The following is a 54,749-nucleotide window of genomic DNA, read 5'->3' on the forward strand; positions in this document are numbered from 1 at the left end:
TTAAGGTACGACAAGTGCCTGATTTCTCTACTTTAGCTTGGTCTAATTTACTGGGAGGAGGTCAGGAGGAGGTCACAGTGGGTGGAAATCTGTCTCGGATTCCAGGGACTTATTACTCACCACGCCTAAGCGGCTATGTAAGTAGGACGTGTCTATCGAAGTAGCTCGCACTTGCCGCTCCACCATTTCTAGCAGAAGCACATTCTCTTTTGTTGGGTCGAGGTGAAACTTTTTGCCCTCATAATACCATCGAGTAAAACGGTAGTTATTTGCATGGTGCAAGAGCGAGTCATTGGGCATAAAATCCCAGAAATAGCTATCGCAGATACTGTATAAATGTACGTCACTTACTGTCCGCTTCCGACGGATATAGCTGCTACATTCCACGCATCAAGATTAATTCTTTAGAACACACTATTTATCTTCAGCCGGGGGCTGGTAGAACTTGGGGGGAGGTTCCTGCCCACCAGGACCAGCCCAAATAGCTTTTTGATGAAAATAAAGCGCATAATCCCGATTGATTGCATGAGTACTATCAGTCGTGATATCGTAGTAAAGCAAGGTTTGGGGGCGAGCTGCTTTCGACAAGGCCGCTATTTGGAGGCGCTGAGCTGGTATAGTCCGCAGCAGGCGGTAACGGGCGCGGAGGGTCGCATCGTAGCGAGCGGCACTGCCGCTTACCCAGTCGTGATAAGCTAGCACGGCGTTGTTGCTGGCTCGACCTATATCACGGTGAGCTACACGCAAGTTGTGGTCAGTAGCCAGGTTGAGGAAGAGCCCAGCCCACAGCAGGATAGTAATAGGTCGCGACCATTCGGGGTGCACGCTAAGACGTTGCAGCCACGTGGCTTTGCGGGCTACCAGCAGGCCAGTCAGTACTGTCGCAAACCATCCTAATAAGAAAAGCAAGTACATACTAGCTCGAGCGCGAGGCGGCATCAGTCCGCCCGTAGCCCAGTAGCTAGGCAGGGCTGCAAGGGGTAATAAAGCTAGTAGAAAGCTCCCTGCCAACAGTAGATGGGCTGGCTGCTGATTAGCTAGCCGACGCAGCGCTGGTGGCAGCACTGCCACTACACGAACCAGAGCCGGAAGAGCCAATAGGGTACTGAATAGTAGTACACCACTACTTACCCAGTTCAGCAATAGATATCCTGAACTGGCTATAGAACCAGCCACCATCCAGGACAAGGATACGGGCACGTCAATTATGGCAGCCCGGGCCATATTGCCGGGCGCAAACAATGACACTGCCAGCGCGACGCTAAACCACAGCCCCATCCCTGTTAGCGCCACGCGCCGAGGACCACGCCGCCACCATTCCCACAGGCCCAGAGCGGCTACCGCCGCTAGAAGCGGTAAGGCAATTATTTCATTCGACCATAGTAAACACGTTCCCAGTAATAGGTTTAGGAACAACCAGCGACTACGATATCCAGCCTCGGCTTGCCAGTAGCTTACCAATGTAGCCAGCCAAAAAACCAGTACTACTGTGGGCAACGTGTATACAGCTAGCCCATTGAACCAATAGACCGATTCAGATACGCTGGGATTTTGAAGTAGCCACAGAGCCAACAAGACAGTAGCCGTCAGCCCACGAGTAGCGCTGGACCATACAGCACCCAGCAAGGCACCGAGCAAGGTATATAGGCTAACGAGTAATAGTCCTAATGTAAGGAGTGGTACTAACCAATAGATATCGAGTAAGCCCCGCGCCAACGGACTGACTTCGGTGAGAATTACAGAGGTAAATAAACGGCCCGTGAGATGCAGGTATAAGTCACGTTGGGTTATCCAAAAGCCTAAGTCACGCCGTTGCACAGCGTCGGAGTAGTCATCAGCTCCCGGATGACTATAGAAGCTCAACACTACGAAGGGAAGCACTGTCAGGAAGACCAGCAGCACGGCCAGTCGTTTTTGGTTGCGCATGATGTGGTGGAGGCAACAATGCAAAACTTGTTATATATGCTTTTAATTAATCATATGTTTTCCGCACCACGTACAGTGGCCGCTGGCGAGCGGCGTCCAATCCCCGCCATACATATTCGCCGATGACACCAAGTGCAATCATCTGGAAAGCAGAGACGAAGAGAAGTACTACCATGAGAGTAGTCCAGCCGGCAGGCTCGTCTGGCCGCGCAATTTTGAGGGCAATCACATAAAGACCATACATTAGGGCAATAGCACCAAGGCTAAGGCCCAATGCCGAAATAGCCCGAATAGGCACGAAGGAAAAAGCCAGGAGCGAATCGACTAGCAGCTTGATTTTTTTGGAAAGCGTCCAGCGCGACTTGCCAATCTGGCGCTTGCGGCGGGTATACGGAATACTAACATAGGCAAATCCCAGCCATATCATGAGGTAAAAGACATTAGAATTACGCTCATGGAGCTTCAGGACTTCGAGTGCTACCTGACGATCGAAGAAAACGAAGTCAAAGCCGCCATCAGGAATATTACGGAGGGCGAGGTTCTTCATCAGCCAGTGGAAAAACCGGGCCATGACCTCGGAAAAGCCTGTTTCCTCACGGTCCTGGCGGTTTCCGATGACCAATTTAAAGCCCTGCTGCCAATGGCTATACATTTGCGCCATCAATGCAGGAGGGTCCTGCAGGTCGGCAGTGATGACAGCCAAACAGTCGCCAGTGGCATGGGCCATTCCGGCCACGATGGCATTATAGGAACCCACATTGCCGGCTAAATCGACGATACGAATACGGCCAGGGTAGAGCACTTGCGCCCGTCGCAGAGCCCCCAAGGTATCGTCTCCTGAGCCGTCGTTTACAAATACGTATTCAAAAGTGACTTCGGATGGAAATCCAGCCTCATTCGCCACCAACTCCCGGGTTGTCACTGGGATGTTGTCTTCGTTGTAATAGCAGGGAACGATGACGGAGAGCTTGGGCATTGAAAATACTGCTGATTTTATATGGCTGGTTTCCGGTTCACAAGCTTATAAGGACTTACTTACTAAGTATCTGTAGCTCAAAGCTACGGATACCCGCAGCTACAATGGCCACATGCTCCTCCGTCATACCGGGCCACATGGGCAAGCTAAGGCAAGTGGCGGCGAGTTTCTCTGCGATGGGAAACTTACCCGCCGGCAGGTCGAGGTTGGCGTACGCCTTCTGGAGGTGAGGTGGCACGGGGTAGTGAATCATCGTACCAATGCCTTGACCCATCAGGTGTTGCTGAAGAGCATCACGGTGGGCTGTATGCACCACATAAAGATGATACACATGGGTGGCGCCCTCGGCTATTGCTGGCAGACGTAGTGCCTCAATGTCGGCCAGATGCTGATTATACCAGGTAGCTACTTGCTGGCGCTGACGTGTCCAATCAGGCAGCTGTTGTAGTTTTATGCGTAACAAAGCAGCCTGTAGCTCATCGAGACGAGAATTATAGCCTGTTACTTCATTGTAATACTTCTGCTGGGAGCCATAGTTGCGCAGTACCTGTACTCTCCGGGCTAGTTCGGCATCGTTGGTGGTTACGGCTCCAGCATCGCCGAGGGCGCCCAGATTTTTGCCCGGGTAAAAGCTAGTACCATTTACGTGGCCGAAACTACCGGTCAGCCTCCCGGCAAATGCCGCACCCTGCGCCTGAGCATTATCTTCTACCACGTACAAGCTATGCTGAGCAGCTAAGGCCATGATTTCCGTCATGCGACAGGCTTGACCGTAGAGATGCACTGGCATAATGACCCGGCTACGTGGTGTAATAGCCTTGGCAACAAGAGTAGGGTCGAGGTTGCTAGTAGAAGGTTCAGGCTCAACTGGCACAGGCATGGCGCCTACATGCGTCACCGCTAACCAGGTAGCAATATATGTATTAGAAGGAACAATCACCTCATCACCCGGGCCTATTCCTAATACCTGCAAAGCCAGCACCAGCGCATCGAGACCGTTAGCTACGCCCACGGTATTGCTCACCTGATTGAAAGCCGAGAATTCCTGCTCAAACTGCCTCACTTCCTCACCCAGTACATACCAATAGGAATCATAAACGCGGATAAAAGCCGCGGTCATGGTATCGCGTAAGGGTGCATGCTGAGGTTCGAAAGCAAGAAAAGGAACATTCATCCGGAAAAGATAAGAATAAAGCTAGCGGCTACCACATGCCAATACATGGCTAGTGGCCCCAAGCCGGAAACCTAACTTTTCGCAGGTCCGAAATACGGCGTGGTTGGTGGCTTGGGTAGTCATCAGAACTGCTTCGTGGTGCAGGGCTTGGGCCCGGTGGAGGGTTTCGGCCACCAACTTTGTGTGCCACCCGCGATTGGTGCGCCCCACGGCAGTGAGTAACACCCGCGAAAGCCGAGTGCCGAGAGCCGACGCGTCTTTTTCGAGGTCACTGATAGCTAGAAAAGAATCAATGGGCAAATCGTCAGCATTGGGTACCAATACGGTATCAGCCAATTTGTTGACTATTGTGTTCTCAGCATAGCGGGCTAAATAGGCATCTGCTTGAGCCTCTGTGAACCAGGCATCTGAATGGACTCGGTCGTAAGGATTACGGGCAGCCGCGGCGATGCGACCGATATGAGCGACTTCTTCGATTTGCGCCGCCCGCACGGGGTAGCGAGGGTAATCGAATGCTGGAAGTTGGTCGTGGTAGTACGTCAGCCGGGTTTCGACCAATTGCCAGCCTGCAGCGGTTAGGCCTTGCAGGAGTTGTACATCTTCCGCCGGCACGATGCTAGAGACGTAGAACGACCCGTTACGGGCCACTAAGTACTCGCGCAAGGCTAGAGCGGCTTGGCTCAACTTAGCGGTTGTGACTTGGGGGCCGAAAAGCCCAGTGAATAGGCGGAACGTAGGAGTACCGAAATAGTCAGAATCCCATGGTAAGTGGCTCAGCAGCCACCTTACCTCTGTTCCGTCCACCGTGGGGGAATAAATCTCCGTACCCGATTCTTGGCCCCATCGCCCGGCGACACCTGTACCAAATAATTGCTGCTGAAGTTCTTCAGGAAATTGGCGCAGGAAATAATAGGGAGAATAGTAGGCCAGCTTAGCCGCCCGGTTCGCCACCAATTGATCTAAGCTGGCGACACCCATCTTTGACGGAAAACTTCGTAATCCCGGATGTAATCATCTTCAGCGTAGGGCTCCGATGCCAAAACCAACTGTACTGCCGCGTGTGAGTACTGCATGGTATGCCACACACTGGGTGGCACATACAACCCTACAAAAGGGTCTTCTAAGCGAAAAATATTTATATCACCATTGGCGAGCTCCGTAGTGACGATAATACGGCCAGCCACGGCAATAAGTACTTGCTCGGTGCGGTGGTGGGCGTGACGGCCCCGTACGATACTTTCTGGGGTATAGTAAGTCCAAAAGAACCGCTGCACAGTAAACGGCAGCGGTTCTTTTGCACTTTCACCCACAGAAATATAGCCGATACCCGGTTCTCCTAACTTTGGAAATTGAATAAGATGGGGCGCCGGATATGCAGCCATAGATGTCTATTTCACGTGCTCCTTGAAATACTCAAGTGTACGACGCAGTCCTTCGGCGCGGTCTACTTTAGGCTCCCAGCCGAGGATTTCCTTGGCCTTGCTGATATCCGGCCGGCGCTTCATGGGGTCATTCTCGGGCAACGCCTGGTAGGTGGGCTTGAACTCAACGCCAGTGAGACGAGCAATTTCTTCGCCGAATTCCTTGATGGTTATTTCCGACGGGTTTCCGATGTTCACTGGCAAGTGGTAATCACTGAGCAACAAGCGGTAAATACCTTCTACCAAGTCATCTACGTAACAGAACGAGCGGGTTTGCGAGCCGTCGCCGAACACGGTTAGGTTCTCACCGCGCAGGGCCTGCGACAAGAAAGCTGGCAGCACGCGGCCGTCGTCGAGGCGCATGCGGGGACCGTAGGTATTGAAAATGCGGATAATGCGCGTTTCCAGCCCATGGTGGTTATGGTAGGCCATGGTGATGGCTTCTTGGAAGCGCTTGGCTTCGTCGTAGCAGCCACGGGGCCCAACGGGGTTCACGTTGCCGAAGTACTCTTCCACCTGAGGGTGAATTTCGGGGTCGCCATATACCTCTGAAGTACTGGCAATCAGCACCCGGGCACCTTTCACCCGCGCCAGACCAAGCAGGTTGTGAGTACCCAGGGAGCCCACTTTCAGCGTTTGAATCGGTATTTTGAGGTAGTCGATGGGTGAGGCAGGCGAGGCGAAATGCAAGATGTAATCGAGCTTGCCTGGCACGAACACAAACTTGCTCACATCGGCTTGATGAAACTCGAAATCGGGCCGCCCAAACAGGTGCTCGATGTTTTGGAGCGAACCCGTAATTAGGTTGTCCATGGCGACGACGTGGTAGCCTTCAGCCAGAAACCGGTCGCAAAGGTGGGAGCCCAGAAAACCAGCTCCGCCGGTTATTAGTACGCGTTTTTTCTCTTCGGACATAAGTAAATGTTGAACTTCAGGCTGCTTTGGCCGCAGCCTGAAGTTCTTTATAAAGCTTTCGCCTTTGTTTTAGGATACTACGGGCTCTCTGTGCTCTGTTTTCACGCCAATGCAATGGTAGGCAAACCCTAGCTCTTTCAGTTCATTGGCTTCGTAGATATTGCGACCATCAAAAATGACCTTCTGCTTCATCAGACGCGCAATGACGTCGAAATTTGGTGAGCGGAAATCGGGCCATTCCGTTACTACCAGTAGCGCATCGGCGTCTATCAAAGCGGCAAACTCGTCTTTGGCATACGTCACGGTATCTTCGAGAGAGTGACGCGCTTCGGGCATAGCTACAGGGTCGTACACGGTTACGGTGCAGCCAGCGGCAAGCAGCTTCTCGATGATTACCAGTGACGGAGCTTCACGCATGTCGTCAGTTTTAGGCTTGAAAGAGAGGCCCCATATCGCCATTTTCAGGCCCTTCAGCTCGCCGCCGAAGTGGCGGCTTACTTTGTCGAACAGCACCGATTTCTGCTCCTCATTCACGCTTTCTACGGCTCGTAGCACCTGCATGTCGTAGCCGTTTTCTTGGGCTGTTTTAATCAGAGCCTTTACGTCTTTAGGGAAGCAGGAGCCACCGTAGCCGATGCCAGGGTAGATAAACTTGGTGCCGATACGGGCATCGGAACCGATGCCTTGTCGCACCTTGTTCACGTCGGCTCCCATGATTTCGCACAGGTTAGCGACGTCATTCATGAAGCTGATTTTCGTGGCCAGCATGGAGTTGGCTGCATATTTCGTCATCTCAGCGGAAGGAATATCCATGAAGATGATGGGGTGACCGTTGAGCAGGAAGGGCTTGTAAAGCCGACGCATCACTTCTTCGGCTCGCTCGGAGGCTACGCCCACCACAATGCGGTCGGGCTTGAGGAAGTCGTCGATAGCAGCACCTTCTTTCAGGAACTCCGGGTTAGAAGCCACGTCAAACTCGATGTCGGCGCCGCGCTTGGCCAGGGCCTGTTCGATTTCGGCGCGCACTTTGGCGGCCGTACCTACAGGTACGGTACTTTTAGTAACGATAACACCATAGCTGTTCATATTTTCGCCGATGCCGCGCGCTACGGCCAGCACGTATTTCAAATCGGCCGAGCCATCCTCGCCGGGGGGAGTGCCTACGGCGATAAACGCCACGTCGCAATCCTTAATAGCATCGGCTAGGTTCGTGGAAAAGTGCAATCGCCCTTTCTCGACGTTGCGGCTCACCATCTCTTCCAAGCCAGGCTCGTAGATGGGTAAAATGCCTTTGTGTAGGTTGTCAATCTTTTTCTGGTCGATGTCAATGCAGGTCACGTCGATGCCTACTTCGGCAAAACAAGTTCCTGTTACTAGACCGACGTAGCCGGTACCCACTACTGCTATTTTCATGTGGAGAGTTTACTTAAGGTTGATTCGGACTGAGCAAAGGTAGTTCTGTTACTAGTATTCGCTATTATTTCATATACTGTTTCCACCACGTCTGGAACACAATGAGGCCCCAGATGCGGGCATGCACGTCGCCAGGACTGCGCGAAAATAGCTGAGATTTGAGTGTGCGAATAGCATCCACGTCAAAAATGCCCTGACTTTCGATAAATTCATCGCGCAGCAAATCGTCTTCAATCAAGGAGCGGAGCTCCCCGCGCATCCACTTCAGCAGCGGTACTTCGAAGCCGTGCTTGGGCCGGTCGTAGAGTTCGGCGGGCAGTTCAGCGCGGAAGGCATCCTGCACGATGCGCTTTTTCATGCTCGCATCGACCTTGCTGCTCACTGGCAACGAAAAAGCAAAATTGACGACTTTGTAGTCCAGAAATGGGGTGCGTACCTCCAACGAGTTCGCCATGCTCATCAGGTCGACTTTCGTGAGCATGTCGTAGGGCAGCACCAGCTTCATATCCGTAAGCAGCACCTCGTTGAGGTCGCCGTCGGCGTGTAAATGCTCCAGGATGTCTTTGCGACGCTTGGCAGCAGCTTTCTTGCCCACTTTGCGACGGCTGTCGGGGCTGAGTAGGCTGCGGGCTTCCTCGGCCGAGGCAAAGGATGCCCAGTCCCAATATCGGTCTTTAACGCCGGCTGTCATGCCGCGCGAAAAGCGTTGCAGCTGCCGCACACGGTTACCAATGAAGCTGTTGCGCGATTTGGGCAGCATGTCCCACAAAAAGCCCAAACCCGTTACGGCTTCGGCCTTGAAGCCACCCTGTCGTACCTTAAACTCGCCCATGTGCTTGTTGTAGCCACCGAACATTTCGTCGGCGCCATCGCCGCTCAGAGCTACGGTTACTTTTTGGCGGGTGCGCTGGCTAAGGATGTACACGGCCAGGGCCGAAGAGTCAGCAAATGGCTCATCCAGGTACGAGAGCATGTCGTGGATGTGCTTGTAGAGGTCATCGTTGGTCAGGGAGAAAACCGTGTGGTTGGTCTTGTGGCGGTTGGCTACAAGATTGGCGTACTTGGTTTCATCGAAGAAGGGCTCGTCCTTGAAGCCGATGCTGAACGTGTTGAGGTGGGGCGTGTGCCGGGCAGCGAGGGCCGTAATCACGCTGGAGTCGATGCCACCACTCAGAAAAGCCCCCAACGGTACATCGGCCACGAGGCGGCGCTGCACGGCGCCATCCATCAACTCAACCAGTTTGCGCTGCTGCTGCTCGTAGCTGAGCTTGTTTTTAGCAACTTTCTTGGCGTCGTAAGGAATCTTGTACCAAGCTTTCCCCACCACTTTACCATTCTTGATGTAGAGGTAGTGGCCGGGCAGCAGCTTTTTCACTCCCTTGAAAATGCTGGCGGGACCGGGGATGTAGTTCAGTTGCAAATACTGGCTCAGGGCCACGTAGTCGAGCTTGCGCGGCACGCCCAGTGCCATCATCGACTTCATTTCTGAAGCAAAAAACAGCTGGTTCTCATCACGGTAAATGAGCAGGGGTTTCACGCCGAATCGGTCGCGGGCAATGAAAAGAGAGTTCTCCTCTTTGTCGAAAATGGCGAGGCCAAAAAAGCCGTTCAGTTTTTTAATAAAGCTCCTGCCTTCGGCAATGTAGAGCTGAAGAATTACCTCAGTATCAGTCTGCGAATGAAACTCGCAGCCGCGGCGGATGAGCTTTTCGCGCAGCTCGCGGAAGTTGAATATTTCGCCGTTGAAAACGATGGTGTACCGGCCGGCCGCGTCGGTCATCGGCTGGTTGCCATCGGCCGAAAGGTCGAGAATGGCTAACCGTCGAAAGCCCAGTCCGCACTGGTCGTATACGAAGTGGCCCTCCGAGTCGGGGCCACGGCGAATGATGGCATCAGTGGCAGCTTGCAGGTTCGGCAGCGACTGACGGCCCGTTTCCGTGAAGGCAAATATTCCAGTTATTCCGCACATAGTAGCTCGTAAAAGTACGACCTCGTAACCTAAAGGTCCGCCTCAAGGTATTGTTAGGAGCGCAAATGGCTGCGAACTTCATTGAGATTGCCGCCTTTACGAATTTTGGCCAGCCTCGGCCAACATCTCCTCGCAGCGCTATTAGCACTTTGTTTATCAGCGCTTTTCCTCATTGCCTCACCTTGCTTCTTTCCCAATCCATGAACATCGACGAACAATTTCAAGCTGCTGCCCAGCAAGTAAACAACTTACCCGACAGCGTTGCGGCCGCACACATGACCGAACTTTACGGCTTATTTAAGCAAGCTACCGAGGGCGACGTGAATATGAAAACTGATGAAGTAGACCCCACGGCCGCCGACCAAGCCAACGGCCCCGCCGGCCTCTCGCAAGCTCAATGGGAATCATGGAATCAGTTCAAAGGCCTCCCTGAAGAAGAAGCCAAGCGGCGCTATGTGGCCCGCGCTGCCGAAATTACGAGCGGAGGCGCAGACGGTGCCCCCACTAATACGGTACCAACTGAGGCAGCTACCAACGCCCCAAGCGGAGGTCCCGACGATGAAACGGATAATACTACGCTAGCCCGTCAGCCCAACCAAGGCCCCGGCCAGACTACTGCCGGCGGCCTGCAAGGCGACATCACTTTCGGAGCACCTTATGGCGGAGAAGATATGCTCAAAGGGCAGCAATCGAAATAAGCAACATCTTAACTCTGTAAATCAGCACAGCGCTTTTTGCACCATTAAAGTCGGCTTCATCAAAGGCCGACTTTAATTTTTTATTATTTTCCTCTTGATAGCAGCCAACGATAAAGGCTTCTAAGCGGATAGTACGGCCGCTGATTGCGCAGTATCATTGCCATAACGGAGTTGTTGCTCCGCTCCTACTGCCTGCTTCAGCCTCTATGGACCGTCGTCTTTTTTTGAATCATGGCACCCGTGCCGCTCTTACCGCGGCGCTGCTGCCAGTGGTAGCCTGCCAATCGACCACCGATAAGCCGTCGGCGGAGGTTGCGGCTGGCGGCGCCTCCGCACCCGCGAGTACGTCTGATGAGGCATTTGCCTTGCACGAAGCCACCGTGGCAGACTTACAAGACCGTATGGCCAAGGGCACAGAAACCGCTCGCAGTCTGTGCGAGAAATATCTGGCTCGCATCAAGGCCCTGAATGAGCAAGGCCCCATGCTCCGAGCAGTTATTGAGACTAATCCCGATACCCTTACCATTGCCGATAGCCTTGACAAAGAGCGGAAGGGTGGTAAGGTGCGCGGCCCACTGCACGGCATTCCGGTGCTCATTAAAGACAACATCGACAGCGGCGACCAGATGATGACTACGGCGGGCGCACTGGCCTTGGTCGGGCATAAGGCTAAACAGGACGCTTTCATTGTGCAAAAGCTGCGGGCCGCCGGCGCCGTGCTGCTGGGCAAAACCAATTTGAGCGAGTGGGCCAACTTCCGCTCCTCGCAGTCAGTGAGCGGTTGGAGCAGCCGCGGCCGCCAAACCCGCAATCCTTATGCCCTCGACCGCTCGCCCAGCGGTTCCAGCTCGGGTTCGGGCGTGGCAGTTTCGGCTAATTTGTGCGCCGTCGCCATCGGTACCGAAACGGACGGTTCGGTGGTGTCGCCCTCCTCGTGCAATGGCTTGGTCGGCCTCAAACCCACCGTTGGTTTGCTCAGCCGCAGCGGCATCATTCCCATTTCCAGTACGCAGGATACGGCCGGGCCCATGGCTCGCACCGTTAGCGATGCGGCCGTTCTGCTCAGCGCTTTGGTGGGTCCCGACCCAGCGGACCCCGCCAAACTTCCCAGCCCCGCTCCTCTTCCGGCCGACTATACTACTTTCCTCAAGGCCGATTCCCTAACCGGCCAGCGTCTCGGCGTGGAAAAAGCGCACCTGAATGGTCCACCAGCTGTCGCGGCACTGCTGAAGGAGGCGGTTGCGGCACTCAAGGCGAAAGGTGCTACTGTTGTGGAAGTAGAGTTGGTGAAGCAAACAAACCTACTTGGGGATGCGGAATTCGATGTGTTGCTGTACGAATTCAAAGAAGGTGTGAATAAGTACTTGGCCGGCGCGGGGGCCGCCGTGCGTAGTCTAACCGAGGTCATTGCATTCAATAATACCCATGCAGCTGAGGCCATGCCATTCTTCAAACAGGAAACGCTGATTGCTGCCGAAAAAACCGAGGGCCTGAATAACACCAAGTACCAGGCCGCCGTGCAGAAAACCGTAACAGCATCGCGCAATGCCATAGATGGCCTACTGCGCGATAATCAACTCACGGCAATCATCGGCGTGACGACTGGGCCAGCTTGGTGCATCGACTGGGTGAATGGAGACTACTCAACCGGAGTCGATTTTTCGTCGCCTGCAGCCATGGCAGGCTACCCGCACCTCACTGTACCCATGGGCCAGGTGCATGGGTTGCCGGTGGGCTTGTCCTTCATTGGGCCCGCTTACCACGAAGGCCAATTGCTGGCGCTGGGGTACGCTTACGAGCAAGCCACGCACAAGCGAGCAGCGCCCCATATGCGGTCCACAGTAGCGGAGTGACGCCTTAATCTTGCAGGCAGAAGTAGTAGCGTGTGCTTTCAATCCAGGGCCAAGTGCTTCCAACGATAATAATGGCTCCTGTATGCCGGGGCTGCGATAATACCTTTAGAGTACGACAAATAATTCCGACCTCAGGGCGTTGAAACTCCTTAGCGGATAAACTGAACAGGCCGCATAAACTATATTTGCTGCTAATGCGGAGGGTGACAACGAAGATATTACCGGTTCTACTGGCTTTGCTCTCGCTGGCTAGCTGTAGCCGTAAGCTCAATTATCGCGATGGCCGGTACCGTTCCGCCCGCGAAATGGTGCGCCTCAAGCGAGGCGGCAGCCGCGTCAGTGGCCGCCCGATGGGAAAAACCAAAGTAGTGGGCACGACTGCCAGTGGATCCAAAACCAAAGTAGTTGTTAAAAGGCCTGTCCGCACGGGCAGCGCTACGGGTACTCTGGCTTCGGTGATAGAGGCTGCCCGCTCCTACCAAGGCACTCCCTACCTCTTCGGCGGTACTACCCGCGTGGGCCTCGACTGCTCAGGATTACTCCAACTATCATTTGGAGAAGCCGGCGTCAATATTCCCCGCTCATCCAACGAGCAGGCCGTGTGGGGTGACCCAGTGAGGACAACCGACCTGCAACCCGGCGATTTGGTCTTTTTTGGGGCCTCACCTGGCAGCCGCACCATCACTCACGTAGGCCTAGTAACAGTGGCAGACGACGAAGGAGTGGACTTCATTCACGCTTCTACGTCGCTCGGGGTAGTCGAAAACAGCTTAGAGTCTGATTATTATCTTAGTCGTTTTATTCGGGCCGTGCGACCCAAACTGTGAAATCAGCCCACTACTTTTATAGTGTAAACCGTATTGGGTCGGGTTTAACAAATATTAAAATTACCGTAATGCGCCCCACTATTAGCTAGCTGTACCTTTGTCCCGCTTTTATCAAGCTCATTGTTTTCACCAAATTTTTTGTATGAATAATTTAAGTTTACGCCACTTTTTGTTCTTGGTGTTGATGCTCTTCTCTGCACATTTGGGTTGGAGCCAAGGCGTCACTACGGCCGCTATGAGCGGCCTCATTACCGATAACAAAGGGGAGGGCCTGCCCGGCGCGACGGTTATTGCCATTCACACGCCGACCAATACGCCGTACGTGGCCCCCACCAATTCGAACGGCCGCTTCAACATCCCAAATATGCGCGTGGGCGGCCCCTACACCGTCCGCATCACCTTCGTTGGCTACAAGGATTTTGTGCGCGAAGGCGTGAACCTAACCTTGGGCCAGAACCTGCGCTTCGACCAAAAGCTCAGCGATGCCGCCACCGAGCTGACCGAAGTGACCGTGAGCGGCCGCCAGGACCCGGTGCTGAACGCCGGCCGCGCCGGGGCCGCTACCACCGTTCAGCGCGAGCAAATTGAGCGTCTGCCTACCATTTCTCGTAGCTTTCAGGACTTTACACGCCTTACGCCACAAGCCAATGGCAACTCACTTTCGGGCCGCAACGGCCGTTTCAACAACATTCAGATTGATGGTGCTTCCAACAATGATTTGTTCGGCCTTGGTGGCACGGGCGCCCCTGGCGGACAGGCGGGCACTAACCCCATTTCGCTCGACGCCATTCAGGAGTTTCAAGTGGTACTGTCGCCCTACGACGTGCGCCAGGGCCGTTTCAGTGGTGGCGGCATCAACGCTGTGACCCGCTCCGGCACCAACGAATTCTCAGGCTCGGCCTTTGCTTTCGGCCGCAACCAAAGCACGGCTGGCAAAAGCCCCACGCCCGACCCAGTAACTGGCCAGCGCACCAAACTGGCTGAGTTCTACGACTACCAGACCGGCTTCCGTCTGGGTGGCCCGGTTATCAAAGACAAACTATTCTTCTTTGTGAACGGCGAAATTACGCGCCGCAGCGCGCCACTGCTGTTCCGTCCTGCCAACGTGGTGAACGGCACCAACGAAGTCGGTTCTGACATCGTAAGCTTTGTGAACAACACCGAGTTGCAGCAGATTTCTGACAAGCTGAAAGAATATGGCTACGATGCTGGTGCGTTTGGGGAAATAAATGCCCTAACCAAAAGCAACAAAGCCTTCGCTCGGCTGGACTGGAACATCAGCCCCAACCACCAGCTCACGCTCCGCCACAACTTTGTAGATGCTTCCGATGACAACATCACCCGGAGCCAGACCAACTTCCGCTTCGGCAACAACGGCTACCAATTCCTGAGCAAGAACAACTCGACCGTGCTGGAACTGAAGAGCCGCTTTGGCAACCAGTTTGCTAACAATTTGCTCATTGGCTATTCCACCATTCGCGACAGCCGCACCACCCTGGGGGCGTTGTTCCCATCCATCACCATCACGGCGGGCAATGGCACCATCAACGCTGGTTCGGAATTTAGCTCGGTGGCGAACCGGCTGGACCAGGACATTCTCGAAATCAACGACAACTTCAACATCTTCGCGGGCAAGCACGTCATCACCGTTGGTACCAACAACGAGATTTTCCGCTTCGACAACCTGTTCGTGCAGAGCACCGAAGGCCGCTACGACTTTCCCAGCATTCCCGCTTTCCTAGCCAACACTACCACAGGCAACGGCTTCCGCTACCGTCAGAACTTCCCTCTTCCTGGTGGCAAACCCACGGCCAAGTTTGGTGCGGCGCAGTTCGGCGTTTTCGTGCAGGACGAATATAGCATCCGCGAAAACTTCCGCCTCACCGGCGGCATCCGCCTGGACTTGCCCGCCTACTTTGACACGCCTTCGACCAACCCCAAGGTTGAATCGACTTTTGCAGAGGCTACACCCGGTGCTGCCGGTGGCCCGGCCTACGACGTGAAAACCCAACGTTTGCCCAAGAGCCGGCTGCAAGTGTCGCCGCGCATCGGCTTCAACTGGGACGTACGCAAAGACCAGACCTTCCAGGCGCGGGGCGGCGTGGGCATCTTCACCGGACGCCCAGCCTACGTGTGGATTTCTAACCAGTACGCCAATACCGGTGTTGACTTCGCCACGTTTGACTCCAACAACAATACGGCCCCGGCGGGTGGCTACGGCCTGAACAACAACTATACCGTGCTGCGCGATGCCATCCGGGCCACTCCGCTCGCGGCCGCCAAAGGCAGCCTTGCAGTTACGGACAACGACTTCCGCAACCCTCAACTGTTGCGCACGAACCTAGCTTTCGACTATCAGTTGCCGTATGGCATTGTGGCTACGGTGGAAGGCATTTACTCCAAGACCTTGAACGACGTTCTGCCTGTAGACATCAACTTGGCGCCTTCCAATGGCACGCTGCAAGGCGACGGCCGGCCCGTATACCCTACCGGCCCCGCGCGCTTCCGCAACAGCGATGCCTTCAACAACGTGATTTTGCTGACCAACACGAGCAAAGGCTACCAGTACAGCATCACGGGTGAATTGAAGAAGCAGCTGACCAACGGTTTCTTCGCCTCAACGGCTTACACCTACGGCCAGTCGCGTGACTTGTACTCGGGCACCAGCTCGACGCCGGTGTCTACCTGGGAATTCAACCCCCATGTAGCAGGCCCGAACAACCTGGAACTTTCCTATTCCAATTTCGACCTGCGTCATCGCATCATTGGTTCGCTTTCGTACCGGAAAGAGTACGCCAATAATTTTGCTACCACCTTCTCGGTCTTCTACAATGGCCAGTCAGGTACGCCCTTTTCCTACACCTACTTCGGTGGAGACATCAACAACGACGGCGGCCAATTTACCAGCAACTCGAACGACCTGATTTACATCCCCCGCACCCGTGAGGAAATCGTGCTGGTAACGGCCGGCACTACCGACCGTCGCACTCCCGACCAAATCTGGAACGAGTTGAACACGTTCATCGAAAACGACAGCTACCTCAAAGAACACCGCGGCGAATATGCTGCCCGCAACGGCGCCCGTACTCCCTGGCAGCACCGCATCGATGTGCGCCTGCTGCAAGACATCTACACGAAGATTGGCAGCAAAACCCACACCATTCAGCTTTCAGTCGACGTCATCAACTTTGGCAACCTTCTGAGCAATAACTGGGGCCGCGACTACTTTGTGCAGAACACGAACTATGGCCTATTGCGTTACCAAGGTCTTGAGGGCGGCAACACGGGCCGTCCCACCTTCAGCTACGGCACCGGCACTTCGACCACGCCCACCGAGGGCTACCAGATTAGCCAGTTGGCCTCGCGCTGGCAGGCACAGTTTGGCGTTCGTTACTTGTTTTAATCAGTCAGCAGGTTTAGTTTAAAGCATCTTTTTATGAAATTTTCTTTTGTTTCGCTTTTCACCAAACTAACGCTGGTTGCTTCGGCAAGCTGTGCGCTGGTTAGCTGCGATGAGCCCGAATATTCTGAAGCAAAGCCCATCACAACGGCCTCAACCGCTCAAGGTCGCTACCAGATTGTGAACGCTGCTCCGGGAGCTGGTAATGCCCAGTTGCTGAGCATTGATAACGTGGCACTGCCAACTGCGCCCGCGCCAATTCCTTATCTGGGAACCGCCGCTTACACTAACATTTCGGCTGGCCAGCGTCTGTTGCTTTTCTCAACAGCCACCAACCTGAACAGCCAGCAAATACCTTCGCGCAGCGCTTTCAACACGGGCAGCAGCAGTACCATTTTCCTCACCGACATTCCGACCCGTGCTTCTACGAGCACCGACCAGGGCGGGGTGCGTACAGTGGTATTGCCGGACAACTTGGCAGCCCCAACCAATGCAGCCAACGCGAAGGTGCGCTTTATCAACCTTTCTCCTAGTCTCACTGCCTCGGGCGCGAACGGCTTTGGGTTATTTAACGTCAGCAACAGTACGTTTTTGTTTGCCCCCACCGGACGCGGCTACCGCGCTACGAGCTACACACCTGCCTCCGTTCCAGGCGCGCCTGCTCCTGTCACTACCAACTTTGCGAACTTTACCGAAGTAGTTCCCGGTACCTACACCTTAGAAGTTCGGGCTACTGTAACGGCAACCCCAAACGTAGCAGCTCAGCCTATTACGTTTGCAACCGGTAAAATCTACACCCTGTACACACGTGGTGTGGCCAGCTCTACCGCCACTCCATTGGGTATTTCGATGGTAACCCACAATTAGTAGACTCGAAGTCAACATCATTGAAACGGCTGGGGAAATTCTCCAGCCGTTTTTTTGTGTTTACAAATAGAGCCAAGTTATAACGATTATGACCAGTAATGTCAACTCCGCTTGGATATAACCAGATTAGTAGCCTGCTATTAAATGAGCTAATTAAATACGAATTAATTTAAAATGACTTTATTGACTACAGAGAAATCGACGAATAATTCTTGTTCCTATCCAACAGTAAAGTTGAGGTAACATAGGTCCGGTCGCCTTACCGTTACCTTTGTCTTGAGTTTGGCTTAAGCTCGTTATTTCCCATCAACCTTTTTTGTATGAATAATTTACCTATACGCCACTTTTTGCTGTTGGCGTTGATGCTCTTCACCGCCCATCTAGGCTGGAGCCAAGGTGCCACCACGGCGGCCATGAGTGGGGTTATAACCGACAAAGTAGGTACCGGGCTGCCGGGTGCTACTGTGATTGCCATTCATACGCCAACGAATACGCAGTATGCTGCGCCGACCAACTCCGATGGTCGTTTCAACATCCAGAACATGCGCGTGGGCGGTCCTTACAGTGTTAAGGTGACTTTCGTAGGCTATCAGGATATTAACCGGAGCGACATTTACCTGACCTTGGGCCAGAACCTGCGCTTCGACCAGAAGCTCAGCGACGCGGCCACTGAGTTGGGCGAGGTAACCGTGAGCGGCCGCCGCGACCCGGTTATCAATGCGGGCCGTACGGGTGCGGCCACCGCGGTACAGCGCGAGCAAATTGAGCGCCTGCCTTCGCTAAGCCGTTCCTTCGCCGACTTCACCCGTCTTACTCCGCAGGCTAGCGGCACTGGCAACAATAGCTTTGCTGGCCGTAACGGTAACTTCAACAACATTACCATTGATGGCGCCATTTTCAATAACTCCTTCGGTTTGAGCGGCACTGTGGGCGGACAAGCTAACGCGCAGCCTATCTCCCTAGATGCTCTGCAGGAAATTCAGGTCAACTTGGCGCCCTATGATGTGCGCCAAGGCTCGTTCACAGGTGCTGGTATTAACGCAGTCACCCGCTCCGGCACGAACGACATCTCAGCTTCCCTCTACGGTTTCCGTCGTTCCAGCAGCCTAGTAGGCAGTAAGGTGCGGGACCTCGACCAGGATTTTCCTAACTTTTCGCTCTATCAAGTCGGCGCCCGGGTAGGTGGTCCTATCCTTAAGGATAAGCTGTTCTACTTCGTGAGCGTGGAAGGCGAGCGCCGAAACGACCCGCCCGGCACCTACGTGGCCAACCGACCCGGCCTGCCCATCCCTAGCCCGAACAGCACCACTTCGGCGGCCAGCGCTGCTGACCTCGATGCACTTTCGAACTTTCTGAAAAGCAATTACGGCTACAACCCTGGCGCCTATGAAGGCTATAAGCTGGACCAGAACTCGGACAAGATCACGGCAAAGATTGACTGGAATATCAGTTCCAAGAATACATTTTCTATCAAGTATAACTACCTTAAGTCGTACCGCGATGTAGTGCCTTCTAGTTCTGGGGCGCCTACCGTAACAGGTGGTCGAGGTCAGTCGACCAACACGCTGCCTTTTCAGTCGGCTTATTACCGTATTAACAACAACCTGAACTCGATTATCGGCGAGTTGAATTCCACCATTAACGGTGGAATATCTAACCAGTTCCAGGCAGGCTACACGGCTCAGCGAGACTTCCGCACCTCGCTTGGGGGAACTCAGTTCCCCTTTGTTGACATTTTGTACAATAATAGTGGCCCTGGTGCTACTGGAAACGCATTCACCTCATTTGGCTATGAGCTATTCACGCCGATAAATGTATTGAATTCTGACATTTATCAGTTGTCGGATAATATCAGCAAGACCGTGGGCAACCACGTGCTTACGCTAGGTACTTACAACGAATATTACAAATTTGCTAACGGCTTTGCGCCGGACCTCTACGGCCGGTACCGCTTCAACTCCCTGACCGATTTCTACAATTCGGCAGGTTTCAACTATGACCCCGGCACGCAGGCTATCACACCGCGTCCGGGCGGCGCCCTGGCCACGGCCACCAACAATTACACTGTGCGTTACCCGCTTAATGTGGACAATGGTAATCCTAGCTTGAGCTTCCCTCTGGCCGAAACCAAGGCCGCTCAGCTTGGCTTTTATGGCCAAGATGAATGGAATGCCAAGCCCAACTTAAAGGTGACAACTGGTTTGCGTATCGATGTGCCAATTATTCTCAGCGACTTGCAGCGGAATAACGACGCGGCTAGCATTAGCTTCCGTGGCGGCTACCAGATTCTGACAGATCAAGTCCAAAAGACTTCCGTGATGTTCTCACCTCGCGTCGGCTTCAACTGGGACGTGAACGACGACCGCAAAACCCAGTTGCGGGGCGGTACCGGCATTTTCACCGGTCGAGTGCCCTTTGTTTGGATTTCGAACCAAGCCAGCAACAACGGCCTGTTAGGCGGCGTCTATAGTGTAAACGCTACGTTGGCTAATGGCAACCCCAACCCGCTAGCTCAGCCATTCAATCCTACACCTGGCTACTTGAACCCGAATGCCAATATCGATCAAACGAAACTGCCTGCAACTTATAACTTAGCTGTTACGGAACGCGGCTTTCAATTTCCGCAAGTATGGCGCACCAACTTGGGTATGGACCAGCGCTTGCCCGGCGACGTAGTTCTTACGCTTGATGCTATCTACACGAAAGACATCAACGCCGTATACTTCGACAACGTGAACTTGCCGGACCCTTCGGCCCGCGCCGGCGGAGCAGACAACCGGCCTATCTATCGTCTGCCTAATGCGTTGAACACCCGGGCGTTTCAGGTTAGCCCTAAGATTGTGAGCTCGGATGGGGCCATTGTGATGCGTAATACTAATAAGGGTTACTCCTACACTCTCACGGCTCAGCTGCAGAAATCGTTCAGCAATGGCCTAGCTGCCAGCCTGGGTTATACCTATGCTGACTCGCGCGACGTAGGCATCGGTGGTTCCACCCCGTTCTCCCTGTGGTCGGGCCGTCCTATCTCAAGCGACCCCAATGCCAACGAGCTGGGCTATTCGGACTTTCTGCGCCAGCATCGTGTAATAGCCTCTCTCTCCTACCGCAAAGAATACATCGGTCACCTAGCGACTACCCTCTCGGGTTTCCTTGATGCGGGCCCGAACGGACGGTATTCCTACGTATATAACGGCGATATGAATGGCGACGGTGTGGGCATCAACGACCTGATGTACATTCCGCGTGACAGGAGCGAGATTCTGCTTGTGCCAATTACATTGTTCAGCGGCACTCCCCAACAAACCATTTACTCAGCTGACCAGCAATGGGTAGATTTGGATAATTACATCAAACAGGACCCATACCTGAGCAAGCATCGGGGTGAGACTGCCGAGCGTAATGGCGCTGTAGCACCTTGGATTGCGCTGATTGACGTCCGTCTGCTGCAAGATGTATTTACGAACATTGGCAAAAACCGCAATACACTGCAATTTAGCCTCGACGTTTTCAACATTGGCAACCTAATTAATTCAAACTGGGGGGTTAGCCAGACCCAACAGCGGGCTTCGCTACTCACTTTGGACAACCCGAGTGGCACCAACAACACCACGAACTACGACCAAGCCACTGGCCGCCCACGCCTCAATTTTACTCCTATCGTTAACACGCGCACAGTGTTTCCGGATGGTACGACTACCACTAGTGTACAACCTCTTACTACCACGAACCGCTATGTTACGACGGAGGGCTCGCGCTACCGTATCCAGTTGGGCCTGCGTTATACCTTCAACTAAGGGTGGTCACCTTCACTTCGTAATCAATCCGAAAGTATGAAACATCTATTTTTTGCCATCCTCACCTGTCTGATTCTGGCTTCATGCTCGGAAATCAGTACCGATCCGGCCCCAGCTCGCGCAACGCGCACGGCCCAAACGGTAACAATAACCTACGCTAAGACAGCTAGTACCATCGCCAACGACACGCTGCTACAAGGCGAGCAACTGAATGTGTACGTGTTGACCCCCACCGCTAATGCTGATGGAACACTCAGCTATCCAGCCATCACATCGGCTACGGCACCTACATTCACTACCTCCAGCTTCACCACGGCGGCACAGTCATACACTGTAGCTACTAACTTGACAGTAGCTGAGAATACACCTAGCACAGGCATGCGCATCGTGCTAAGGACCACTAACCGCCCTGGCCGCCGCGCTGGCTCACAGCGTCTAACGGCCGCAGTTCTCATCAATGGCGAGAGTAAAGCAACGATTAATCATCAAGGTACAAACTTCTCGCGCACGGCACCAGCCAGCGGTGGATTCTTCACCACTACCTTGGACACCAACGTTTCGGTCTATACCTTCTAGCCTGCTGATGCTGTAAGTGTTCCTTCTTGAATGCTGCCCCTTAATCGCCCGCTGTTGAATAATGGCGGGCGATTTGTGTATAAATCTTTTTCATTTAAGAAACGGGTGTGCATTAAGATGTGATGACCAGGCTAGCTACCCATAATTTTGTAGCTGAGTTAATGGCAGTTGCACCATTTAGCATAAAAAGTGTGCGTTAGGCCTTGCTAAACCGCGAATGAGCTGTACTTTTGTCGAACCAAAGCGCAATAGGCGCGGCAGTAGAGCACAAAATTGGGGGATTAGCTCAGCTGGCTAGAGCGCTTGCATGGCATGCAAGAGGTCATCGGTTCGACTCCGATATTCTCCACCAAAGATGTGAATGCGCACAAAAAGGCCGACCAGTTTCCTGGTCGGCCTTTTTGTTGTGTTGCTACTGTGAGCTTGGCGCTACACGAACAGGCCTTCCACCGAGAGGTACCGCTCGCCGGTATCGTAGCAGAAGGTGAGGATGCGGCCGCCCTGGGGCACGTCGGGCAGCTTCTTGGCGATGGCGGCTAGGGAAGCTCCCGAGGAAACCCCTACGAACAGGCCTTCCTCGCGGGCCGCGCGGCGAGTGAAGTCGAACGCTTCCTGCTGCGATACTTGGATGGCGCCATCGAGGACATTGGTGTGGAGGTTGTCGGGGATGAAGCCAGCCCCGATGCCTTGAATGGGGTGCGGCCCGGGGGCGCCACCGCTGATGACCGGCGAGGCTTCGGGCTCAACGGCGAAGGTTTTCATGTTGGGGAACGTCGGCTTCAGCACTTCGGCTACGGCCGTGATGTGGCCGCCGGTGCCCACGCCCGTAATGTAGAAATCGAAACCTTCGGGTGCGTCGCGCAGGATTTCCTGGGCCGTGGTTTCAGCGTGGATTTGCGGGTTGGCGGGGTTGGAGAATTGCATGGGCAGCCAGGCGCCGGGCGTGTTAGCCACGATTTCCTGCGCTTTCTCAATGGCGCCTTTCATGCCCTTTTCGCGGGGGGTAAGTTCCAGGTTGGCACCGTAGGCGGCCATGAGGCGGCGGCGCTCGATGCTCATGCTCTCGGGCATGACGAGGGTAAGCTTGTAGCCTTTGACGGCGGCAACCAAGGCCAGACCAACACCGGTGTTGCCGGAGGTGGGCTCCACAATGAGGCTGTCTTTGGTGAGGGTTCCATCCTTTTCGGCTTGCTCAATCATGCTCAGGGCAATACGGTCTTTGATAGAACCACCGGGGTTGGCACGCTCCAATTTCACCCATATTTCCACGTCGGGGCGGGTGTCGGCGAATAGACGATTGAGGCGTACCAGCGGGGTATTACCAATGGTTTCGAGAATGGAATTGGCTTTCATTTGTGTGGTGAGTGAATGAGAAATTGGCTGAATGCTTGGGGTTGAAAGGAACGGCAAAAATGAGCAAAGAATGCTTCACTTACTCAATTAGCCATTCACTTATTAAATAGAAAAGACCAACTCCGCGGCGGGGTCCACGCTGCGGGAAATCTGGATGTGGGCACGGTGGTAGACGCGGGAGTGGGAAGGCACACTTTCGGTAAGCCACACATTGCCGCCGATGATGCTGTGCGCTCCTACCACCGTGCTGCCGCCAAGGATGGTAGCCCCCGCGTAAATCACGACGTGGTCTTCGATGGTGGGGTGACGCTTGGTGCCCTGCAACCCTTTGGTAACGCTGAGGGCGCCTAAGGTAACACCTTGATACACCTGCACGTTGGCCCCAATGATGGCCGTTTCGCCGATGACCAGGCCCGTGCCATGGTCGATGCAAAAAGCCGCCCCGATATGGGCCCCCGGATGAATGTCGATTCCCGTACGCTGATGGGCATATTCGCTGAGCAGGCGCGGCAAGCGCGGCAGGCCCCGTTGGTGCAGGGCGTGCGCTATGCGATACAGCGCCGTGGCGTAGAAACCAGGGTAGGAACTGATGATTTCGCCCAACCCCTGGGCGGCGGGGTCGCTGGCCAGAATGGCGCTGGCATCACGCAGCAGGGCATTGCGCAAAACGGGGAGCTGCGCCGTAAACTCATCGACCAGCGCGGGCGCGGGCGCGGGCAAGTCGGGCACCTGCGCCAGCAAAGCGGCCAGCTGCGACCGGAAGTGGTAGAGCTCCGAGGAGACGGCATCGACGCTGGACAGGGGCCGCTCGGCACGCTGCGGAAAAAGAAGCCTTAGTAATCCGTCGGCCAGGGCGCAGAAGGCAGCGCCGGGCAAGGCATCAGGGACGGATGCATGAGCCTGGGCTAGCTCAGCAGCAAAAGAATCGGGAAGCACAATAACAGAAAAAAGGAGTACTAAAGAACCGGGGGAGTTAACCAGTTGGGGTAGCGAAGGTTTTGGCCCGGCACGCAACGGTCATTCCCCTTCGACCGTTTAGCCGAAGTATTGGCCGTATCAGGCTAAGCTTGGTGAAAAGATACTCCTTTCCTTCTTAATCAAAATAATATGTCCGACACGACCATCATCAAAGTTGATTCACATTACTCCCCCCAAGGCGCCGACGGCGAAAAATATCTGGCCTCGGGCAAGCACGTAGCCATGCGCATGTGGGAAAACGAGCAGCCTGGGGAGCCCAAAGCACCCTCTTCGCGCTCTTACGAAACGGTAGGCTACGTACTCAGTGGCCGCGCCGAGCTGCACCTGGCCGGCCAGACGGTGCTGCTGGAGCCGGGCAACTCGTGGGTAGTGCCGCAAGGGGCTGAGCACACGTACAAAATCCTCGAAAGCTTCTCGGCCGTGGAAGCAACCTCGCCCCCATCGCAAGTGCACGGGCGCGAAGAAAAATAAACTACCCGCGTTGAAGACATTCATGCTGAGCCTTTACTCAGCATGAATGTCTTTTTTGTTTCTTGCTCCTCTCTCCTACTTTCTTATTTCTTATGAAAACCCGTGAACTCGGTCATTGCTGAGCGAAGGCGGACCAAAACTGGTGAATTGGTGAGGTCCTCGGCTGAGGCAATGCGAGAGAGTACCCGAGCTTAGCTCGTGACACGGACCAGCTGCTCTTGCAGGGTACTTAGTGGGCCAACCAGCCAGTCGTACACCATTTTTGTTAGAGATGCTTCCTGAAAAGGCTTGGTGAGGTAGTCATTCATGCCAGCGGCCAAGCACTTGTTGCGCTCGCCTTTGATGGCATTGGCGGTGAGAGCAATGATAGGAATTGGGCGTTCAGCCTGCTGACGGATAAGGGCCGTGGCTTCGTAGCCGTTCATGACGGGCATTTGCACGTCCATCAAAATCAGGTCGAACTCCTGTTTTTGGGCTAAGTCCACGGCAATTTCGCCGTTCTCGGCCTCGGTTACTTCCATTTCGGCATTACTGAGAAAGATGTTGGCAAGCATGCGGTTGAACATGTTGTCCTCCACCAGCAGAATACGTTTGCCGCGCAGGGCGTGCTGGAGGCCGCTCACGTTGGCGGTATCTTTCTGGGGCACGTCCTGTGGGCTACCTACCGGCAAGCGCAGGGCAAATCGGCTGGTAGTCCCCGCGTGCTTCTGGCTTTCAATCCGCAGCTCGCCGCCCAGCAGTTCCACCAGGCTTTTGCTGATGCCCAGGCCCAGGCCCGAGCCCCCAAACTTGCGGGTAACCGAAGAATCTTCCTGACTGAAATCGTCGAATACCTGCGCCAGATACTCCGCATTGATGCCAATGCCGGTGTCCTGCACGGTGAACTCAATCACGGCTTCGTCGGCCGTGGGGTGCTCCACGAGCGCGCAAGCAAGGCTCACTGTGCCCTTCTCCGTGAACTTGACCGAGTTGCCAATCAGGTTGAGCAGGATTTGGGTGATGCGGTACGGGTCGCCTAACAGCACGGCAGGCAGGCCGGGGTCGAGGTGCGTGACAAAGGTTAGGCCCTTTTCCTCGGCTTTGTACTGGAGAGTCTTTGCAACCTGGGTACAGACTCCGGCGGCGCTGAAGCCGATTTTCTCGATTATCATGCGCCCGGCCTCAATTTTCGATAAATCGAGAATGTCATTGATAATGACGAGCAGATTATCGGCCGAGTCTGAAATGGCGTGCAAATAGCTGGTTTGCGTAGGAGTGAGGGTAGTTTTGGCCAGCAACTGGCTCATACCCAGAATAGCATTCATCGGGGTGCGAATTTCGTGGCTCATGTTGGCCAGGAAATCCTGCTTGGCGTGGGTGCTGATTTCGGCTAAGGCCTTGGCTTCCCGCAGGCTGGCCTCCAGGTGCTTCTGGGGGGTCACGTCGAGGTAGATGCCGATGGAGCCGATAAGCTGATGCCTGTCGTCGTAGAGCGGAGCGCCGCTCACCAGCACCCATTTTTTCTCCCCGGTCTTGGTGGTGATGGTGATTTCGTAGGAGTCGGAAATGCCTTGCTCGCGGATTTGCGCTTTGCTTTCTACCAGTTCCAAATCCTGGCCCGACACCATCAGCGGCGCTACCTGGTGGCCCTCCAGCTCTTGGCGGCGGAAGCCAGTCATGTCGCAGAAGCTCTGGTTGGCGTAAATCAAATGGTCGTCAAGGTCAGCTTCCACCAAGCCGAGCGACATGTTTTCGATGATGCTGCGGTATTTTTCTTCGCGCCGCTTCAGGTCTTCCTGGACTTTAGTGCGGGCCGTGATGTCTTCGTATTTCCAGAGGTGACCAATGTAGCGGTCCTGGTCGTGAATAGGAGAAAAGTCTCGCTGAATAATTCGGCCGTCGCACAGGGCCAGCACATCACCAATGACGGGCTTTTTTTCATGCAGGATGGATTTAATCCGCTCCAGGTACTGATCGGGCTTTTCGAAATAGTTTTTGGACCCTTCGGTCAGCCAGGCCCCATCTCTCCCCACAAGCCGGGTGGGCGGAACGGGCATATCGAGCAGGCTGCAAAAAGCCTCGTTGGTAAGCACTATTTTCCGGTTCTCATCCTCGAGCACGAGGCCTTCCTGAAAGTTGGCAATAACCGTTGACAGCCGCCGGGAAGAGATTTCGAGGTCATTGCGAACCTCTTTGAGTGCTGAAATATCGGTGTTGGAACCCGTAAAAATTACCGGCTCGCCTTGGGCATCACGCTCAGTGATAATGCCGCGCGACAGCACCCAGGTATACGAGCCGTCTTTGCGCCGCAGTCGGTGCTCGCTGACGTACAGGGGTGTTTTACCACTTAAATAATTATCGAAAGCCTGCAAGGCTGACGCTTGGTCATCGGGGTGAACGTGGGTACGCCACGTAGTCGCAACATCCGGAAATTCCTCGTTCCGGTAGCCTAATATTGACTTATAGGCAGTGGAGTAGGAAATTTCATTCGTGGTAAAGTTGCGCTCCCAAGTGCCATCGCCGAAGCCCTCCACGGCCAGGCGCCAGCGCAGGTCGCTTTCGCGCAGCGCCGTTTGGGCCATCCTAAGCGGAGTAATATCGACCAGAATGCCGCTGTATACCATTCCGGTCTTGTCGCTGCTCGTTACCACGGCGCTGCCCCGCATCCAGCGCACTGGCTGGCCGGCCACCACGATGCGGCCTTCGTACGACCACGGCGAACGAGTCTGGGTGGCGTCCTTCATCGACTGCGCAAAGGCGTGCGCATCATCGGGATGGATGTAGTCCGACATACGGATGATTTCCTCAGCCACAATACCAAACAGCTCGTACAGCTTGGGGCTTACGTACTGAAACTTAAAGCTCCCATCTGCATTCAGGCGCCATTCGTAGAGGACGCCCGGCACGTTTTCGGCCAGTGCCCGGAACCGCTGCTCGTTCTCAATCAGATTGGACTGTATTTTTTTCCACTCCGTGATATCTTCCAGCAGGCCAGCTATCATCACTACTTCACGCTGCTCATTATAGATGGGCTGCGCTTTAACCCGAATCCAGTCAGCCGTTCCGGCGGGTATCCGCGGGTTGCGCATTTCGTACTCAAACGGGGTTTGAGCTTGCAAGCTGGCCCTGATGCGGGTCAGCGTATTGAGGTCGGCCAGGCATGGACGCAGAAACCAGACGGGCCATTGCTCCAGCACTTCGTGCAGCTCCAGGCCACAGAGCCTCGTGAAACCCTCGCTAACCCACGTAACGCGGCCGCTCGCATCGGTGAGCAGTACGCCGGTGTACAGTTCCTGCATCAGCAGCACGAACTGGTCCTGATTCGGAAACACCGTCGCCGCCGGGAGGTGGTCTACCGACAGCGCTCCGGCTAGCTGGGCCCGGAGAGCGGCGTTCTCAGCCTGCTGCTGCTGAAGCGCCAATTCAAGCTCTGCGCGGGTCATAGAAGAGATGTTCACGAACGTATAATAAGATATAAATAAGGGGCTCGAATAGGTAGGCGAAATCGGGGGATACGAAATTAACCATATTAAACCATCATTCAATCCCTTAGACTGAAATGTATAGTCTGGCCCCTACCTCGGTAAGCACCAGGGTATATTTACTGACAGGTCGCTAATGGGTTGCCTTTATTTTGCAGCCGAGCTTTTGTACTTCGGGCCCCTCCCCCCTATCAAGCCAGACGGGGAACCCTCAATCACGTAGAACGCAGCCTTTGCTGCGTTGCGTTGAGCGACTACTAGCTAACAGGCAAGCTATTGCATCGAAAAAAATCAACGCGGCGCGCTGAACGACTACGGCATTGCACCCAGCCCCAACACCTCTACTGGGGCTTAAACACAAGCGTGAAACCCCGCCCCACGTCCCGGCAGGTTTAGTACCTCAACTCAGCTTTCTCACTTCACCAGTTCCACACCCAGAATCCGGTCGCCGATTTCGAGCTTGTGCAAGACATCCATCCCACCCATCACTTGGGCGAAAATGGGATAACGGCCATCCAGATGCGGAGTGGGCGTATGGGTAATGAAAAACTGGCAGCTCTCGGTGTCCTTGCCCGCCGAGGCGAGCCCCACACTCCCCTCCTCGTAGCACAGGTCGCCAAACTCGGAGCGCAGGTTGTAAGGGGCGCTGCCATTGCCGTCGCCGCGCGGGTCGCCGCCCTGGGCCACGAAATTGGGCACCACGCGGTGGAAATACAGGCTATCGTAGAAATGCTGGCCGATGAGCGTCACAAAGCTGGCTACCGCGCCGGGTGCCTCGTTGGGCTTCAGTTCGAGCAGGATAATGCCTCGGGTGGTACGCAGCTGCACTTGCTGACCAAGCGGCACGCTTTGCACCACCACCCAATCGATGGGGTGCTGCTGGGCCGTGGCAATGGGCGACGGCGTGGGTTTCGCGGCCTTTTCCAGCTTATCCAGGGCTTGCTGAATGCCCTGCCAGGCCTCAATTTCGCGGGGCAGTTGCAGCTTGGCCTGGGCCTGGTGCAGGGCCGCAAGGTCGGCCGGCTGCGTTGCGGGGTAAAGCTTGGGGTCAGCGAGGGCTTCGGCCGCGGTACTGATCTGGGCTACGTCGCCGCTGGCTAACGCCTGGCGCATGGCGGCCGCAAAATCGGCGTGGCGGGCGGGCGGAAATGCCGGATGGCGACGAATTGGGAGCAGCGCCGCCAACGCGTAGCCCGCCACTACCGGCGACTGAGCGGCGGCAAAAGCTTCGGTGCGCACGAAGTCAAACGTAGTAGGGTCTTCGCTCAGGGCTTCCAGCAAAAAGCCTTTTTCATAGACGGTGGCAACTGCCCGATAGCGCTTCTTAATGGTTTCGACGAGGCTGGGCCGGGCGGCGGGGCTGGCGTGGTGCACGGCGGCCCGCAGCAGCGCCGCCCGCACCCGGGGCGAGGCCTGCTTGTTGCCATCGGCCAGGGCTGCCAGCGCAGCGCCGGACTCACCTTTGGCATGAGCCAGCAGCCATTCGGCAGCCGTGAGGGCCACCGGCGCCCGGTCGTGGCGCAGAGCATAAAAAACGGCAGTACGGCTGGTAGAATAGGTTTCTGCGCCAAAAGGCAAGGCTCTAACAGCGCTGATTCGAACTCGATAATCGGGGTCTTTAGTGGCCAGCCGGGCCAGTACGGTGGCTGGGCTGACCGATGACGTGGCCACCTCGGGGGCTGGGGAGGTCGCGGCCGCAATTTTACCAAGGGCAGTGGCCGTGGCAGCCCGTACGGCATAAGCCCGGTCTTTTACTGCCAATCGGAGCAGCGTCGCTTCGGCCATTTTTGCCAAGTCGGCATCGTAGCCCCGCGTGCGCGCCAGGCCTACCACTGCCGCCAGACGACTGCGGGCCGGCAGTTTGGTCGAATTCAGCACCAGCACCGTGCGCCGAATACTCTCGGGCGAGCGGAGGCCGCGCAGGGCGGCGCGGCTCAGGCCCCAGGCCAGGGCCGCAACACGGGCGGTATCGTCCAAGGTTTCGGTGCGCCACAGTTCCGGCAAGCTGCGGCGGGTGACGGTGCGGCCCAGGGCCTCGTGCACGTAGCGGCGCACGAGGCCGTCGGTTTCCTTCAGCACGCGAACCTGTAGGCTGTCCACGGCCGTGCTGTCGCCGATTTGGCCGAGGGCGTAGGCAGCGGCGCGCTGCACATCGGCGTCATAGTCGCGCAGCAGCGTAATCAGGCCGGGCACCGCCGCCGGCGCCTGCACTGATGCAAATGCCAGGGCGGCTTCACGGCGGTAAACGGGATTGATGTTGGTCAGGAAGGGCAACAGCGCGGCGGTGTTGCGCTCATCCTGCGCCGTGCCAATCTGCCGGATGGTGGCGTCGTGGTATTTATTAGCCAGGTCGGCGCTGGGACGCGGGGTGCGGGCGCAAGCGACCAGCAACAACAGCAATGGCCAGAGACGGAGGGAACGAAGCATGATATACGAACGAGAAAAGAACAAAACTCCCCTCCTTGCAAAGGACGGGATGTTCCAGCAAAGCTGGAACGGGGGTGGTAAGCTCGTTGAACGACTCGCGGCTGGGTTGTTGGGGGAGTGGGGAGGAGTAATGTTTAGAGGTCGTGAGTTGCGCTCATCGGGGCAATACCAATTAGCGGGTTCAACGCTTGCAAACGAAGTTCAACGCCGGCAACCACCCCAATTTCAGCTTCGCTGAAATGTCCCCTCCTTGGTAAGGAGGGGAGTTGTGCTGTACTGCTCAGCCTAGCGCGGCCATCTCGGCCTCAAGCCGGGCGAAAAGCACCTCATTGCCCTGCTGCTGATACCCGGCCAAGGCGGTTTCAAAGCTTGGCAAGCTGCGGGTGAAGGCTTGCAAATTATCCGCGGTGATAGCCGTGAAGTGCCGGCCGTAGCCCATTTTTTCTATCTCTGCGGCATTGAGCCATTGCTCGAACTGCGCTGGGATGGGAATGGCGCACACGGGCTTGCGCAAAAATACGGCTTCTGAAATCAGCGAGAAGCCGCCGTTGGTGACTACGGCCCGGCAGCTGGCCAAATCGGCAATGAAGCCGGCTTCGGAGAAGGCGCGCAGCTGCACATTGCCGTGGTCCTCTTCTTTGTTGAAGCCGTAGACGCGGAATTCCTCATTGGACAGCTGTTGGAGCAGCGGCACCAGGTTTTGCTGCGTGGTGGCCGATTGGTAGACCAGAATGTGGCGGCCCTTTGTGGGCGAGGCCGCCAGAATTTCGGGGCGAATAATGGGTGGCACCAGCGTGGTGTTGGGCTTGCGCAGGGGCAGGTTGAAGAAGGTGGTGACGAAGTAATGCTGGCTCCGCGGCAGCTTTGCCCGCACGATGTTTTTAGCCAGCATATAGTTATCGAACTCTGCTTCGGGCATCTCCACGTCCAATTTTGCCCGATTGATAATCTGCATATTATCAATACTAATGATGGGCAGACGCCGTATTTTAGCAAAGAGGTAGCTGAACGACTCAAAATCGGAAATAATTAATTCCGGCTCAAAATGACGGAGCAATTCGCGGTACTTGGCGAAGTTGACGCGCAGGTCGTCGGGGGCGGTGCGCAGGGTGAGGGCGGTGGTGCGCGCCTTGCTCACGGCCAGCCCCCGGTAGGCCAAGTGGAAGCCCCGGATTTCGTGTACCCGACTGGGAAAGGCCGCCGCCAGCATGGTGTAGGCGCGGCTACTGCTCACCACACACACCTCGTGCCCGCGAGCCAGCAAATGACCAATGACAACTTTGCTGCGGGTGGCGTGGCCCAGGCCCTCACCGGGCACTCCGTATAGAATCTTCATGCCGCAAAGATGACGGCTGGAAGAAGTTATTCAATCCTGGCCCGCCAGCCAGTCATCAATACGCTTCTGCTCAGCAAGAAACTCGGCATACGACCCATCAAATCCCACGGTGGGATGATGGGCATCAATTTCTGGCCCGCCCCGAAACGTTAGGTGCACCACCGTGAACCGAACCGGGTCGTTGACGTGCTGAAACAGCACATCATCGTTCCCCGTGGATATAGCCACGGCCCGCACCGGCACCCCGAACAGCAAATGCCCAGCAATTACTTCGCGCTGCAGCTCGGCCAGCAGCCCCCTGGCGCTACTGGGGCTGGGCCGGGCCCAATAGGCGGGCAGAAGCAGGCGCTCATGAGTATTCATTGGTGTTCGTTAGCAAATTACTGCCCCGTGCGCGATGCTCCGGCTCCGGGTACCTAACCACAGAATAGCGAGCAGCAAGAATAACAAGATTGGCGCAGCACACGGCGGCAACCAGGTACCGGACCAGCGGTAACGACAGCTCTGTAGTCCGCGTCGGCGGCGGACACCCGAACGATAGTACGCTGGCAAACTAAACGGTTACGAGCCGTAATTTAAGCATTTTAAGCGCCGAAACCGACGTAGGGCGCGTAGCAGAAGCTGGCCAGGTCACAACAGTTCCAGTAGTTTCGGCCCGATTTTCGTTTTCGAAAGCGTAACGCTAATTTTTGTCTCTTATGAAATCTATATTTCCGCCGCTCTCCTTTCGGCGTTCGGCCAGCGCCAGCATTCTGGCGGCGGCTGCCCTTCTGCTAGCCACTTCGTGCTCGGCCCCGCGCGCCATTGTGGCCACGGGCAAAGTCACGCCGCAGGGTGAGTTCCGGGTGGGCTACAACCAGGGCTTCAACCTCGCCACGGCGCCGCTGAGCAAGGCCGGCAGTGCCGTAAAATCTGCCGCCAGCCAGGCCGCGAGTCAGGAGAAAGTCGATTACAGCGACGCCACCACCAAGCTGCAAGCCGCCGCCCTCGCCTACATCCTGGACCCGGTGCAGCCCACCGCCGACCTGAACATTCGCTACGGCATCGTTCCGCGCCTCGATGCGGGCTACAAATACGCCTTTGGCTCGCACGTTTTTGATGCCCAGTACCAGTTGCTCGGCCCCACGGGCACGCCCGAAAATCCCGGCGCGGGGGCAGTGAGCGGGGCCACCTACGCCAGCATCGGCCTGCAGTTTGCTACTCAGCGAGCCAAACTACCCAGCATACCCTTCCTGTCGGACATCAACTCGGTGCTCAACTTCCGGGCCACCCGCAACGACATACTCATTCCGCTAACCTTCAGCCAATCCTTTGGGCCAGAGGAGGAAATCGGGGCCATCAGCTATGGCTTGGCCTACGCGCACAGCTGGGTGAGCTATGGCTTTGCGCCCGAAAAAATATTCAATGGAGCAGCGAAGGTGCCGGAACTGCCATTGCAGTCGCGTAATTTTTCGTCCTTCGGCGGCTTCGTCAACCTGAAGCTGGGCTACCGCTATTTCTACGTCATCCCGGCGGTGTCGGTCTTCTACCAGAACTACGGCGACTACGCCCTGCTCAATGGCGCCAGCACCTCCCTTAGCGGCGTCACCTTCGTGCCCTCGCTGGGCTTTCAGCTACGCATTCCCAATCTCATGAAGTAGTGGGTTGGTGGGTTAAAACGGTTTCGAGAGCTGATAAGGCTGAAGCTGTTTAGGAAGTCACCTTTGGCGGTCATGCAGAGCGCAGCGAAGCATCTCGCATGCTTCAACTAATTAGTGGTGGTACGCGAGATGCTTCGCTGCGCTCTGCATGACGTTCTAGGGTGAGTGGACCGTAATCAGCAACGGGCCTTTTCCATGCTAACAGGCCGTCCTGCGGAGCTTGTCGAAGCATCGCTACCGACCAATTTGGGGCGGCTCAAGCGGTAGCGATGCTTCGACAAGCTCCGCAGGACCGTTTATTTCGTTACGGTCCACTCACCCTATGTAATTTCTCTGAATTTCTAAGCAGTTTCGACGTAGGGGTGGGGCCGCAACCCAACCTCGGCAACGTTCTGATGGCGCTTGATATTTGAGTAGAGTAGCCGGGCCCGGCCCACAAATCCGGCCTTTAGTGACGTTCTTTGTCCCCCATTTTTGAATAAATTAGACCTTGCCCCGTCGGCTAGTCCTATCCATTCCCGCCACTCCACTCATCGACTCCATGGAAGCCCCCAACCCCGAATTCATGCGCGAGGCCATTCGCCTATCTATTGAGAAAATGCGGGCCGGGCACGGCGGGCCCTTCGGCGCGGTGGTGGTGAAAGATGGTAAAATCATTGCCCGCGGTTTCAACCAGGTCACCAGCACCCTCGACCCCACTTGCCATGCCGAGGTTGACGCCATCCGCAAGGCCTGCGCCGCGCTGGGCACCTTCCAGCTCGATGGCTGCGACCTCTATACCAGCTGCGAGCCCTGCCCCATGTGCCTGGGGGCCATTTATTGGGCCCGGCCAGCGCGGGTATTCTACGGCAACACCAAAGCCGATGCCGCAGCCATCGGCTTCGACGACCAGTTTATCTATGAAGAGTTGGACCGCCCCCTCGATGCCCGCCGCCTGCCCATGACCCAACTGTTGCGCGACGAGGCGCTGGCCAGCTTCCAGGCCTGGGAAGAGCGGGAAGACCGCACGCTTTACTAGAGCCGTTTCGTGCTGTAGCGCGGACTTTTAGTCCGCGAGTCCACCAGACCAGCTGACGTGCGAACTAAAAGTCCGCGCTACGGGACACCGACTCCGAAACCGCGCTAAGTTGATTCTACTATAGATACCGAGACCGTTCCCTAGCCGCACTATGGCAAGCAGTTAAGGCACTGAGTCAAAGCGTAGCGACAGATTCGTAAAATTAAAGCGAGAAAGAATATCAAAGCCGGGTGTTCGGTGACCGATTCGTGAGATGAATCGGTCACCGAACACCCGGCTTTCCCCGTTCCTGCTGCCTACTCTCCATACCAGACTATTCCAAGCACTGCCCACCCAGCTACGGGCTGAAAACGCATCCACTCTAGCCGCCGCAGGCTCCACGTAGGTGACGCCCATTGGTAGAGACGAAAGGAGACGGCAGGAGGCCCCAACCCCCTAATGAAGCCTCCTACCTCTCAGCGATGACAATGCAGCTGCATTCGAATTCTTCCTCACGTTTTGCTTTCGCTTTTTGAGCAACCGCAAAAGTCGAAAGCAAAATCAATCCGGATTTGCTTTCGCTTCTTGAGTAGCTTGAAATAGCGAAAGCAAATAGCGGGGAAATTTGCGCTATGTTTTTGCGATGCTTGGAAACGGTAAAGCAGAAGGCTGCCGCCGTGAAGCCGCATCCGGCCACCCATGGCAAGTACTACCGGTGCTGGCGCAAGCTGACGCTGTTCGACCGCGACGGGTGACTGGGACGCAGTGCCAAAACGGGACCGGGCGGCGAGCTGCTGCACAAAATGGCTTACCTGCAACGGGCCGGCCGAGCGGTATCGCGAATATCAGCATTGGCGGCAGCCCGATTGGCTTCTATGACCCGCTGCGGCAGGTGGCACAGGAAGCCAACAAAGACAGCGGCCAATTCTTCTGCTTGGCCTTGGCTGCTTAACGCTCAACTGCTCATTAAAACCCAGCGCTCTACCGGTCTGATTCGCTGGATTCGGGCCGGGGAAGGGTGCCGTTGGCAAATTCTTCGGTGAAGATGCGGTAGCGGTCGAGGATGGAGCGCACGGAACGGCGCAGCACGATTTCGCCCATGGGGCCTTCGGGCACGCTCACTCCCGAGGCGTAGCCGTTCCAGACGGCGCGGTTGGTTTTTACGTCGATGAGGGTGACGAGCAGCGTGCCTTCAGCCAGGAGTAGGCGCACGGGCTGGTAGCCTTGGCGGTCTTCTTTGGGGGTGTCGTCGTTTTCCTCAATGTTGCGCTTTATCCACTGGCTGAGGTCTTCCTGGGCAAAGCCGTGGAAGTTCATGTCGCCCTGGTACACGCGGAAGTTCACCAGCATGTCGGGGCGGCGGCGGGCCAGGCGGTAGCCCTGAGCCAGCAAGCGCTGCTGAATAGCCTCGCGCACCGACTTTCCCAGGCGGCTGCTGTCGGCAGTCAGGCCAGTGCCGGTGACAAAATCATAGGTGCGGTACTGCCGGAAATTGCCACGGTAGCTGTAATCCGAATCGACGCGGGCCTCCCTGGTCGTCATGCAACTGGCCAGGGCGGCCGTAACTAGAAAAAGGGCTAAACGGCTAAGAGTACTTGCAAGGGGCATAAATGTGGGAATTGGCGTTTGAAAGAATTCTCTAGTTACGAAAAAAAACGCGTTTAAGACCTAGTAGTCAACCAGAACATTGCCGACGGGATTTGCTGCGACGGTAGGCAACACGGGGCAAGCAGCGAAGGCATTCGACCAGGTTGACGCACAAAAGCACCCCTGCCCTGAAGGCGGCGGCGGTCGAAAATGGCGCGCAGCCCGCACCCAGCGCACTTTGGGCACCGGGCGCGGGCGGGCGGCGCACACTACGCCCGCTCGATAGCGGGGGCTGACGGCCGGTATCGTTGGGCTTACCGGGCCGGCCCCGGAAGGCGGCGGTGCGGCGGTGATGGCGCGCATTACCGCAGCAGCTACCGTCCGATTCAAGGCGGATTGCTGGCGGGCTTGAATCGGCGCTGAGGCCCGCGCGCAGGGGGCGGGCCAGCAGAATCTGGAACGTTGAAGTCATGGGAGCCGGGCCGGGAATATGCTTACTAAATTACGTAAACCGGCCTGGCAGTCAAAGCTTAGCGGTAGCCGGCGGCTTGCAGCGCAAACAGCTCGGCGTAGCGCCCGCCCTTGGCCAGCAGAACCTCGTGCGAGCCAATTTCCACGAACTGACCGTTTTCAATTACGAGGATGCGGTCGGCCATGCGCACGGTGCTGAAACGGTGGCTGATGAGGACGGCAGTTTTCCCTTTTGTTAATTCTGCAAAACGCTGGAAAACCTCGTGCTCGGCGCGGGCATCGAGGGCGGCGGTGGGCTCGTCGAGGATGAGCAGCTGGGCGTCGCGCATGTAGGCGCGGCCGAGGGCAATCTTCTGCCACTCGCCCCCGCTCAGGTCCACGCCCCCGTTGAAGCGGCGACCAATCATCTGGTCGTAGCCGCCGGGCAGCTTCGCGATTACCGAATCGGCGAGGCTCTGCTGAGCGGCGGTTTCGATGCGGGGCTGGTTCTGGCGCTCCTCGATGCGGCCCACGGCGAGGTTTTGCCCGGCCGGCAGCTGGAAGCGCACAAAATCCTGGAAAATGACGCCGATTTCCTGGCGCAGCTCGGCGGGGTCGTACTCGCGCAAATCGTAGCCATCGAGCAGGATGCGGCCCTCCGTGGGGTCATACAAGCGGGCCAGAAGCTTGACCAGCGTGGTTTTACCTGCGCCGTTTTCGCCCACTAGGGCCAGCTTCTCGCCGGCCTCCAGCTTGAACGAGAGGTTACGAATGGCCCATTTTGTGCCATTTTTGTACTGGAACCCGACGTTTTCAAACTCAAACCCCTGTTGGATGGGGCGGGGGAAAGGCCGGGCCGTTTCGCCGGTAACCACCTGCCGCACAATGCGAGGCCGCAGGGCAAAGAAATCGAAAAAGTCTTGTAAGTACAAGGCCCCATCGGCCACCGAGCTAAAACGGCTGAGAATGCCTTCGAGCAGGCCGCGCAGCCGGGCGAAGGAGCCGGCCAGGAAGGTGAGCTGGCCCAGCGAGATGCTGCCGGACACGGTGCGGGCGATGATGTAGACGTAGGCGCCGTAGTAGCCGGCCGCGCCGACGGCGGCGAAGAGCGTGCCCCAGCCGGCGCGACGCAGCACGAGGGTTTTATTTTGGCGGTAGAAGTCGTCGGACAACTCACGGAAGCGGTTTATCAGGAACCCGGAGAGGCCAAAAATCTTGACTTCCTTGGCGGTTTCGTCGGAGGCGCCGGTTTGGCGAAGGTAGTCGAGCTCGCGGCGTTCGGGCGTCCAGGAGTGCGAGAGGGAGTAGCTGCGCTCGTTGAAGTGCGACTCGCCGAGGAAGGCGGGCACCACCGCCAGCAGCAGCAGCGCCAACAGCCAGGGCTGGAAGGCCACCAGCCCGCCGGCCAGCAGCACGAGCGTCACCAGGTCTTGGCCCTGGCTGAGCACCTGGCTCATGAGCACGGTGCGGGAGAGGGTTTGACGGCGGGCGCGCTCCAGCTTGTCGTAGAAGGTGCTGTCTTCGAACTGGTCGAGGTCGAGCTCGGCGGCGTGCTCCATGAGGCGGATGGACGACTGATTGGCGAACAAGTCGCCGAGCAGCGAATCGAGCAGGGCCACGCCGCGGCCCAGGGCATCGGCGAGCAGCACGAGGCCGAACTCCAGGGCCACGAGGGTGAGCACGGGCGTGAGCACGCGCTCGGGGGCGGGCAGCCGGGTGAGGGCCACCACGGCGTCGATAATCAGCTTGCCGACGTAGAGCGTGGCCAGTGGCAAAAAGGCCCGCCCGAGGCGCAGCACGATGTTGGCCAGGGCCAGCCGGGGGCTGGTAGCCCAGATGAGTTTCAGGAAGGCGGGCAGGTGGCGCAGGGCCGATACCCGCTCGCGCACGCTCACGGCGGGCTGCTCGGGGCCGCGCCGGCCGTTGGGGTTCTTAGCGGAAATGGATTTCAGGAATTCAAACATGGCCCGAGTACGGACAAGCTTGGGGCCGGGATGGCGGGGCGGCCGTTTTGGCAGGGGGAGTTCCCTAATGTTCGCTAAACGCCATTCATATAGCACCTACTCTCATCCATTTGTAGTGTCTCTAAGGGTAACACATGAACTATATTAGCACCCCGCTTTTTACATTTTGTCAAACTTAGCCTCGCATCGTTTTGCATAACCCGAACTAGGAACTGCACCATGTTTATCCTTCTTGCCCTTGCCATAATATTCGCTGTTCCGGTCTTGGTCATTTATCTAATGATGACCTTTTGGAGATTAAGCGAAATAAAGCACTTAACGGGGCGCGCATATTATGCACGCTTTGCTTGGCTACTCATTCTGGCGGGTGGCCTCACCTTTATTTTCTACCACTGGGCGTCTGTAGTAGCAACGCCTATACCTTCGGCCCATGCGAATGGCAAAAGCGCGTTTCCGTGGGTCAACGAACACCCATTAAGTTTCGTGCTGCTGTGTGGCACTGGAGTCTGTGTCATTCTGATGGTGCACCTCAAACGCTACGTAGCCGGTTTCATTTTTGCGGCCGGAGTGTTACTGGTAGTAGGTCCAATAGGAATTAAGGAGCAGCAGGCCGAAGCAGTGAAAAACGAGTTGAAAGCTGCCCGTGATGCATCGGATGCGTATGATGCCACTGGCTGGCAGAAACCGGTCACCGATTCTTTTCGCCTTCAAGTGGCTCGACGGCATGACCTGCCCACACCGTATGTTGGACCCATATGCCCTTTGGCAGAACCTGGGCTAAGGAACTTGGTACGCCTTCCCAGGCAGCCGGTGCACATCGTTAGCAAAGCTGGGGTAGAGGTCGAGTTTATTGTTGAAGCAACTGGTCAAATTGTGCTTCCGCATGTAACCTATGGCTTGGGCCCCGGCTACGACGACGAAGCGGTGCGCGTCGTACGAAGCCTTCCTCTGTTTTCGCCTGCCCTTGGTAGGGAAGGAAAGCCAATTGCTTCTATTTGGAGAATAACTGTCCCATTTTTCAATTGACGAGTAAGGCACGCTAATCACCGCCCCCAAAGAAGCCCCAGCCCCCCGCGGCTGGGGCTTCTTTTGTTTCTGGCCGTGGCCGGTGACTTATCGGGCGTCTCGGCGCACCAGTGCTGGCCGGGCTTCAACGCATGGCGGCGGTGCCTTCCACTTGGCACGGTATATTTGTTTACGCCTTCCACCCCATCAAACCGCCTTCTGCTATGGCCGCCATCACCTCCCTCTCGCAGCTCGACCCCAACGGCGTGTATTCCTACGCCGACTACCTGACGTGGCAGTTTGACGAGTTTGTGGAGCTGATAAAGGGCAAGGTGCGGCGGCCGATGTCGGCGCCGGTGCCCATTCACCAGCAGTACTCCGTCAACCTGACGACGGAAATTCGGCAGTTTCTCAAACGCAAACCTTGCCGGGTGTACGCGGCTCCGTTCGATGTACGCCTCACCCGCAGCACGGGCAGCGGCGATGCCCAGATTCAAACCGTGGTGCAGCCGGACATTTGCGTGGTCTGCGACCTGACGAAGATTGATAAGCGCGGCTGCCTGGGGGCCCCGGACTGGATTATCGAAATCGTATCGCCTGGCAACCTCCGGCACGACACGAAAACGAAGTTCGACCTTTACGAGGAAAACGGGGTGCGCGAATACTGGGTGGTGTTTCCCGGTGAGCAGACCGTGCTGGCCTACGTGCTGGACGAGCACGGCCGCTACGAGGTGGCCGGCGAATACGCCGCGCCCGGCCCCATGCCCGTCACGGTGCTGCCCGAGCTGGCCGTGGAATGGAGCGAAGTGTTCGACGCGGCGGTGTAATCCCGGCTCGCGGGATTAGCAGTGCCTCGGCACGGCGGGCTGCTCGGGGGCGCGCCGGCCGTTGGGGTTCTTGGCGGAGATGGATTGCAGGAATGCAAACATTGCCAGGCAGGTGGCAATGTTGGGCCGGGCGGGGCGAGCGGCCGTTTTGGCAGGGGGTAGCGCGGAGGTTGTAGTCCGCGTCCCCGGCGGATGCCCGAACGATGCGGACGGCACGGGGACGCGGACTACACCCCCCGCGCCACCATCCCCGGCATCCTTACACACGCCTCATCCCTGCTTACACACGCCTCATTCCTCCTTACACACGCCACGGGGCTACTTACACACGCTACGAGGCCACTCGCATGTGCCACGGGGCCGCTTACACACGCCCAAGGGCTACCTACACACGTCACGCGCCTGCTTGCACATGCCTCGTGCCTGCCTGCACACGCCTCGTGCCCCCTTGCTCACGCCACGAGCCCACCCACACCCCCCACGCGCCTGCTTGCGCACGCCACCCGCCCACTCGCACCGGCGGCCCGCTTGCCCGCAACCTTTTTTTGGTCCAAAAACCTCCTCCATTGCAAGCCGAAGCGAGTGGCGTGGAACATCCACCGCTTAAACTTAGGAATAAATCAATACTATGGGGACTAACCAGTAGCTTGCCGCTTCATCATTCCCAACCCAACTACCTTTTTATGGATACCCGAGCAACTTCCATCCTCGACAGCGGCAAGCGTGTGGGCTTGGCCGCCGCCGACTTTACCAAAGAGCTGGCCGATTTCCCGCCCCTGCAAGCCGCCGAAACCGAGCGGGCGGCGCTGGTAACGGCCATCGAGGCCAAACAGGAAACCCAGGACAGCCGCACCGCCGCCGCCACCACGGCCAAGGACGATGCCCGCGAGCTGATGGCCCGCGCCACCGAAACGCTCTCGGCCCGTGCCGTGGGCTACGCCTTGGCCACCAAGCAGCTCGGATTGAAACAGGCCTTCACCCTCAGCTACGCCGACGTGCGCTACGGCGAGGCCACTGAGGACGTGAACCACGTACGCGAGCTGGTGGCGCAGGTGCAGGCCCTACCCGCCGACGTGCGCAAGGACTACCGCCTGACGGAGGCCGTGATTCAGGCCCCGGCCGACGCGGCCGACTTGTTTGAGGCCGCCGATGATGCCCAGACCACGACCAAGGCCGCCCCACGCCTGGCTACGCTGGCCCTGCCCGAGCTGCTACGCCGCCTCAGCGCTGCCTTGCGCCTTATGGAGACGCTGCTCAAAGGCCAGCGCACCGATGCCGACCCCAATTTCCGGTGGCCGGCTTTCTATGCCGCTTTTGCCGAAGCCAACAAGCGCCAGGGCCTGCCCGCCCGCGCCCGCAAGGCCAGCAGCGGCACCCGCATCGTGCGGACGCTGCCCGTGACGGCGACCTCGGACCAGCCCCTGCGCCTGGCCAACACCAACTACGGCCCGGCCTACACCCTGACGGTGGAAAACCGCGCCGCCACACCCCTGCTGCTGTGGATGGCCCAGAAAGACGGCGCCAAAACCACGCCCCTCCCCTGCCCGGCCGGCGAGGTGACGGTGCTTACCCGCGAGAAGCTGGGGCCGGAAACGGCCCGCTACCTGATGGGGCAGTTTGAAGGCGCGGCGGGCGGCAGTGCTACGGTGGTGGTGCGGCGGGTGGTGTAGCGAGCTTGACTGCTGATGCGAATACAGAAAAAGCCCTCATGGTAGTATGAGGGCTTTTTCTGTATTCGCATCACCAAGAACTACTGTAAAACGCCCGCTGGTGGGGCACGTTGGGGTTCTTGGCGGAGATGGATTTCAGGGAGCTAAACATTGCCGGGGTAGTGGCGAAGTTGGGGCCGGGTGGAGGAGGCCGTTTTGACAGGGAGAGTGCTGTATTTAGCTATATTGCGAACCCAACTACTTGCTAAGAGACAAATTAAAACTAGACTTCATCCATTTTAGGCATAGCTTCCGCAGAGTGTTTTGCGGCAACAGACGCACTCTAATACACTACACACTTAGTTAACACTAAGTCACTGTAAATATGTTATAAATCGATTTGCGCACAGGAGAGCAAATAACCTGCATGAGTGATTCTATCCATCATCAACCTCTAGCCGACCAAAGTGGGAGAAATGCGCGTCGTGGCTTTGAGTACCAAGACCACATCGGGGCTCGATATTGCTTACAAATGCTCACTAATCCAGCGCTGCTGGAAGTTTGGTTAGAAAGCCACGATGACATCACATTAGTATGGGATATAGGAGACGGTATTGTTGTCTATGAGTTTATTCAAGTTAAATTCATAGAACGCAACTGGCTTCTTAGTTCTGTTATTAACCGCGAAAATGGGAAGGATGGCAAGCCCAGGCCAGGTACAGCGCTATTGGAAAAATCACTAGCTCACAATCAATATCAGGAGACGGCTAGGTTTCGGCTTGTTACCTCCCGCGAAGCCTGTTCTGAGCTGGTGGGGCTACGATTTCCATTAGCATCTCCTGAACGATTGGCTGCGAAATCCGGCCTAGACCAGACTGCCACCAAGATTAAAGCGTACTACAAAAAACAACCCTCTCCTCCGGCAGAGGCTGACCTTGATTATTGGCTAGATAACTGTGTCTGGGAAACTTGTGAAAGCACGTTACTAGGGCTCGAAGCTCTCAATCTAATTACACTTGAGAAAGCATTAAGGCTACAAGGGTTCGGTATTTACCCGGAATACCGCATCAACCTGTATGGTCTGTTATTACGCAAAGTTGCTGATGCTTCCATTAAGGACCCTTACACCAATAGAGATGCTTTCAAAATAAAGCGGCAAGAATGTATTGCTTGGCTCTGCGATACAGCTATCGAAGTCAGTCATGGACCTGACCCTAAAGACAAATTAGGGTCAAAACTACATGAAATCGGCGTTCCAACTCCTGGTATTGCACTCGCTAGAGAGGCCAAACTGCTTTACAACTCTGAGCGTCGCGATAATGACTTTTGCGAGCCGAAAGACTTGCGAGCAATGGAAGCAGAGATATTAGGCAGGGTTTCAGCTTTGCAGCGCAAACAGTACAATCCGCGTACCGAGCAACCCCCTTTAGATTTTTATGATGCTTGCTTAACCACCGCCGTTGACGTATTACACCAACAGCGTTTTGTAGATGATGATGGCATCACTATTATACCCAGTAGCTTAGCCGAAGGCTACGTGTACGAGATTGTAGACCGCTGTTTACTCCGTTTCAAAAACCCTATTCAGTAACGGAGCCATGCAATCACTAAAAACAATTAGTCAATTGTCTATCGGACGCACGCTGACGGCCGACGATATGATTGAATTTCATGCATCTCGCCTACTTCTGCTTATTATGCTCTGCGGTGTTCGTAACCGAACAGAAGGTGTCTATACGATAGAAGGACTAACAAAACTTGCGAAGCTAGACTTTTTTGTTCGTTATCCTGCTTTCTTTCAGCGAGTAGCGACGCATCTTAATGCAAAGATAAAAGCAGATGATTCAGTGCCAGAATCAAAGATGATTCGCTTCCATTATGGCCCCTGGGACAAACGCTACTACCAGATACTTCCTTACCTAGAGGCGCGTGGTTTGCTAGAAGTGATGAAGGTGGGTAATACATACAATTTTTCTCTAACGCAGAAAGGTGCAGAAATAGGAAAGACTTTGAAAGACAATCCATCCTTCGAAGCTCTAGCAAGTCGGATGCATGATGTTAAGCGAGTGCTAGGGGGCAAGACCGGCACTGCTTTAAAAGATTTAGTCTACCAACTATTCGAAGAAGAAGTAGCAGACAAAAAACTCAACACCCCAATTGGTTAGCCATGAGCCAGACGCTATTTATTCGGCAGATATCGCGCTTCGACACTGAAGGCAATGAAGAGACGCTAGAGTTTGAAGAAGGAGTAAATATTATAGTCGGTCCTACTAACAGTGGTAAAACTGTTTGGATGGCTATGATTGACTACGTTCTAGGCGATGATAGTACAGCAGATAAGGCATTCTTTGGAAAGCAAGATGCCCATGGCATCAATCTGTCTAAAATTTATTCCGAAATCAGAGCCATCATAGAAATCGGCGATACAGAATACGTATTAGAGCGCAGATGGAAAGAGCAGGGTGTATCGAGCAAGACATTGGTTGATGGCAAACCAATGGATACTAAGGAATTCTCACAGTTCGTTTTAGAAAAATTAAAAATCCCTATTAGTCGTTTTGTACAAGGAAATCCCTATTCTGAAAATTCGATACTTGATATTAGTTTTCGGATGATGCTCCGGCACATATACCGGCAGGAACGTTTTTGGGGTGACCTTGCAGACAGGCAATTTCCCTTAGAACAGTACGCTGTTTTAACTAAATTTCTAGGTCTAGCTGATAAAATTTTTGCAATTGACAACGAGAAGCTTTTGGAGAAAAAGCGTGAACTATTCAAATTAGAAATTGAAAAAGAACAATATGAGACTACACTTGATAAAATAGTTAGAGGGTTCAACTACGACGGTGGCGAAAACCTAGTATATGCCACCACTAATCTAACAAAGGACAAAATTAAAGCTTTACAGTCTCGTTCAGAAGCGCTATTACAGCAGCGCAACGATATTATATCTGGTGCAGCAGCAGGAGTTTTGCAATCAGAGAATGATGATATAAGCCAGTACCAGGAAGTAAAGCTGTCACAAGCCCGTGCTGTAACTTTCACAGAACTAGATAAGCTACAGTTAGACCGTGAACAACATACTCAGCGCATAAGGAAATACGAATCCATCCTTGCCTCCTCTAGTGCAGAGTTGGAACGGCTAATTCGCGTTCAGACTACAGGGGGGCTTTTCGCTGACTTGAAAGTGACACATTGCCCTGCCTGTGACCAGCCTGTTCATGATACATATGAGCACCCTGATGATTGCTTCTTATGTCATCAACATTTGCCTGTGGAACCATTAACCAAGGAAAATGACCGACTTAATTTTGAAATTAACCAAGTTCAGACTGAGCAAAAAGAACTTGTCGAAATTTTAGCTAAAATGCAAAAGGGCAAACTAGAACTTGATGTCAAGTTCTACTCGCTCAGTAATGAACTAGGCCGCATCGACCGTGACCTAGCTCCTATACGGCAAAAATTAGCCGGTTTAGTTGATGCCCGTTTGAGTGTGATTGACCAAGAACGCGGGAGATTACTTGAACAGATTGAAAATTATCGTCGGATTGAGAAGAGTCTAGAGACAAAAGCTGAGCTAACGGCTAGAATCACAATGCTTCAGAACCAAGTAGGTGATTTAGAAAAAGATGTTGCTCGTGTAGGGTCTCCTAATTTCGAAAAGGCTTCTGATGACCTAGTGGAAGGCATGATGGATTATATCAATGCCATTGTCAAAGACAGACCTGCTCGCTGGAATCATCAAGGCCGCATTAATTTACTCATTAACGAGAAGGGCTTTGAATTTTATATCGGCCCTACTAAATGGTCATCGCCTGGTGGCACCACAAAACTTTATTTTCTATTCGCTTATCATTATGGCTTACTTAATCTTACAGGTAAAAATGGTTATCACTACCCTGGTTTGTTAATAATGGATTTTCAAGCTGGCCTTACCGATGGGGAATTGCTGAAGCGCACAGAGAATTACATAGTTCAACCATTTATAGACCTTTGCGGTGCTTCTCCAATAAGACTACAAGTAATTATTGCAGGCCAATCTTTCGAAGACTTAAAGGATTGTAACTTCATCCGCTTGGAAGAATATTGAGCTTGAATCGCACTTTAGTTAAAAGTAATCCTGCTATTCCAATGTTACGCGAATCGCAAAACCCAGAAGCCCCAGCACTGCCAGCGGCTGGGGCTTCTTCGTGTCACGGCCCACCGGAAGCCGTCAGTGGCTCCAACCTTATATGGCTGATTAGACCGATACGGGCGCTGCTGCAAGCCCCGCGCCCCGCAGGCAACCGTTTGACGCGGTTAAAACGGCGCCTGAAAATAGGGCCACGTGAAATAGAGCACCGCGCCTTGCAGCAGCGTCAACACCAGGGTAACGCCCCAGAAAGCGGCTTTGCGGTTTTTATGGTGCAGCAGCCAAATCGCCGCCCACGCGCCGGGTGCTGCGCCCGGTAGTGTGGCAAGGTGCAGCGTTTTTTCGGCGATGCGCCGCTGGCCCCGTTGGGCTTTGCGTTTATCCCAGGCGAAGAGCAGGAAACACAGCAGATTGAAAAATAACAGGCAGCTCAGGAGGATGGTCATGGGGGCGGGCGGCGGGCCTTGCGGCTTAGGCGGGGCAGGGTTTCGGCCGGGGTAATGGTGGCCCGGGTCTGAACCGGTCGGACGGGTTCGGGAACGGGCGCGAAAAACGGGATGCCAGCGGTTTGGCAGCCGAAGATGGCCCCAGCGGGGCCGCAAGTTATGGCGCTGCGTTCAGCAAAAAGGCGGGGCATCTTCCAGAAGCCCTAGCCCCGCCAGCGGCTGGGGCTTCTGCATGGCACGGCCCGCTGTAACGCCGCCATCTACGCCATTGCCGCGCACCCAGCTCCGCGGCCAGCGTAACGGCGTTGTCCCCGAAGCCCGCGGCAAAGCCCCGCTTCCCACCGGCTGTGGGGCTTTTTGGGGGTGTGCCGGGCCGGTGAGAGCGGCCGTTGGAAGCGGCGTTAAACTTAACGGCACCTTAGTTACTTCCGCTATGGTTCACTTCATCTCCCAACTACAGGCCGGGGCCCGCTGGGCGGCCACCCCGCCCAAATTTCCCGCAATGACCGTTCTCTACTGGCTGCGCAACGACCTGCGCCTGCACGACAACGAGGCCCTCGCGGCCCTGCCCGCCGACACCACCGCCCTGCTGCCCGTGTACTGCTTCGACCCCGTGGCGCTCGGGCCCGATGCCTACCTGGGCCGGCCGCGCACGGGGCCCCACCGCCTGGCCTTCTTGCTCGACAGCCTCGCCGACCTGCAGCAGCGGTACGCGGCGCTGGGCTCGGGCATCCACTTCGCCGTGGGCCGGCCCGAGGAGGTGCTGCCCGCCCTGGCCCGGCAGCTGGGCGCCGGGGCCGTGCACGCCAGCACCGAGCACACCACCGAGGAAGAAGAAGCCGAAGAAGCCCTGGTAGCCGCCCTCGGCCCGGCGGTGCCCCTGCGCCGCTTCGAAACCCTGACGCTGCTGCACCCCGCCGACCTGCCCATTGCCGTGGGCCGGCTGCCGCTGTCGTTCAGCAAGTTTCGGTTCGACGTGGCGGCCCACGTGCGCGTGCGTCCTCCCCTGCCCGCCCCGCGCCAGCTGCCGCCCCTGCCCGGCGGGTTTGCGCCCGCGCCGCAGCCCACGGCCGAGGCCCTGGCCACCGCGCTGGGGCAGCCGGCGGCGGCCCGGCCCGTGCCCGACCGCCGCTCGGCCCTGCCCGCGCTGGGCGGGGGCGAAACCGCCGGCCTGGCCCGCCTGCACGACTACGCCGTGGAGCGCCACCTAATCGGCCGCTACGACGACACCCGCAACCAAATGCTGGGGGAGGCCTTCAGCACCAAGTTTTCGCCCTGGCTGGCCAACGGCAGTCTCTCGGCCCGGCAGGTGTGGGCGGCCATCGATGGCTACGATGCCGCCCACGGCGCCCGCAGCAAAGGGGCCATGCAGCTGCGGCTGGAACTGCTGTGGCGCGACTATTTCCGCCTGCTGGCCCAGAAAACGGGCCCCGATTTCTTCCGCTGGCGCGGCCTGCGCGACCAGTTGCCCAAGCCCATCCGGCCCGACCAGGCGGTGTTTGCGGACTGGGCCGCCGGCCGCACCGGCAACGCCTTCGTCGACGCCAACATGCGCGAGCTGGCCGCCACGGGCTTCATGAGCAACCGGGGCCGGCAAAACGCGGCGAGCTACCTCATCCACGACCTGCACCAGGACTGGCGCTGGGGCGCGGCCTGGTTCGAGCACCTGCTCATCGACCACGACGCGGCCTCGAATTGGGGCAACTGGAAGTACATCGCCGGCACTGGCACCGACGTGCGCGACACCGCCTTCGACGTGGCTCAGCAGGCCCGGCGCTACGACCCGCAGCAGCGCTACGTGCGCACCTGGCGCTCGTAGCCCCGGCGGGCCCCTTCGCAGGGCTTTCCGCGGAAAAATCGACTGCTGCTGGCCGCGGCGGGCCTACAACTTATCTGACGTGGAGGCTATGCCTCCAATGCCGCACCAGCGGCAGTGCGGGGCTGTGACCATCGGCTCCTCCCGGCGCTGTGTGCTATCGCGAGGCACAGCCTCGCCCAGAAGACTGTCACGAGTTACGCTGCGCTAAACTCGCGCAGATGATGCCGGCGGCTCTTGGTTCCGGGAATCCCCCGCCCCACCCGCGGCTGGGGATTCTGCATGTCACCGCCCACCGGAAATCTCGACTGCGCCGCCCTTGTACGAATAAAATTGATATGCTGTCCAATTCGGGCCGTTTTACCGGTGCGCCTCCCTCCCGGCCTCGAAAAATGCTTGGCTTAGGGTGTGTAGAAAGTAATCAGCAACGGGTCTTTTCAATGCTAAAAGGCCGTCATGCTGAGCTTGTCGAAGCATCTCTACCGCAATAGTAACTGACTACGTTGCGCGGCAGAGATGCTTCGACAAGCTCAGCATGACCGTTTATTTTGTTACTGTCCACCCTAGCCAAAACCGCGCAAGCTGGGCAGAACTTAATAGCTCTACGCCACTTGCGCGGTCCCGCATGGGCCCGACCAACCACTAGTCGATACAGGGCACAACCCTACCAGGTATGCCCCTGCGGCATCTAAGCCACCAGTTACAATCCGTTGGTGGAGCTGTGGGCAAAGCGCTCTATCATTTGGAAGAGAGGGCCATCGGCTGGGCTCTGGCTGGGGTCGCGCAGCTTGAGCTGGCGGGGGTTGGCGTAGCCCTGGATTTCTGCCAGCTGGGTGGCGGAGGCGGTGTGAAAGCCCATCGACCACTGCGCGAAGCGGCGGACGGCAATTGGGCCATAGGCCAGTCGGGTCACGGTTTGGTGGCGTGGGTCGCGCAGGAGCTTCCCGTACAGGTCGCACAAGGCGGGCACGTCGGCTTCCAGCACCTGCACAAACTGTTTGTTGCCATAAAGCAGTACGCCGGTGATATTCTGCTCCTCGTTCCACTGCCGGGATTGTCGCAGCAGCGCAACCAAGTCGTCGTCGGAAAAAGGCTGCGTGGCCTGGCTCATATAAATCAATTGGTGCATCGGGTGGCGGGTAGGGAAAGAAGAAGATAACTGAGCCGTAAAATAAGAAGGCGTGCATAAAAATATGGCCTGGGCAGTACCAGAGGCCATAATTTATCACTTTCCGCGCCCCGGCTTGCCGGGCCAAAGCCCCTCTCCTGCTACGTTTTTTTAGCCTGCTATCGAGTAGCGGGAGCGTCGGGAGGAATGTTGAGCTTTCGTGGGGCGGCGGGCGCCTCACCCCCGGCCCCTCTCCGGTGGAGAGGGGAGTCTGACGATTTCGTTGAGCGCATTTCTGGCTCGCCTCTCCGCGGGAGAGGGCTGTGGTGAGGTGACCAGGGCCGTAGGCACGGCTACTTTAGGTTGGATGGTCCTATGTTTGAGCCGGTGCTTAACCTTAGGCTCCCTCTAATCTAAACCTGTCATGCTAACCGAGGCGGAAGCAATTCTCATTCAACAGGCGCTGAGCCAGCGCGTCATCCGGCACGATGAGCTGCCCCGGCCGGTGCGCGTCATCGCCGGGACCGACGTTGAGTATGACAAGCACAGCGACCAGATTGCCGGCGCCATCGTGCTGCTGGACGCCGACACAAAGGCAGTGCTCGAAGTGGCCACTCATGTTATGCGGGCCCCTTTTCCGTACATCCCCGGCTTGTTCTCGTTCCGCGAAATGCCGGCCCTGCTCGCAGCTTATCAGCAGTTGCGGCGGCAACCGGATGTCATTATTTGCGATGGGCACGGCTTGGCTCATCCGCGCCGGTTTGGCCTGGCCTGCCACCTTGGGGTCGAGCTGGACATCCCGACCATCGGCTGCGGCAAAACCCGATTCATTGGCCGCTACGAAGGCCCAGACCCGGAGCGTGGAGCGTCGGCTCCCCTCCTCGATGAGGCGACCGACGAGGTGCTGGGCCTCGTGCTGCGGACGCAAACGGGCATCAACCCGCTCTTCGTATCGGTTGGGCACCGCGTTTCGCTGGCCACGGCCGCTCAACTGGTGCTCGCAATGAGTGAGGCCGTGCGGCTGCCTGAAACCACCCGGCAAGCCGATAAATACGCCCGCGAGGCATTGCTAGCGGCTATCGGCTGATATGGATATTGCCCCAACTGAGCTAGGGTGTATTCTTTGACCCACTAATTATGAAGCAAAATTCTGTAGGTCAGCGACTAAGAAAGAGTGATTAAGAACATGGCCATGAGCGCAAAATTCTTCATTACATTGAACAAAGCCCTACAAACACGCATAATTATATTAGCAAGAGCAATTCTATACCTAATGCAAACTACTTAGCAGAGGCAATAAACCATTTTAAGAACGTGAACCCAGTATGGCTGTTCACTGGGCGGGGAGAGGGTTTTAAGGCTGATGCCCTTACCCCGCAAACCTAGACAAACATTTCCGGCAAAAAGAACGCAGATAAAAACACTTACTCCCGATACGCTCACGCTATTGCAACAAGGTCCTTTTACTCAATACGGCCACGTGAACGTTGGTTACACATTCATTCGCTGGAGCGAACACCATTAAACAACCCAAGGCACCTGCGCTAGCAGTAGTCATGCTTAGAAACTGAAGCCTCCTGTGCGGGGGCATAACCTGCCTAATTAGTCCCCTCTGCCATTCTACCCATGAGCAGCTTCCGCTACTTTGTTCACCGTGCGCTCGATGCTGAAGACGGAGGTTCCTCCACCGTCGAACGGTTTACCGATACCCTGCTTATCAGCTTAGTACTACTTAACACGGTGGCCGTTATCATGGAGTCGGTACCACACTTGTACCAGCAGTATCGTAGTTGGTTTACCGGGATTGAGATAATATCGGTCTATGTTTTCACCCTGGAGTACGTGGCCCGTGTTTGGTCAGCAGTAGAAGACCGACGCTTCCGACACCCCATCAGTGGGCGCCTACGATTCGCTTTCACGCCGTTTGCCCTCATTGACCTACTGGCCATTCTGCCCTTTTATCTTACTCTGGGGGGCTTTGACTTGCGATTTTTGCGCGTGGTACGCCTCTTCCGGGTGCTGAAGGTAACGCGCTACGTGAAGGCACTGCGGCTCATTCAGAAGGTAGTGCGCCGGAAACGACCCGAACTGCTCGTGACCGTTGGTGTGATTGCTGTCATGCTCATTCTGGTATCGAGCATGATGTATTACGTCGAAAGCGAGGCCCAGCCCGACAAGTTCGGTTCCATTCCCGAAACCATGTGGTGGGGTGTAGCTACGCTGACTACTGTAGGTTACGGCGATGTGTATCCTATTACACCACTAGGCAAAATACTTAGCAGTTTGATTGCCGTGCTTGGGCTGGGGTTGTTTGCCATTCCCACCGGCTTATTGGCATCTGGCTTTACTGAGCATGTCACTGAGCAGCACGCACTAGAGTTAACTGATATTGATAAGGAACGTGACTCCCTCAAGCTGGAAATAAACTTGCTCCGCAACCAACTGGCGATGAAAGACCAACTCATCGCCGCTAAAGACGAAACCATCAGCCTCCTGCGCGGGGGGTATAATCGACCTAATTAATGCCCCGACCTACTACACTAATTCTGCCTACGCCAAACGTCGAGCAAAACACCACTATTGTTATATAAAATTAGCCTCCCCATAAAGTAAAGAAATACCCAACCAGCCACAGAAATACGACTAATTCGAGGGTAGTCTGCCGACCTTTACGGTGTCCATGCCTACTGCTCCCGCTTCCCACCCGTATTCTCTCGGCTTCTGGCTGATGTGCTTGTCGTCGTTTCTGTTTTTCCTCAGCTTCAACCTGCTGCTGCCGGAGCTGCCCGACCACCTCACGCAGCTGGGCGGCGGCGAGTACAAGGGCTACATCATTGCCTTGTTTACGCTCACGGCGGCCCTGTCGCGGCCGTTTTCGGGCAAGCTGGCCGATACCGTGGGCCGCATCCCCGTGATGGTGTTTGGTTCGTTGGTGTGCTTTGTGTGCGGGTTTTTCTACCCCTGGGCCCTCACCGTGACGGGCTTTCTGACGCTGCGGCTGCTCCACGGCTTCAGCACCGGGTTCAAGCCGACGGGGACGGCCGCGTTCATCGCCGACATCGTGCCCGTGGGCCGGCGCGGCGAGGCTATGGGCCTGCTCGGCGTGACGGGGTCGCTGGGCATGGCGTTTGGGCCGGCGTTCGGGTCGTGGATAGCGCAGCACTTCTCGTTGAACACCATGTTTTACTGTTCCAGCGGGGCGGCCCTGCTCTCGCTGCTGGTGCAGGGCACTCTCACCGAAACGCTGCCCCAGGCGCAGCGGCGGCGCTTTAGCCTGGGGCTGCTGAAACTGAAATGGACCGAGGTGCTGGAGCCCCGCGTGCTGGCGCCGGCCGTGGTTACGCTGCTGTGTCTGTTTCCCTACGGCGCGGTGCTCACCGTGGTGCCCGACCAGAGCCGGCTGCTGGGCCTGACGGGCTCGACCAAGGGCCTGTTCTACGTCTGCTACACGGTGGCCTCGCTGGGCATCCGGCTGGTGGCGGGCAAGGCCTCCGATACCCACGGACGGGTGCCGGTGCTGCGGCTGTCGGCGGGCATTCTGGCGGCGGGACTGGCGCTACTGGTGTGGTCGCCGTCGGTGGCGTGGTTTCTGACGGCGGCCGTGGTAATAGGCATCGGCACGGGGCTGAATTCGCCTACGCTCTACGCCTGGACTATCGACCTGAGCCACCCCGAGCACCGGGGCCGCAGCGTAGCCACCATGTACATTGCCCTCGAAATCGGCATTGGCCTGGGGGCGCTGCTGGCCGGCTGGATATTCGCCAACCAGCCCAGCCGCCTGCCCTACGTGCACGGGCTCAGCCTGCTGTGCGTGCTGCTGGCCGTGGCTTACCTATTTATGGTGAAGTCGAGCGGCCCAATAGTGGCTGCCGACGAGGAACGCGCCCCGGTGCCATCGGCCGAAGAAGTAGTGTGAGCGGAATTAAATAATGGCTATTATTTAAAAGTATTGGCCTATTTTTGGGGATTCAAAACTATCTACTCCTTTTCTTTTTTGCTGATGCAAGCAACTCTACTGCTGCGCCACTGGCGGCGGGTACTACTAATACTGGGCAGTTGTCTGGCAGTCGGGCCTGTTCGGGCCCAACCGGAGCCAGTTAAATTTGGTCAGGTTGACAAAAAGGACCTCACGGCCGCGCCCTTCGCGGCCGACAGCGCCGCGGCGGTGGTGCTGTGCGACTATGGTACCTCGCGCCTCAAGGGCAAGGGCAGCGGCTTTGAAGTGGTTTTTGAGCGGGTAACGCGCATTAAAATCCTCAAGAAAGCGGGCTACGACATGGCGACGATTGAAATTCCGCTCTACCACCGCGACGGCGACCAAGAAAAGATATCAAACCTGCGCGGCTTCACCTACAACCTGGTGAACGGTGCGGTGGAGAAAACCAAGCTGGAGCCCGGCAACGCCTTTATCGAGAAGCGCACGCCCACCGTGAACGTGCAAAAGTTTACGCTGCCCAACGTGCGCGAGGGCGCCGTGATTGAGTACGCCTACACGCTGCGGTCGGACTTTCTATTTAATTTCCAGGACTGGACGTTTCAGTGGACCGTGCCGGTGCGCTGGAGCGAGTACCGGGTGAGCATTCCCACCTTTTATCGCTACAAAATCATCTATCAGGGCAATCTTGCCTTTGCGGTCAATAAGCCCAGCATCGGCTCGGTGAACCTGATAGTTGATGACAAACTGCCGAATGGCGCCGGGCTCTCCTCCGGGCAGGTGACGGGCAGCCTCAACATTATGGCGCCCACCGAAGAGCACCAGTGGGCCCTGAAGGACGTACCGGCGTTTCAGGAAGAACCATATATGACCACGGCTCGGGACTACCTCGCCCGGCTGGACTTTGAGCTGACCGGCGAGCAGTGGCCCGACCAGCCTTACCACGACCTGACCGGCAGCTGGGAGCAAAACAGCGAGCACCTGCTTGGCAGCGAGAATTTTGGGGGCCGGCTTGGGCACGTCGGCTTTCTGAAAGACCAGCTCCAGGGCGTGCCGGCCCGCTACCCCGAGCTAGCGGCCCGCACCGCGGCCGTGCGCGAGGTGGTGATGGCCGCCATCCGCTACGACGGCCACGACGGCTACTACGCCCGAGAGCCGCTGCGCAAGGCCTTCGATGCCCACCGTGGCTCGGCAGCCGATGTCAATCTGATGCTCATCGCGGCCCTGCGCGATGCCGGAATCCCGGTCCATCCTGTCTTGCTCAGCACCCGCGACCACGGCCAAATCAGCCGGGAATTTCCGCTCCTCGAACGGTTCAACTACGTGGTGGCCCTGGTGCCGCTGCCCGGTGGCAAAGAC

General features: G+C 56.3%; 42 protein-coding genes and 1 tRNA gene. 22 read left to right on the forward strand and 21 right to left on the reverse strand.

The window, feature by feature from the left end; translation table 11 throughout:
- Positions 1-414 precede the first annotated feature (414 nt).
- The 8 genes from WX88_RS22470 to asnB form a co-directional block, all read right to left on the reverse strand.
- A complete protein-coding gene (locus WX88_RS22470; RefSeq protein WP_046246679.1) occupies positions 415-1,926 on the reverse strand; it encodes a DUF6056 family protein in 1,512 nt (503 codons plus the stop codon).
- A 46-nt stretch (positions 1,927-1,972) separates the two neighbouring features.
- Entirely contained in the window at positions 1,973-2,902 is a 930-nt protein-coding gene (locus tag WX88_RS22475) for a glycosyltransferase family 2 protein (RefSeq protein ID WP_046246680.1), read from the reverse strand.
- A gap of 55 nt (positions 2,903-2,957) precedes the next feature.
- A complete protein-coding gene (locus WX88_RS22480) occupies positions 2,958-4,022 on the reverse strand; it encodes a DegT/DnrJ/EryC1/StrS family aminotransferase (RefSeq protein WP_231590771.1) in 1,065 nt (354 codons plus the stop codon).
- 75 nt (positions 4,023-4,097) lie between these two features.
- On the reverse strand, positions 4,098-5,054 hold the full coding sequence (locus tag WX88_RS22485) for a hypothetical protein (RefSeq protein WP_046246682.1): 957 nt from the start codon (positions 5,052-5,054) through the stop codon (positions 4,098-4,100).
- On the reverse strand, positions 5,036-5,458 hold the full coding sequence (locus tag WX88_RS22490) for a sugar 3,4-ketoisomerase (protein WP_052732996.1): 423 nt from the start codon (positions 5,456-5,458) through the stop codon (positions 5,036-5,038). Before WX88_RS22490 ends, WX88_RS22485 begins: the two co-directional genes overlap by 19 nt.
- Before the next feature lie 6 nt (positions 5,459-5,464).
- Positions 5,465-6,412 carry a UDP-glucuronic acid decarboxylase family protein gene (locus WX88_RS22495; protein ID WP_046246683.1) on the reverse strand — a complete coding sequence of 316 codons (948 nt, stop codon included), beginning with the start codon at positions 6,410-6,412 and terminating at the stop codon, positions 5,465-5,467.
- Between the two features lie 69 nt (positions 6,413-6,481).
- On the reverse strand, positions 6,482-7,825 hold the full coding sequence (locus WX88_RS22500) for a UDP-glucose dehydrogenase family protein (protein ID WP_046246684.1): 1,344 nt from the start codon (positions 7,823-7,825) through the stop codon (positions 6,482-6,484).
- A gap of 64 nt (positions 7,826-7,889) precedes the next feature.
- Positions 7,890-9,794, reverse strand: coding sequence for an asparagine synthase (glutamine-hydrolyzing) (gene asnB / locus WX88_RS22505; RefSeq protein ID WP_046246685.1), 1,905 nt, complete (start codon positions 9,792-9,794; stop codon positions 7,890-7,892).
- Between the two features lie 200 nt (positions 9,795-9,994).
- On the opposite strand from asnB, the gene WX88_RS22510 reads away from it, so the two are divergent.
- The 8 genes from WX88_RS22510 (at position 9,995) to WX88_RS22545 (ending at position 22,161) form a co-directional block, all read left to right on the forward strand.
- Positions 9,995-10,492 carry an acyl-CoA-binding protein gene (locus WX88_RS22510; protein WP_046246686.1) on the forward strand — a complete coding sequence of 166 codons (498 nt, stop codon included), beginning with the start codon at positions 9,995-9,997 and terminating at the stop codon, positions 10,490-10,492.
- Between the two features lie 206 nt (positions 10,493-10,698).
- Positions 10,699-12,345, forward strand: a complete 1,647-nt coding sequence (locus WX88_RS22515; protein ID WP_046246687.1) for an amidase — start codon at positions 10,699-10,701, stop codon at positions 12,343-12,345.
- 236 nt (positions 12,346-12,581) lie between these two features.
- A complete protein-coding gene (locus tag WX88_RS22520; protein WP_231590772.1) occupies positions 12,582-13,172 on the forward strand; it encodes a C40 family peptidase in 591 nt (196 codons plus the stop codon).
- A gap of 184 nt (positions 13,173-13,356) precedes the next feature.
- Positions 13,357-16,575 (forward strand): TonB-dependent receptor, encoded by a 3,219-nt coding sequence (locus WX88_RS22525; RefSeq protein WP_197076902.1) that lies wholly within the window; start codon positions 13,357-13,359, stop codon positions 16,573-16,575.
- Between the two features lie 33 nt (positions 16,576-16,608).
- Positions 16,609-17,439: a DUF4397 domain-containing protein gene (locus WX88_RS22530; protein ID WP_046246689.1), complete on the forward strand. Its 831-nt coding sequence runs from the start codon at positions 16,609-16,611 to the stop codon at positions 17,437-17,439.
- A 320-nt stretch (positions 17,440-17,759) separates the two neighbouring features.
- Complete coding sequence (locus WX88_RS22535) at positions 17,760-21,233, forward strand: TonB-dependent receptor (protein WP_052732997.1); 3,474 nt, start codon at positions 17,760-17,762, stop codon at positions 21,231-21,233.
- Positions 21,234-21,269: 36 nt separating this feature from the next.
- A complete protein-coding gene (locus WX88_RS22540; protein WP_046246690.1) occupies positions 21,270-21,809 on the forward strand; it encodes a hypothetical protein in 540 nt (179 codons plus the stop codon).
- 275 nt (positions 21,810-22,084) lie between these two features.
- A tRNA-Ala gene (locus WX88_RS22545) sits at positions 22,085-22,161 on the forward strand.
- Positions 22,162-22,238: 77 nt separating this feature from the next.
- Here WX88_RS22545 and cysK read toward each other — a convergent pair.
- The gene (gene cysK, locus WX88_RS22550; RefSeq protein ID WP_046246691.1) at positions 22,239-23,162 is read right to left on the reverse strand and encodes a cysteine synthase A; all 924 of its coding nucleotides are present in this window, start codon (positions 23,160-23,162) and stop codon (positions 22,239-22,241) included.
- Positions 23,163-23,264: 102 nt separating this feature from the next.
- Positions 23,265-24,098 carry a serine O-acetyltransferase gene (locus WX88_RS22555; protein ID WP_046246692.1) on the reverse strand — a complete coding sequence of 278 codons (834 nt, stop codon included), beginning with the start codon at positions 24,096-24,098 and terminating at the stop codon, positions 23,265-23,267.
- Positions 24,099-24,269: 171 nt separating this feature from the next.
- Between WX88_RS22555 and WX88_RS22560 the strand changes: the two genes are divergently transcribed.
- Entirely contained in the window at positions 24,270-24,611 is a 342-nt protein-coding gene (locus WX88_RS22560; RefSeq protein ID WP_046246693.1) for a cupin domain-containing protein, read from the forward strand.
- A 191-nt stretch (positions 24,612-24,802) separates the two neighbouring features.
- On the opposite strand, the gene WX88_RS22565 is transcribed toward WX88_RS22560, so the two are convergent.
- The 4 genes from WX88_RS22565 to WX88_RS22580 all read right to left on the reverse strand — a co-directional run bounded on the left by WX88_RS22565 (position 24,803) and on the right by WX88_RS22580 (position 32,198).
- The gene (locus WX88_RS22565) at positions 24,803-28,048 is read right to left on the reverse strand and encodes a PAS domain S-box protein (RefSeq protein WP_156176355.1); all 3,246 of its coding nucleotides are present in this window, start codon (positions 28,046-28,048) and stop codon (positions 24,803-24,805) included.
- A gap of 438 nt (positions 28,049-28,486) precedes the next feature.
- A complete protein-coding gene (locus WX88_RS29285) occupies positions 28,487-30,499 on the reverse strand; it encodes a peptidylprolyl isomerase (RefSeq protein ID WP_082116242.1) in 2,013 nt (670 codons plus the stop codon).
- A gap of 280 nt (positions 30,500-30,779) precedes the next feature.
- Positions 30,780-31,835, reverse strand: a complete 1,056-nt coding sequence (locus WX88_RS22575) for an MJ1255/VC2487 family glycosyltransferase (RefSeq protein WP_046246694.1) — start codon at positions 31,833-31,835, stop codon at positions 30,780-30,782.
- A 30-nt stretch (positions 31,836-31,865) separates the two neighbouring features.
- A complete protein-coding gene (locus WX88_RS22580) occupies positions 31,866-32,198 on the reverse strand; it encodes a hypothetical protein (RefSeq protein ID WP_052733000.1) in 333 nt (110 codons plus the stop codon).
- Positions 32,199-32,533: 335 nt separating this feature from the next.
- On the opposite strand from WX88_RS22580, the gene WX88_RS22585 reads away from it, so the two are divergent.
- Both WX88_RS22585 and WX88_RS22590 read left to right on the forward strand, forming a co-directional pair.
- Positions 32,534-33,475, forward strand: coding sequence for a hypothetical protein (locus WX88_RS22585; protein WP_046246695.1), 942 nt, complete (start codon positions 32,534-32,536; stop codon positions 33,473-33,475).
- Between the two features lie 541 nt (positions 33,476-34,016).
- Positions 34,017-34,493: a nucleoside deaminase gene (locus tag WX88_RS22590; protein WP_046246696.1), complete on the forward strand. Its 477-nt coding sequence runs from the start codon at positions 34,017-34,019 to the stop codon at positions 34,491-34,493.
- 960 nt (positions 34,494-35,453) lie between these two features.
- Here the strand turns inward: WX88_RS22590 and WX88_RS22600 are convergent.
- The 3 genes from WX88_RS22600 to WX88_RS22605 form a co-directional block, all read right to left on the reverse strand.
- Complete coding sequence (locus WX88_RS22600; protein WP_082116243.1) at positions 35,454-36,080, reverse strand: DUF4136 domain-containing protein; 627 nt, start codon at positions 36,078-36,080, stop codon at positions 35,454-35,456.
- Between the two features lie 67 nt (positions 36,081-36,147).
- Complete coding sequence (locus WX88_RS30400; protein WP_156176356.1) at positions 36,148-36,531, reverse strand: hypothetical protein; 384 nt, start codon at positions 36,529-36,531, stop codon at positions 36,148-36,150.
- A gap of 58 nt (positions 36,532-36,589) precedes the next feature.
- A complete protein-coding gene (locus WX88_RS22605; RefSeq protein WP_082116244.1) occupies positions 36,590-38,473 on the reverse strand; it encodes an ABC transporter ATP-binding protein in 1,884 nt (627 codons plus the stop codon).
- Positions 38,474-38,692: 219 nt separating this feature from the next.
- Between WX88_RS22605 and WX88_RS22610 the strand changes: the two genes are divergently transcribed.
- Complete coding sequence (locus WX88_RS22610) at positions 38,693-39,499, forward strand: energy transducer TonB (protein ID WP_046246699.1); 807 nt, start codon at positions 38,693-38,695, stop codon at positions 39,497-39,499.
- 203 nt (positions 39,500-39,702) lie between these two features.
- Positions 39,703-40,305: a Uma2 family endonuclease gene (locus WX88_RS22615; RefSeq protein WP_046246716.1), complete on the forward strand. Its 603-nt coding sequence runs from the start codon at positions 39,703-39,705 to the stop codon at positions 40,303-40,305.
- A gap of 15 nt (positions 40,306-40,320) precedes the next feature.
- Here the strand turns inward: WX88_RS22615 and WX88_RS30405 are convergent, their stop codons facing one another.
- Positions 40,321-40,521 (reverse strand): hypothetical protein, encoded by a 201-nt coding sequence (locus WX88_RS30405; RefSeq protein ID WP_156176357.1) that lies wholly within the window; start codon positions 40,519-40,521, stop codon positions 40,321-40,323.
- 467 nt (positions 40,522-40,988) lie between these two features.
- Here WX88_RS30405 and WX88_RS22620 point away from each other — a divergent pair, with 467 nt between their 5' ends.
- The 4 genes from WX88_RS22620 to WX88_RS22635 all read left to right on the forward strand — a co-directional run bounded on the left by WX88_RS22620 (position 40,989) and on the right by WX88_RS22635 (position 46,044).
- Positions 40,989-41,975, forward strand: a complete 987-nt coding sequence (locus WX88_RS22620; RefSeq protein ID WP_046246700.1) for a hypothetical protein — start codon at positions 40,989-40,991, stop codon at positions 41,973-41,975.
- Positions 41,976-42,381: 406 nt separating this feature from the next.
- The gene (locus WX88_RS22625) at positions 42,382-43,545 is read left to right on the forward strand and encodes a dsDNA nuclease domain-containing protein (RefSeq protein WP_046246701.1); all 1,164 of its coding nucleotides are present in this window, start codon (positions 42,382-42,384) and stop codon (positions 43,543-43,545) included.
- Positions 43,546-43,552: 7 nt separating this feature from the next.
- The gene (locus WX88_RS22630; RefSeq protein ID WP_046246702.1) at positions 43,553-44,119 is read left to right on the forward strand and encodes a hypothetical protein; all 567 of its coding nucleotides are present in this window, start codon (positions 43,553-43,555) and stop codon (positions 44,117-44,119) included.
- A 2-nt stretch (positions 44,120-44,121) separates the two neighbouring features.
- Positions 44,122-46,044 carry an ATP-binding protein gene (locus tag WX88_RS22635; RefSeq protein WP_046246703.1) on the forward strand — a complete coding sequence of 641 codons (1,923 nt, stop codon included), beginning with the start codon at positions 44,122-44,124 and terminating at the stop codon, positions 46,042-46,044.
- Between the two features lie 209 nt (positions 46,045-46,253).
- On the opposite strand, the gene WX88_RS22640 is transcribed toward WX88_RS22635, so the two are convergent.
- Together WX88_RS22640 and WX88_RS22645 are read right to left on the reverse strand one after the other, a co-directional pair.
- Entirely contained in the window at positions 46,254-46,532 is a 279-nt protein-coding gene (locus tag WX88_RS22640; protein WP_046246704.1) for a DUF1294 domain-containing protein, read from the reverse strand.
- The gene (locus tag WX88_RS22645; protein ID WP_046246705.1) at positions 46,529-46,723 is read right to left on the reverse strand and encodes a hypothetical protein; all 195 of its coding nucleotides are present in this window, start codon (positions 46,721-46,723) and stop codon (positions 46,529-46,531) included. The genes WX88_RS22640 and WX88_RS22645 overlap by 4 nt, the downstream gene beginning before the upstream one ends.
- Positions 46,724-46,965: 242 nt before the next feature.
- Here WX88_RS22645 and WX88_RS22650 point away from each other — a divergent pair, with 242 nt between their 5' ends.
- Positions 46,966-48,351, forward strand: a complete 1,386-nt coding sequence (locus WX88_RS22650; protein WP_052733002.1) for a DASH family cryptochrome — start codon at positions 46,966-46,968, stop codon at positions 48,349-48,351.
- 697 nt (positions 48,352-49,048) lie between these two features.
- Here WX88_RS22650 and WX88_RS22655 read toward each other — a convergent pair.
- Positions 49,049-49,477, reverse strand: a complete 429-nt coding sequence (locus tag WX88_RS22655; protein WP_052733003.1) for a BLUF domain-containing protein — start codon at positions 49,475-49,477, stop codon at positions 49,049-49,051.
- A 403-nt stretch (positions 49,478-49,880) separates the two neighbouring features.
- Between WX88_RS22655 and nfi the strand changes: the two genes are divergently transcribed.
- The 4 genes from nfi to WX88_RS22675 all read left to right on the forward strand — a co-directional run.
- Positions 49,881-50,543: a deoxyribonuclease V gene (nfi, locus tag WX88_RS22660; RefSeq protein ID WP_046246706.1), complete on the forward strand. Its 663-nt coding sequence runs from the start codon at positions 49,881-49,883 to the stop codon at positions 50,541-50,543.
- A gap of 539 nt (positions 50,544-51,082) precedes the next feature.
- Positions 51,083-51,979, forward strand: coding sequence for an ion transporter (locus WX88_RS22665; RefSeq protein ID WP_052733004.1), 897 nt, complete (start codon positions 51,083-51,085; stop codon positions 51,977-51,979).
- A gap of 157 nt (positions 51,980-52,136) precedes the next feature.
- On the forward strand, positions 52,137-53,372 hold the full coding sequence (locus WX88_RS22670) for an MFS transporter (RefSeq protein ID WP_046246707.1): 1,236 nt from the start codon (positions 52,137-52,139) through the stop codon (positions 53,370-53,372).
- A gap of 84 nt (positions 53,373-53,456) precedes the next feature.
- On the forward strand, positions 53,457-54,749 hold a 1,293-nt coding region (locus WX88_RS22675; protein WP_156176358.1), incomplete at its 3' end, for a DUF3857 domain-containing protein.

It is taken from the genome of Hymenobacter terrenus, assembly GCF_000972495.1.
Lineage (GTDB): Bacteria > Bacteroidota > Bacteroidia > Cytophagales > Hymenobacteraceae > Hymenobacter > Hymenobacter terrenus.

Excerpts from the sequence above, each read along its gene's own strand:
- WX88_RS30400 (WP_156176356.1), bottom strand. The coding sequence starts at position 36,531 with ATGACTTCAACGTTCCAGATTCTGCTGGCCCGCCCCCTGCGCGCGGGC.
- WX88_RS22535 (WP_052732997.1), top strand. The coding sequence starts at position 17,760 with ATGAATAATTTACCTATACGCCACTTTTTGCTGTTGGCGTTGATGCTC.
- WX88_RS22480 (WP_231590771.1), bottom strand. The coding sequence starts at position 4,022 with ATGACCGCGGCTTTTATCCGCGTTTATGATTCCTATTGGTATGTACTG.
- WX88_RS22585 (WP_046246695.1), top strand. The coding sequence starts at position 32,534 with ATGAAATCTATATTTCCGCCGCTCTCCTTTCGGCGTTCGGCCAGCGCC.
- WX88_RS22630 (WP_046246702.1), top strand. The coding sequence starts at position 43,553 with ATGCAATCACTAAAAACAATTAGTCAATTGTCTATCGGACGCACGCTG.
- WX88_RS22525 (WP_197076902.1), top strand. The coding sequence starts at position 13,357 with ATGCTCTTCTCTGCACATTTGGGTTGGAGCCAAGGCGTCACTACGGCC.
- WX88_RS22490 (WP_052732996.1), bottom strand. The coding sequence starts at position 5,458 with ATGGCTGCATATCCGGCGCCCCATCTTATTCAATTTCCAAAGTTAGGA.
- WX88_RS22580 (WP_052733000.1), bottom strand. The coding sequence starts at position 32,198 with ATGAATACTCATGAGCGCCTGCTTCTGCCCGCCTATTGGGCCCGGCCC.
- WX88_RS22600 (WP_082116243.1), bottom strand. The coding sequence starts at position 36,080 with ATGCCCCTTGCAAGTACTCTTAGCCGTTTAGCCCTTTTTCTAGTTACG.
- WX88_RS22510 (WP_046246686.1), top strand. The coding sequence starts at position 9,995 with ATGAACATCGACGAACAATTTCAAGCTGCTGCCCAGCAAGTAAACAAC.
- WX88_RS22485 (WP_046246682.1), bottom strand. The coding sequence starts at position 5,054 with ATGGGTGTCGCCAGCTTAGATCAATTGGTGGCGAACCGGGCGGCTAAG.
- asnB (WP_046246685.1), bottom strand. The coding sequence starts at position 9,794 with ATGTGCGGAATAACTGGAATATTTGCCTTCACGGAAACGGGCCGTCAG.
- WX88_RS22645 (WP_046246705.1), bottom strand. The coding sequence starts at position 46,723 with ATGCCCCGCCTTTTTGCTGAACGCAGCGCCATAACTTGCGGCCCCGCT.
- WX88_RS22620 (WP_046246700.1), top strand. The coding sequence starts at position 40,989 with ATGGATACCCGAGCAACTTCCATCCTCGACAGCGGCAAGCGTGTGGGC.
- WX88_RS22560 (WP_046246693.1), top strand. The coding sequence starts at position 24,270 with ATGTCCGACACGACCATCATCAAAGTTGATTCACATTACTCCCCCCAA.
- WX88_RS22615 (WP_046246716.1), top strand. The coding sequence starts at position 39,703 with ATGGCCGCCATCACCTCCCTCTCGCAGCTCGACCCCAACGGCGTGTAT.
- nfi (WP_046246706.1), top strand. The coding sequence starts at position 49,881 with ATGCTAACCGAGGCGGAAGCAATTCTCATTCAACAGGCGCTGAGCCAG.
- WX88_RS22540 (WP_046246690.1), top strand. The coding sequence starts at position 21,270 with ATGAAACATCTATTTTTTGCCATCCTCACCTGTCTGATTCTGGCTTCA.
- WX88_RS22470 (WP_046246679.1), bottom strand. The coding sequence starts at position 1,926 with ATGCGCAACCAAAAACGACTGGCCGTGCTGCTGGTCTTCCTGACAGTG.
- WX88_RS22495 (WP_046246683.1), bottom strand. The coding sequence starts at position 6,412 with ATGTCCGAAGAGAAAAAACGCGTACTAATAACCGGCGGAGCTGGTTTT.
- WX88_RS29285 (WP_082116242.1), bottom strand. The coding sequence starts at position 30,499 with ATGCTTCGTTCCCTCCGTCTCTGGCCATTGCTGTTGTTGCTGGTCGCT.
- WX88_RS22640 (WP_046246704.1), bottom strand. The coding sequence starts at position 46,532 with ATGACCATCCTCCTGAGCTGCCTGTTATTTTTCAATCTGCTGTGTTTC.
- WX88_RS22575 (WP_046246694.1), bottom strand. The coding sequence starts at position 31,835 with ATGAAGATTCTATACGGAGTGCCCGGTGAGGGCCTGGGCCACGCCACC.
- WX88_RS22655 (WP_052733003.1), bottom strand. The coding sequence starts at position 49,477 with ATGCACCAATTGATTTATATGAGCCAGGCCACGCAGCCTTTTTCCGAC.
- WX88_RS22650 (WP_052733002.1), top strand. The coding sequence starts at position 46,966 with ATGGTTCACTTCATCTCCCAACTACAGGCCGGGGCCCGCTGGGCGGCC.
- WX88_RS22475 (WP_046246680.1), bottom strand. The coding sequence starts at position 2,902 with ATGCCCAAGCTCTCCGTCATCGTTCCCTGCTATTACAACGAAGACAAC.
- WX88_RS22605 (WP_082116244.1), bottom strand. The coding sequence starts at position 38,473 with ATGTTTGAATTCCTGAAATCCATTTCCGCTAAGAACCCCAACGGCCGG.
- WX88_RS22635 (WP_046246703.1), top strand. The coding sequence starts at position 44,122 with ATGAGCCAGACGCTATTTATTCGGCAGATATCGCGCTTCGACACTGAA.
- WX88_RS22530 (WP_046246689.1), top strand. The coding sequence starts at position 16,609 with ATGAAATTTTCTTTTGTTTCGCTTTTCACCAAACTAACGCTGGTTGCT.
- WX88_RS22515 (WP_046246687.1), top strand. The coding sequence starts at position 10,699 with ATGGACCGTCGTCTTTTTTTGAATCATGGCACCCGTGCCGCTCTTACC.
- WX88_RS22590 (WP_046246696.1), top strand. The coding sequence starts at position 34,017 with ATGGAAGCCCCCAACCCCGAATTCATGCGCGAGGCCATTCGCCTATCT.
- WX88_RS22610 (WP_046246699.1), top strand. The coding sequence starts at position 38,693 with ATGTTTATCCTTCTTGCCCTTGCCATAATATTCGCTGTTCCGGTCTTG.
- WX88_RS22500 (WP_046246684.1), bottom strand. The coding sequence starts at position 7,825 with ATGAAAATAGCAGTAGTGGGTACCGGCTACGTCGGTCTAGTAACAGGA.
- WX88_RS22670 (WP_046246707.1), top strand. The coding sequence starts at position 52,137 with ATGCCTACTGCTCCCGCTTCCCACCCGTATTCTCTCGGCTTCTGGCTG.
- cysK (WP_046246691.1), bottom strand. The coding sequence starts at position 23,162 with ATGAAAGCCAATTCCATTCTCGAAACCATTGGTAATACCCCGCTGGTA.
- WX88_RS22665 (WP_052733004.1), top strand. The coding sequence starts at position 51,083 with ATGAGCAGCTTCCGCTACTTTGTTCACCGTGCGCTCGATGCTGAAGAC.
- WX88_RS22625 (WP_046246701.1), top strand. The coding sequence starts at position 42,382 with ATGAGTGATTCTATCCATCATCAACCTCTAGCCGACCAAAGTGGGAGA.